The organism is Aliidiomarina sp. (genome assembly GCF_047920995.1).
Classification (GTDB): Bacteria; Pseudomonadota; Gammaproteobacteria; order Enterobacterales; family Alteromonadaceae; genus Aliidiomarina.
Map to the genome: position 1 here is coordinate 1 of NZ_JBLRWZ010000001.1, position 57,263 is coordinate 57,263.

Sequence of the window (57,263 nt, forward strand, 5' to 3'; positions counted from 1 at the left end):
GATTGAGCTCCAGCCAGAGTGTCTGCCGCATGGATGCGGCAGCCAAGCCTACAGGGATGTACTTGCGGCGTCTCTGGCGGAGCCAATCTTCCCTTCGCCTTTGCGAGCCAGCGGGCAGCGCCTTTAAGCGCGCACTACGCGTTGAATTGGGGTTTGCAGGGAGATGAGGGTTTCGGTGGATTGGATTTCGTCGATTACCTGTAGGCGTTCGATGAGCAGCTTTTGCAGATCTTCGATGTTGCGCACCAGCACTTTAATTAGCACGCTGTATTGACCGGTGGTGTAGTAGGCCTCGGTTACTTCCGGTAACGCTTCTAACTTCTTCAAGGCCGAGGGGTAATCGCCTGCTTGGCGCAAAATAATGCCGATAAAGCAGGTGATATCGTAGCCGAGTTTTTTTGCATCAATGCTTAAGCGGGCGCCGGTAATGATGCCGGATTTCCGCATTTTCTCTACGCGCACATGCACCGTTGCCGGCGATACTTGGTTGGCTTTGGCTATTTCTGCGTAGGATTGCCGCGCATTTTCCGCTAACGCGTTCAGAATATTTTTATCTAAATTATCGATCATTTACTTTTTCTCGCGTTTTCCTGCCTAAATATAGATATTTTTTAACACATTCGCCCTATATTTTAAATAAATTATTGCGCAACGCTTCTTTTATAAAACGCTATTGAGCAAACACACCAAAAGGAGATAAAACTATTAACCATAGGCTGCTTTACATAGCCATTCGTTAATGCAAGTAAAAATACAAATACCAATAACGGGCAACCAAGCCCAGCGTGCATCGCCAAGGAGTTACCATGAAAGCATCATTTATTAGCCGTCAGCAGGAAATTCGTTACATTAAGCATTCGTTTACTGAGGCTTTGTGCGCGCAACTGAATCTTACTGAGGTGCAAGCGCCGTTGCTTACGAGCACTACGGAGGGCACGCAGGATACGCTTTCCGGCTATGAGAAAGCGGTGTCGGTAGCGGTAAAATCGCTGCAACAGGAATACGAGGTGGTGCATTCCCTTGCCAAGTGGAAGCGCGCTGTGTTGGGCCAATATGGTTTTAGTGAAGGCGAAGGCATTGTGGCGCAAATGAAAGCGTTGCGGCCAGATGAAGAGCAGCTTTCTGAGATTCATTCGGTGCTGGTAGACCAATGGGATTGGGAGCAGGTAATTTCCTCGCAACAGCGTTCGCTTGAGCAGTTACATGAAACGGTTAACAAGGTGTACACGGCCTTGAAAACAACCTTGGATAGTTATCAGCAGAGCTATCAATGTGCGGAACCGCCACTAGAATTGCCGGAGCACATTCACTTTATTACCACCGAAGCCCTACGCGAACGTTTTCCATTTCTTTCGGCAAAAGAGCGTGAGCATGCCATTGCTGAGGAGTACAAAGCGGTATTTATTCAAGGGATTGGCGGCAAGTTAAGTGATGGTGAAATTCATGATGTGCGCGCCCCGGATTACGATGATTGGCAGCTGAACGGTGATATTTTGGTATGGAACCCGATTTTGCAACGGTCTTTAGAGCTGAGCTCGATGGGCATTCGCGTGGATCGTACGGCATTATTGCAGCAACTCGCGGCAGCGGGACGCTCGAGTGCGGCAGAACAACCTTGGCATCAGCTGCTATTGGCGGAGAAAATGCCGCAAACTGTGGGTGGTGGTATTGGCCAATCGCGTTTGTGTATGTGGATGATGCAGTTACCGCACATTGGCTATGTACAGCAAGGTGTGTGGTGCCCTACCACGCGGGAGCAATATGCTGGGCTGTTGTAAAACGATACAGTAGGCACAAAATCTGCGCGCTCGCGGACTATTTTTAGCGCTTGCAGCCAAAAAGCCAGCGGTTTCACTTGATTACTGCCGGCGAATTCCATAACATACGCGGCCTGTGGATAGGTGGCCGAGCGGCTGAAGGCGCACGCCTGGAAAGTGTGTATACGGTAATCCCGTATCGAGGGTTCGAATCCCTCCCTATCCGCCATTATTATAGAGAACCCGCCTTTTGGCGGGTTTTTTGTTGCCTGCGCGGTTCCCTGCGCCCCGAATGCTAGCTGGGAGGTGGTATTGGCGGCAACAACGCTTTCATGAAATGTTACATTTCTGTGCTACTGCTGAACGCCTATTTTCGTTATCCTAGTGCGATGCACATTAAACACTGGAGTAACTTAATGCCGATTGATGCCATTTCTTCTAAATCTAGCCGTACCAAGCTGCTGAATATGCTGCTCACCATTCCCCTACTGTTGTTAAGCATGCTAGCCAGCGCCTATGCGAGCGATATTCCTTTAGAGCATTTTTTCCAGCATGCTGAGTTTGGTGATGCAGCAATATCTCCAACCGGAAAATACTTAGCCGTTACCGTACCCAACGATGAGCAGCGCAGTTTAGCCGTGTTAGATATCAGTAAGCCCGACGCTATGTCTATTACCGCGGCATTTCAATTACGTGGTGAAGAAAGCCCCGTGAATGTGCAGTGGGTAAGCGATGAACGATTGATATTCTCAAGTGTTATTCAAGCCGGTGCCTTAGAACAGCCGGTAGGCACGGGGCGCATTTATGCAATTAATGCCGATGGTGGTAATCGCCGCCAGCTGTTTGGTACGCAAGCGGGTAGCCGCGTGTTTCGGGTTATGGACATTATTAGCTTACTACCCGAAGAGCCGGATTGGATTTTGGTGCAACACTGGGCGCATGATCGCCCGCGGCCGATAGTAGAGCGCTTAAATGTAAATAATGCGCGCTCGAACCGAGTAGCCACTTCGCCGCTGAACCGCGGCTTCCTGATGGCCGATCAAGATAATGTGGTGCGCTTTGCCATGGGTACCAATGACGACATGAAACCCGAATTCTCATGGCGCCCATCGGAAGATGAGGAATGGCGGAATTTTTCCAATGACATTAGTGACCACTTATCTCCTGTGGGCTTTGATGCCAGCGGTGATTTTGTGTATATGCGCTCGCGCGATAATGATCACCTCGGCCTGTATCAAATTGAGCTAGCAAGCGGTGAATTTCGGCCACTTTTACCCAGTGAGCATGTAGAAGTGGATGGCATTAAGTTTGACGTTACGGGCAGTAAAATTCTTGCCGTACGCTACCACGATGGCATACCACAATGGCACAGTATTGATGATACCGCGCAGGAAGTAGTTTGGCTGCGCCAGCTCGAAGCTATGTTCGAAGGTAGCCGCGTAACCATTAACAACTGGACCCGCGATGGCAACTTAGCCATGGTAGCGGTTTCCAGTGATGTTGCGCCCACCGAATTTTTCGTACTGGATACTCAGGCGCCCGCATTGCGCTTTTTAGCGGCTTCGCGCCCATGGATAGACCCAGCGGAAATGCAAAAAATGCACCCCATTCAATTTACGGCGCGTGATGGGGTTACTCTGCACGGCTATAAAACACTACCTCGCGGTTATGCAGAAGGCAGCGAAGTTCCCTTCGTAGTGTTCGTACATGGCGGCCCGCACGGCCCTCGCGATCGCTGGGGGTTCGATAGCTTTGTGCAAGCTTTCGCCCATCATGGTTTCGGTGTGCTGCAAATAAACTTCCGCGGCAGTGGCGGCTATGGCATTGGCTTTGAGCGTTCTGGCTACGGTGAGTGGGGCGGCAAAATGCAGGACGACATCACCGATGGTACACAGTGGATTATTGAGCAAGGCATCGCCAAAGAAGATGCCGTGTGCATCGCGGGGGCAAGCTACGGTGGCTTCTCAACCCTTTCTGGCATTGTTCGCGAACCCGATTTGTATGCCTGTGCGTGGGCTTTTGTAGGTGTGTATGACCTCGAACTTATAAAAGAAACCGGCGATATTCCACAGCAAGTAAGTGGGCGGCGCTACCTCGATCGTGTGCTTGGCACCGATACTGAGGTATTGCAGGAACGCTCACCAACAAACCACGTGGCGAACATCAAAACGCCGCTGTTTATTGCTCACGGTGCCGAAGATATGCGTGCTCACGTGGATCATTACCACCTGCTGAAAGAACGTTTAGATGAAGCTGGCATTGCCTACGAGGAAATGCTCGTAGAAAACGAGGGCCATGGCTTTTACCGCGTTGAAAACAACGTGGAAATGATGACCCGAGTGTTGGCATTTATGAAGAAACATACCAGCGCTGAGTAAAAGCGCGGCGGGAACGCCCTAAGGGCGCGCGAGCGTTTAGCCATTCCACCTACAGAAATGTCCGCGCCATGGATGGCGCGGCCATAGCGCCACATGGATGTGCTCGAGCGGTTCTTTAGGTGGAATGGCGGAACGCGGAAGCGCCCTATGGGCGCGCCGCACGCAACTCTTGCAGCAGCGAGCGGCCCACCGCGTGTGCTGGTGGCGCGATGCCTAAGTATTCCGATACCGTGGGCGCCACATCGATTTGTCGGCTGTTTGGAATGCGGTTAGCTGCGAAACCACCGCCCCATGCGCAGGTTAAAGTGCCCATGTTGGGATCGGTAGCAGAATGCGTATGGCCGGCCCAAAGGCGTGTAGGGCCAGTAACTTCAGCCGTGTTATGGCGACGATTTACTTCGTAGCCATCGGCTACATTCCAGTACACATCGCCACCTGCTGGGCCGCCTAAACCAAGTTCAGGGTGCTCGGCAGCAACATAAATGCTTTCGATAACACGATTGCCATCTGCATCCGTAACCGCTTCTAGCGCGGCAACGATTTCCGCAATAACCGCTGCTTTCTCTTCTTGCGGCACAATACCACCGCGCCATTCCTCGGTATTTACGGTAATCCAGCTGCCGTTATTCGAAACCGCTTTGCTGCGATGTAAATCGATCATGCCGTTATCATCTAAAAACTGCAGGCCAGCTTGTTGCATAAGCACATTCGGACGGAACTCCAACCAACTGGCCCGCATACCATGATCGCCCACCACAAATACCGCCGCGTTATCTTGCTCAGCCAGCGACATTAAATGGCGAAGGCGTAAATCCACTAACTGCCAAGTTTTGTTGCGTAGAGCATTGGCTTTCTCGGCTAAATCGGCATCGTAATCTGGGTAGTTGGTATCAAGATAGCCGTATAGATTGTGATCAATTGAATCACCTAGTGGGAAGTAATCCACCAATAGCTCAACATCTTGTTCATTCCACATCCAGCTTGAGCCTTTATTGAATAACTTCGTTGCTAGCTCAGCGGTTTCTAAATAACGCGCTTCGGCTGTACCATCGCCACCTTGATAGAAGGTTGGGCCAAAACCGCCGCGGGAATACATGCGCGTGGCGGAGTTACCAAACCAACCTTGTACATATTCTTCATAGGCACTTTGCGCGGCGCGGTGATTAGTTTCTGCGATGTGCATCGGAGTGTGAAATAGCATGAACTCGCGGCCGTTTTCAGATATTTCGAACAACCGTAAGCGCGTAAATAATGCGCCATCTTCGTGGGAAACTCGCAATGGGGCCGAAAAGTGCCGCGCGAGTTCACGGTGTTGCGGTGCTGTTTGCTCGGCTGGATTAGCTGCCGCAATCACCGCGCCTTTAGCATTAGGCTGCGTATTAATAGCAATGTTTTCGTAGCGTTCGTTACCGTAGATAGCACCATAAAAGGTACCTGCATTATTGGTGAACGAGAAAAACTGCGGCTCGAGTGTGCTGTTCAGTTGGCTAAGATTTTGCCACTGCGGTTGATTATCCCATTGCACATTTTCGCCGGTGAGCAGGCCATCGGCTTGCACCATCTTGTTGTAGCCGTTCATTACCACCACATGTTCTTGCTGGTAGCCTTCGATAACGCGATTGCGGGCAGCTTCATTTGCCGCTGTACGATCGCCCACGGCAGATGGAAAGCCAGGCGCTTGTGGTGCTTGTGTAACGTGGTGGCCACCGGCTCGCAAGCCCTGCAAACCTGCACTTATCCAAATCGGTTCGGCACTCGAATTATCTGAGCTATAACCAGAAATAGCGGCTAATGCGGTGAATTCGTTGCGCGGTAATGGGTGTACGCTATTGGCGCTAATGTTGCTGATATTTCCGTAGGCGCCGGTCCATAACGCAGCGTGGCCTGCTGCGGTTACCGACGGGAATGATGGCTGCACGTAATCGGAGCAAGCGCCATGATTGAACACTTCATAAAAGGCCGGGATGCTCTCTTCTTGCAGGGAATTACGTAAGCGATATTCGCTACCTGCATCGATACTCACCAATATTGCCCGCGGTTTTTGCGCTTCGCTAACCGCTGTGCTGGGGTTGGAGCTGGTATTAGCGGTGTTGGCGCCGCCACAGGCCGCCAAAAATGAAACCGAAAGAAGCCCTACTAATGCCTTTAAGGGAAAAGGCTTACTCTGGCGCAAACACACTTTTTTGGACATAGAAACTTACCGCCTAATTACGAATTATTCCGCTAATTTATCAGGTTTTTATGACATTTTCATTGCCTGTTCTGCTGTTTGAAGAGATCGGGGTCAGTGAGGTGCCTCACTGACCCCGATCTTCCCACCACAAGAGCGGTGTGCATATGTTCCGTGGGCTAGCGGCCGGTTTTCTCTGTCCCCAAATAAAATGGGGACGGAGACGGTGCTCACTGACCCCAATCTTAGCGGAGCAGCCAAGCGAAGCGCAGGATGAGAGCAGTGGTGGCGAGCGCGGCGTAGCTGAAGATGGCGTAAATCAGTGGTTGCGGGAGTTCGGTGAGTACGGCTTTGAAGAGATCTTTGGCGTAGGCGCCGCTGGTAAAGGGCAGGCCGATTAGGTTCAGCGCCGGGATCGCCATCAGCACAAGCAGCAATGGCACAAATGCCGCAGGTATGCGCTTGCGGATGCCAACGCCGAGGAATAAGAGGGTTTTGTTCACGCCGTGGTGCATGGCAAAAGCGAGCATTGCTGCAAAAACTGCGAGCCAAAACTGGGGATACAACCAGCCTACACCGAGCATACAGGTGAGCATGCCCATTTGGCTCACGCTGGAATAGGCTAAAACGGTTTTCGCTTGCTGGGCAAAAACGCCCATGGCAGCAGCACCATATGCGCCAATTAAACCAAGGCCAATAGCCAGCCAAGCAATGTTGCTATAATCGGCAGCCATTACTGAGAATTCGCCCAGCGGCAAGGTTAACATCCACCCTACTAAGCCGGCCTTGATCATGGCGCCACTGAGCACAGCACTGGCTGGCGTTGGCGCTACCGGATGCGCAAGCGGCAGCCACCAATGCAAACCCGCCAAACCTGCTTTCACACCAAAACCGGTAAACAACAGCAACGCCACCCAAGGCCCTTGCTCGCTGGCAGCAATGGCTCGCGGTAGTTCGCCCAGCAGCGGGCTAATATCGTCGGTAATTAAATGCGCTCCCCACAGCAATCCACTGAGTAACAAAGCTTCACCAAGCACAGCCATGGCGATGTAGATGCGCCCAGCAAACAACGCAGGGCGAGTTTCAAAGTGAATCACTAAGCCATAAGCGGCAAATGTCATGAGGGCGAAAAAGCTATAGAAACTAGCTATATCTCCGGCCACCAATACGCCAAAGTTACCGGTAAGGCTAAGCAGCCAGCAACGCAGATAGCGAGCTAAATGCGCCTCACCTGGATTCTTTTGGTACGCTTGCCAGCTATACACCCCTGCCAGCAACCACAGCAGCGCGGTGACAGCCAGCAAAGTAACCAACCCTCCCGACACACGCCAATACACGCCAAGTAGCAGCCAATCGGCATTCAGCACCAATGCGGTTTCGCCACTTGCCAAGCCATCGCCATGCAAAATATATCCAGCAGCTACCAGCAGCATCGGCAACGGCGCCGCTGCAAACATCCAGAATTGCTTGCGCACGCGCTGCTCAGTTACCAACGCCGTTAACAATAAAGGGAACAATACGAGCAGTATGATCATGGCAGATACTCCCGTACAGAAATTAGGGTGGCCCACGTGAGCGGGCTAAAGGCATGCGCCGCGAATAATCCAGCGGCTATGGAGAACACTGCGGTAGCCACTACTGGCCACAATAACAAACTATGGGTTTCAAAACGCGCAGCGGCAATTTGCTCATCTGGCCAGGGTTGATTCTGCGGCTTAAACCACAGCCGATACAGTATGGGTAAAAAGTACGCTGCGTTCAGCATGCTGCTGATAATCAACACCAGCACTGCCCAGTTCATTTCGGCGGCAAAGGCGCCACTGGCCAGATACCACTTACTAATAAAGCCTGCGGTTGGCGGCACGCCGATCATGCCAAAAGCACCAATGGTAAAGGCAATGCTGGTGAGTGGCATGCGCTTACCTGAGCCATCGAGCTCATCGATACGATGGATGCCAAGGGTTTCTGCATAGTTACCGGCACAGAAGAATAAGGTTACTTTCATAATCCCTTGGTGCAACAAATGCACCAAGCCACCGATGGTGCCGATCGGCCCAAATAAACACACCCCGAGCACAATATAAGAAACTTGGCTTACGGTTGAATAGGCCAAGCGTTTCTTCAGCTCCATTTGCCGTAGCGCCTGCAACGAGCCCCACAAGATAGTGATAGCGGCTATTATTGCCAACGGCAGCAGCACTCCCAGCTGCCAAGCAAATTCAATGCCATAAACGTTGTACACCACCCGCACAATGCCAAAGGCGCCAGCTTTTACTACCGCAACCGCATGCAACAATGCGCTTACCGGGGCCGGGGCTACCATGGCTACAGGCAACCAACCGTGCAATGGCACTAAGGCAGCTTTCACCCCTAAGCCAACAATAAACATGAAAAATAACACCATCAGCCAAACGCTGTATTCACTTCGTTGCTCAAAAGCTAGCAAACCGCCTGCTTCTGTGAACTCTGCGGCTTCTGCACCGAACAGCCCATAAAATAGTGCTACCGCAGTAAGTAAAACAGCGCCACCGCTGAGGGTGTAACGCAAATAAGTACGGCCCGCTTTTAACGACGCCTCGGTACCGCGATGCACCACCAATGGGTAAGTGGATAACGTGAGCATTTCGAAAAAGATTAAAAAGGTAAACAAATTACCCGCTAGCGCGATGCCCATGGTGGAGGCCACACACAGGCTGAAGAAGCCAAAGAAGCGGCTGCGATGCGGCGAACCTTCGAGGTAGCCGATAGCATACAAGGTGGTGAACAACCACAGCACCGATGAAAGGCCGGCGAAGAGCATAGAAAGTGCATCTGCGCGGAGCAGAAAATCAATACCGGGGACAATTTCAAAGCGCGTTTCGGCGATATCGCCCACCATAATGAGCTGCAGCATATAGGCAACAATCAGCAACTTTATTACCGCCGCACCAATGTTTAAAACACTGCGAGTACGTTGCTGCGCTTCCGGCAAGGCAAAAATAATCAGCGCAGCCAGCAGCGATGTGCCGATTACGGCAACGGGCAGCCAAAAGGTGAATTCAGGAATCATAACCCACCTCCTTGAAAGCCGGAGCTTTGCAGCAAACTCAGTGGCCATTGGCTAAAGAAGCCGAGTGCAATGGCTATTGCTGCAAGTGCTAGTGCGGTAAAATCAAGCGTATTTGGCGTGCTGGAAAACTCATGGGTTGCTTTTTCCGCGAACGAAATGCGGAACACACGGAACACATAAGCGGCAGTAAGTAGGCCACCTACTACCAGTAAAATAAACCACCACCACTGCTGGCTAGCCATGGCACTTTGTAGCAACAGCCATTTGGCGTTAAAGCCGCCACTTGGGGGGAGGCCCATAATACTTACTGCGGAAAGCCCAAAGGCGAACAAGGAAATGGGAATACGGTGGCTTACCCCGGCTAAATCGCTCACTTTGCCGTGGCCGATAGCCAAAACCAATGTGCCCACAGACATAAACATGGCGGCTTTGGCGAAGCCATGCGCCAGCAAATGCAGCATAGTACCCTGCCAAGCGAGCCCCGCTGCCACTGCGGTAGTGCCGATGGTGAGTGGAAAAAGGAGCATTAAATAGCCGAGCTGGGCAACAGTGGAATAGGCTACCAGCATTTTTATTTGCGCCGTTTTATACGCCTGCCAACTGCCCCACAGGATGGCGCCAGCCCCCAGCACACCGAGGCCCTGCGCCGCGCTGTAAAGCACCACATGGGTGTTGATTGCAGACGCCATATCAAGCCAAACGCGCGCCAAAATATAGAACGATGCCTTTACTACGAGCGCAGAAAGCAAGGCACTTACCGGTGCCAATGCGCCACCATGGGCGGGCGGTAACCAATAGTGCAACGGGAATATGGCCGTTTTCAGCAGCAAGCCGATGCTGATTAAGCCTATCGCCACAAAGGTGCTGATATTGGTATCGAGCAATTCGCCAAGTTGCGGAATAGCTAGGGTGCCGTAGGTGCCGTATAGAATAGCCACGCCGGCCAAATAGGCGAGCGAGCCCAACAATGCCGCGTACAGATAACGCAACGCCGCATGCAGCGCGGGCTTTTCGCCGGTTAAAGTAACCATACCCACGGCGGCAAGCCCGAGCAACTCGAGGCCCACGTATAAATTAAACAGATCGCCCGCTAGCCAAATACCATTTAACGATGCCAATAAAAACCAAAACAGCGGCCAAAAATAGGTTTGTTCGTGCTCATAACGTTGCAAATAGCTTTGCGCATAGATGGCAACAAACATTGCCACAACGGCGCTTAAACTGATGAGCGTTACGCTTACCCCATCCGCGATTAAGGCAATGCCCAGCGGCGCCTGCCAATCACCAAGCGCGTACTCGATAGGGCCATTCACATACACATCGAAGGTGAGCAGCAATGCAGCGCCCACTTGCAGCAACAACCCCGCGCGAATCGTGAGCGAAAGCCAGCGGTGAGGCAGTAAAATGCATAATATCGCCCACGCCAGCGGGATAATTAACAACAACGGCATCATTGCGGATCACCGTTTTTGAGATTGGGGTCAGTGAGGTCGGTGTCAGTGACGGCGGTGTCAGAGACGGTGGTGTCAGAGACGGCGGTGTCAGACCCCGTTCTCTCCGCCCCCTTGTTTTCAGCGGCCAAAGCGGCCACCACGCTAGCCAAAGCAAAGCGGCGAATTACTACGAGCGCCAGCGCTGTTGCGGAAACTGCAACTACAATTCCAGTAAGCACTAACGCCTGCGGCACCGCATCGGCAGCACCGTTGTTTTGCGTTTGCGCCATGCCAACCATCACTAAAAACACCCCTGAACCCATGATATTGAAGGCCAAGAGTTTCTTGAGCAGGCGTTTACTTAGCAGAAACGCTAATAATGACAAGGCAATGAGCGCAGCCCCGATGGCGGCGTACCATAAATCCACCGAGAAGCTAATCATGATCAGCCTCCGTTTTACCGCTATCGCCAGGTGGCTTATTACCAACGCCATGATCTGAGCCCACCCTGCTAGCGCTCTTTACAGAGCGTTGCGAGCTTTTAGCATTAGGCTCGGCACCATCGCTGGGCGAATGCACAAACAAACTTAGCAAGGTGAGGCCGATAGAAAACGTAAGCATGGCTTCAATAAAGAAGATTAAGGAGCCTGCCCAGCCATCGGGATAATTTAAAAATGGTCTACCGCCGAACATCACGCTGGCCGCAACGGTAAGAAATACGAGGAAGCCCAGTACCAAGCCAAACCGCAGCAGTTGATCAACGCGGCTAGCAATGTTGTAACCCGCTAAACGGGCGATAACACCCGCCGCAGCTATTAAGGCACCAGCCTGAAAAGCGCCGCCTGGCATGGTTGAGCCGGCCCATAATATGTAGCCGCCGGTTACCAACACTAGGGGAATTAAACGCTGCGTGAAGTTAAGCAGGATTGGATCGTTACCACTGCCCTCAGTGATTACGCCGGCATAAGCCGCTTGCCGGGCCGTAATTAATGCGGTACTGGGCGCTTGTTGTTCATTACTATTGCTGGGAATACGCAAGGAAAGGCCAATAATTACTGCCACCAGCAGCACCGCTACTTCTAACAAGGTATCGTAACTACGGAAATTCAGCAGTACGGCGGTAATCGGATGTTCGATACCCGCATCAGGGATCCCTTCGGCAACCATGATCGGCAAATTAACCAAAGCCTCTGGGCGCATCAATAGCGCCGCTTGCAAGGCGATTAAGATGCATAGAGCAAGCAAGCCAACCGCCAAAAAACGGAGGTTTTCGTAACCCACACCATTGTTATTTTGCGCAGCGCACGCGCGAGTGCTGGTAAATGTGTTGAGCAACTGCTGATCTACCGGCGGCAGCTTGCCGGCAGCGGTTTTCTTCGCGCGCAACACACTCAAGGTGTCGAGCAATAATACACCGGTTAAGCCGGCGCCAATTGCGGCCTCTGCGAGCGCCAGATCGGGAGCCTGCAAGCGCACCCATGCCAACGCCAATAGTACGCCAAACACTACAAACATTACGATGGCGCGAAACAGATCTGCCGACCAAAACACGCCTGCAGCCGCCAGCAACATACCGAGCCCGAGCAAGATATCAAATGCGATCATGCGTTTGGCTCCTCGTTTTGCAGCTTGTTGGCAACCAGATATGCAGACACCGAACTAGCCGCCAGTATCAGCACCCAGCACAGCAGGATTTTTAGCGCTTGTTGCGGCGAGTTGGCGAACGGCAGTAAGCCCACGATTAGCATGCCCAAGCCGAGGTTATCGGCCTTGGTAAGCGCATGAATGCGAGTGTAGGTATCAGGGAAACGCAGTAAACCGATACTGCCAACTAAAAAGAACAGCACACCAGCACCAATCAGGAACATTTGCACAACAGTTAGGAGTAAACTCATTAGCCCTCCTTCTCGATCGCTTCGGTATCAGTTTTAGCGCTCAGGGAGCTTGTATCTGCTGCACTTTGCTCTAGTTTTAAACGCCGTACAAAGGCAAGAATGGCAACCGCGGCCAACAACGAGAGTACCAGTGCGATATCAAACAGCGCGCTATTATCAGTAATCACGGCCAGTAGTAATACGATGCCCACGCCAGTAGTACCAAACAATTGCGCAGCGAGCATACGATCGGCAGCGCCTGGGCCACGCCACACACGAATTAATCCGAGCAATAGTGATAACAACAGCACGAGTGCCGCAATAGTAAGAAAATCAGCCATGCGTGCCTCCGTTTCGTTCACCTTCCTGTTCGGCTAATACCACACCAAATAGGCGTGCCACCACGCGCTCGGTGGCGGCGCAATCATCGGCGATATTTAATGCTGTATCCAACACGTGCAAACGTAGGGTTGTGGCCTGCTTGGTTGGGAATTTTGCAGCCGATAAAGTACCCGGCAATAAACTTACCAAGAGCATAAAGAAGTATTGCGGCCCGCCTTCCGGCAAACGAAATTGATAATCGTAGAAACCTGGTTGCAGCGGCATGCTAGGGCTTAACGTGCGTTTGGCAACATCTATACCGGCGAGCAAAGAGCGGCCTAAGAAAAAAGCCATGAATTGCGGGATGCCACGCCATTGGATTGCGGAAATGAATTTTGCGGAATTCGGGCTGCGAGCTATTACCGCCACCCAACTTGCGAGCAAGGCCATGGGTAAGCCTATATACCAACCTCGACCAAAAAAGGCATCAGCGCTGCCGGTGAGAACCCACCACAGTGCCAACATCAACAACAAAACCTGCCCGAAGTTATTTCGCCTCATACTTTCAATCTATGGTGTTTCTTACCGTTTTTCAAGAGAATGGGGTCAGTGAGCACGATCACTGACCCCACTCTTCGCCGCCAAGAGCTACCCGCCATATGGCGTAAGGGTTGGCGGTGAGTTTTCTCTGTCCCTAAAAAGTTTGGGGACGGAGACGCGCCTCACTGACCCCAATCTTAAGCAACAAAAACCATCACCACGAAGGCAGTGATTACGGCGAGAATTACGTTGAGCATTACGCCCTCGCGGGCCATTTCTTTGATGGTGATGCGCCCTGAGGCGAATACGATTGAGTTGGGTGGTGTTGCTACGGGTAAGCAGAACGCGCAGCTGCAGGCGATAGCCGCGGGTATCATGAGCACTTCGATGGGCAAGCCGCTGGAAGCAGCTGTGGCAGCGAGTATAGGCATCAGTAGCGTGGCGGTGGCGGTATTCGAGGTAACCTCGGTTAAGAAGGATACGCTGATGGCGATCAAGAACACCAGCAGCCACAGCGGTATGCCAGTAAATTGCCCTAAGGCGCCACCAATAATTTCGCCTAAACCGCTTTGCATGATGCCGGCAGCAAGGCATATGCCACCGGCGAACAACAGTAGAATGCCCCACGGAATATCTACGGCCTGCTCCCAGGTTAGCAAGCGCCCACCTTTGCCATTACTCACCACAAACATGGCCACAACACCAGCTAACGCAATGGTGGAATCACCCACCAATGGCGTGCCTACCATTGCGGTCCAGCCGCCGAAAGGCTCGGTGCGAAACACCCATAAAAATATTACTGCGCCGAATACCATAAGCACCCGTTTTTCATAGCTACTCATCGTACCCAACTTTGGCAATTCCAGTGGCATCGCCAACTGCAAACCGCGGGTAAGCCAAAAGCCAATCACCGGTAACCCGATCAATACCATGGGCACACCAATACCCATCCAGCGTGCAAAGCCAAAGGATTCGCCCGAGATTTGTTCGTAAATGGAGGCGAAAATTAAATTCGGTGGCGTACCAATTAAGGTAGCAACGCCACCTAGCGAAGCGCTATAGGCTAACCCTAGCAGTAATGCGCGCTGAAAGCGGTGATCTTCGCTGGCTTCTGCCAAGGCTAAGGCCACGGGCAACAGCGCCAGTACCGCTGCGGTATTCGAAATCCACATGGATAACACAGCTGTAGCCATCATAAACGAAAGGATTAAGCGGCGGCCATCTGAGGCCCCTACAAAACGAATCAGGTTGAGCGCCATGCGCCGATGCACACCGGAAACCTCTACGGCTTTGGCGAGCATAAACGCGCCCATGAAGAGAATAATAATGTGGTCGCCAAGCGAGCGGCTGGCTTCTTGAAAGCTAAGAATGCCACCTAGTGGCAGCAGCACAAAGGGCAACAACGAGGTTACTGGTAATGGTAAGGCTTCGGTAATCCACCACCATGCCACCCACACTACGCACCCGAGGGTCCATGCGGCTGGCGCAGCCATGCCCGACATTGTTGCTACGGCATAGGCAATAGCGGCGATAATAGGCCCTAAGGCGATATGGCTCACCGCTAATGTTGGCTTGTTGGCTAATTCGCTCACTTTTCCTTCCTTAATATTGATCTGCGTCATCTCAGCGCAGCAAAACACCTTTTATACTGCACATATTCCAACCAATAAGAGGGTTTTCACAATGAACCTACTACAAGATTTCTTTCGCGATCCAGTTATTTTCTTTTCTTTCACTGGTTTAGCTGTAGTTTTAGGGATCTGCATTTTTTATGCGATCTATTTCATCTACAAAATCAAAGATGAATCGAGCAGTGATGCCAGCTAACAGCTAAGCGCCGCCTGATTCCCAACCGGTAGCACGTAAGCGCGCATTACTAAGGCGTTTATTGCCCCGCGGGCCAACTTCATTTGAGGTTGGTAACTGTGCGAGCAGCGTATTGGCATCCAAATCGAGTTCATGGGCCAGTTGGCGTACATAATTTTCGCCGTACAGTGGCGTATCTTCACAGGCAATGTACACCTCATCGAGCTCGGCACCCATGAAGCTTTGCAAGGCAAGATGCTCTAAAGCGCCGGCTAAATCATCGGCATGAATACGGTTATGCCAAGTAGGGGTAATGGTATAATTCCCCTCTCGCAGTGCCTGATACATACGTTCCCGGCCCGGCCCGTAAATCCCGGCAGCACGCACAATTACGCTATTCAGCGCGCTTTCACGCAACGCATTTTCCGCTGCTAATAGCATTTTGCCGGTTTCCGAATCCGGCTCGGTAAGCGAATTTTCATCCACCCAATTGCCATCGCGTTGGCCATACACGCTGGTGCTCCCTACATACAGGATGAGTGGTTGATAGTTATCACTTACTTGCGCGGATAACTGCTGCACAAGATGTTGCACTGGCACCACATAACCTTGTTGATAACCTTCGCCGCTGTACGAGCTTGGCGTAAGGGTAAGCACAACTAAATCCCAATCTTCGGCCAACAACTCGGTAAAGGTTTCCGCGTGCTGTAAATCCCCTGCACGAACATCTACACCCGCAACTGCAATAGCGCGTTCTGGTTTGCGCCGCACACCGGTAACCGCGAAGCCAATCTCTTGTAATAACGGCGCCAAGCGGCTTGCTATATCACCATAACCGAGTAACAACGCGCGTGGTTGCTCGTCATCAGCGTAAATTTCACCATGCTCTACACCACAGTGATCATCATTCTCGAGTTCATGTTCTGATTGCATAAACGATCCTTATACCTGTATTCAGTTTTTGCTGTTAGTACGCAAAACGCAGCACCGAAGCGCTGCGTTTTACTTTACTCTTAAACTGCATAAAATTCCGCAGTATCTTATTTCTTAGTTAGGGTTTTGGCGAAATCCAACATCCGATTCAACGGCTGCATCGCGCGCTCCCCAAGCGCTGCATCTACATGAATTTCATGCATTGCACCACCGTGCACTAGGGCGTTCTCAATCGCCGCTAAGCCATTCATCGCCATCCAAGGGCAATGGGCACAGCTTCGGCACGTAGCGCCGTTACCGCCGGTTGGAGCCTCTACAAACACCTTCTCTGGAGATAGCTGCTGCATTTTATAAAAGATACCTTTATCGGTAGCTACAATAAAATGCTCATGCGGCAATTCTTGGCTAGCTTTAATCAGCTGTGAAGTAGAGCCTACCGCATCGGCCATATCAACAATGGCTTGGGGGGATTCCGGATGCACCAACACCGCCGCTTCTGGATGTTGCTGTTTCAGTTGGCGCAAGGAATTGGCTTTAAATTCATCATGCACGATACAGGCACCCTGCCAAAGCACCATATCGGCGCCAGTTTTCTTAGCGAGGTATCCACCCAAATGGCGATCTGGTGCCCACAGTATTTTTTCGCCTTGGCTATCGAGGTGCTCAATCAACTCTACTGCAATTGATGAAGTAACCACCCAATCCGCCCGCGCTTTTACCGCTGCTGAGGTATTTGCATACACCACCACTGTGTGATCGGGATGCTGATCACAAAACGCTGAGAATTCTTCAATTGGGCAGCCTAAATCGAGCGAGCACGTAGCTTCTAGGGTAGGCATTAACACCGTTTTTTCTGGCGTAAGGATTTTCGCGGTTTCGCCCATAAAGCGAACCCCGGCCACAATCAGCGTTTGCGCATCATGGGTTGCACCGAAGCGCGCCATTTCTAGAGAATCGGCAACACACCCGCCGGTTTCTTCAGCTAAAGCCTGAATTTCCGGATCGGTATAATAATGGGCTACCAGAACTGCATTTTTCTCTACTAAAAGTGCTTTAATGCGTTCACGGTGTGCCTGCTTCTCCGCATCGCTGAGCGGCTTTGGCTTCGCTGGGAAATCAAACTCCAACGGAGCTATTACTTGTGTTTGCGCCATAACTCTCCACACACTCATTTACAAGGGCGGGTATTATAGCTCTTATGCGCTGGGAAATCGAGAAAGATGGTGGGTCGTGCAGGATTCGAACCTGCGACCAATTGATTAAAAGTCAACTGCTCTACCAACTGAGCTAACGACCCACTGCCAAACTGTGTTCCCACTTTGCTGTGGCAACGGCGGCATAGTTTACTGAAATCTCGCTTCGGTGCAAGAAAAAAACCGCCGATACTTGGCATTTTTTGCAATTACTGGTGCTTTCGCTCGGAAATTAACCGAAATCGTGTTTTTTCTAACTTTTCTTTAACTTTCTGCTGCTTATAACCCTTCCAACTGCCGCGCTGCCATTCCCGCTTCAGTGGAATTTGGATACTCAGAGCGCACTTGATTGAAGAATCGACGCGCTCTATCGCGGTTGTTCTGGTTTGCTGCAATAAGGCCTAGTTTTAAAATACAATCCGCTCTTTTGCTTGAATCAGGGAATTGCTCTACTACGGTAGTAAAGTGCGTAATCGCATCTGGGTAGTTTTCTTGGGCGTAGTATAGCTGCCCCAGCCAATAATGCGCGTTACTGGTGTAAGAAGAACCTGGGTACGTTTCTAAGAACGAATGAAATAAAGGTATTGCTTGATCATAATTACGTTCTTGTAGCACCAGCGCCACCGCACGGTCATAATCCGCATTTTCACTACGGTTTTCAGAAAAACTCACGCTACTCGTTGTTAAGCTTGGTGCTGCGGTTGTTGCACTCGCCCCAGCGCCGGAACGTAACTGTTCCGCTAAACGATCTAACTCTTGGTAGATATCGCGTTGCCGCTGCAATATTTGCTCTAATTGATGCGCATGCTCTTCAGCAGTGCCCCGCAAATCACTCAGTTCACGCTGCAAACGGTTCAGTTGTTCCATCATTTCAGCCTGGCCCTGAGTTCGGCCTGCGAGCATCCGCTCAAGCCTATCCAGCCGCTCTTGCACGGTTTCACTACCACTTTGACCACTGGCACGAACTACTGGCGCACCTTGGCTGTATGCTGCAGTACTTACCAGCATGCCTGTTAAGCTGATGGCAATCACCAATCCTGAAAGTTTCATCTATTCTGATTCCCGTTCTATGGGTAATTAAAAGCGCTACGTGAATAACGCGCTTTGCTTTTACCTAACAACACAAACAGCGATGCCGAAAGTTACCTTTCAGCAAAGCTGCTTGCTTGAACTAAACCTACTTACGCACTTGCATGTACGCAGCCGAGCTTAGTATACCAATACTGCCCGACGGTTTTGCGACCATGCACGTTCGTTGTTGCCGCGTGCTAATGGTTTCTCTTCACCAAATGATACCGTGGTAATTTGTGAAGATAATACACCTAGATTACGCATGTAAGCTGCGGTTGCATTTGCACGGCGTTCACCTAATGCAATGTTGTACTCTGGCGTACCGCGCTCGTCTGTGTGGCCTTCAATTACCACGGTAACTGATGGGTTACGCACTAAATAATCAGCATGCGCCGCTAACAATTCAGCAAATTCGCTACGGATATCTGAAGTATCAAAATCAAAATAGATTACTTGATCTTGGCGCAACTCTGCATACCGCTCTTGGCGCTGCTCTTCCGGGCTAAGTTGACGATCTGCTGCGCCAGTTTGCACACCAGAAGGCGCACGCCCATCACCGGTGGTACCTGTGGTGCTGCTGTCTACATCGCTATCTGGCGAGCTTGAACATGCTGCTAAGGTTGCGATCGATACGGTTAACGCTAACGCTTTTACTAATTTATTTAACTGCACATTTTGTAACTGCATGGGTACGATCCTGTTCTAAAGTTATGAAATGAATCTAAGTGTGTTTCTATCCATTGTAAAACCGCAGGCTACTTTATTTTTTCCGTGTAAACCGAGTTGCTTGAATCATTTACTCATTATTTGCGATCAAAATATCACGTTTTCTCAATTAGAGAAATGGGGACCAAGCAGGCCCCTTCACTTCACCATCACGAGAAGGTAAACGTGCACGGAAGCGGCCATCCATTGATACCAACGCTAACACTTGCTTACCGTTATAAGTAGTACTATAGATGATCATGCTACCGTTTGGTGCCACGCTTGGCGATTCATCCAAGCTGGTTTCCGTGAGGATCTGGAAATTGCCGCTTGGATAATCTTGCCGACCAATGTGGAACTTCCCATTATCACGATTAACAACAACTAAGCCGCGCCCATCTGGGGTAACTACCCCACCAAGGTTAGCTTCACCCGTAAAGGTTACCCGGCGAATACGCTTGGAATCGAGATCTACCCGATACGTTTGCGCGCGCCCACCTCGTTCAGAGGTAAACACTAGTGAATTACCATCTGGTGTCCAGTAGGGTTCGGTATCGATGCGCCAATGATCGGTGATTTGCTCCAAGCGGCGGCTGGCAATATCCATAATGTAGATATTCGGTGCGCCATCTTTAGAAAGTACCATCGCCATACGCCGGCCATCTGGCGACCATGCTGGCGAACCGTTTATACCTGGGAACGAAGTTAATTTTTCACGCTGGGTAGTATAAATATCCTGCATAAAAATTTCTGGCCGGCCGTTCTCGAAACTCACATAAGCTAAACGATTCCCATCTGGTGACCAAGTTGGTGACATTAATGGCTGTGGCGAGCGCAACAAAACCCGTTCGTTATAGCCATCGTAATCACTTACCATCAAGTGATATGGGTTTTCTAAATCGAGATCAACATAAATATAGGCAATGCGAGTAAGAAACGCGCCGCGCTCGCCGGTTAACGCCTCATACACTACATCAGAAATGCGGTGCGCATACTGGCGGAACTGATTCGGGTTTACTACCGAGCTACGCCCTTCAATCACATGATCATTACTATCTACTAGCTGGCCATCTACCAGTGCTTGCGCAGTACCGCCGGTAATCTGGCCACGCAGCGGGTCGATAAGCTCGTAGGTAACCTGATAACGATCACCCGATAACACACTCACCTCGCCCACTAGCATGGCCTCAATCCCTAAGCGGGCCCATACTGAATAATCACTTACTTCAGTATCTTTACCAGGAAAGCTTGGCATATCGCGCGAAGAAATTGGGTTGAAGCGCCCACTACGGCGTAAATCAGCCACGATAATTTCCGCAAAATCATAAGGGGCTTCGCCTTCACCTAGCCATTGAAATGGCACCACAGCCAGCGGCCGAGCGCTATCTTGGCCCTCGGTGATAACGATTTCTAGCGTGCTTTGCGCTTGTGCTGTGTTGGCAGTAAAGGCCAACGCAGCAAACACAACTATCCAACCTGTCAGTAATCGTTTCATCTTTACTCCAATTAATTAAACTGCGGTTCTACTCGCAAGCGGAAACTACGTAATTGTTCATACACGTCTGGGTCTTCCGATATTGGCAAATTACCGGCACGTAACACTGCTGCGCGGGCGGAATCACATACTGCCCGATCGCCTTCCCCTACTTGTACATTGGTTACAAATCCATCTCGCGCCATACTAATGGTAAGTACGCAGGATTTACCACGCATACTCGCATCAGTAATCCAGTTCCGCTGAATTGCGCTGCGAATCAATGCTTGATAACGCTCTACTTCTGTTAACACTCGTTGTTGCCGCGCTTGGTTACGTTGCGCTTGTTCTTGCGCTAAGCGCTCTTGTAACTGCCGCTCACGCTCGGCTCGCTCGCGCGCTGCTTGTTCTTGCGCGCGCCGCTCCGCTTCTAAGCGCTCGCGCTCTTCTTGTGCTTTGCGTTCAGCTTCTTGCTGCTGGCGTAATCGCTCGGCAGCTTCTTCCCGTTGCCGCTCGGCTTCTGCCTGCTCACGTTGCGCCTGCTCGCGCTCACGGCGGGCTTGCTCTGCGGCACGCTCACGCTCCGCAGCCACTTCTCGCGCGCGCTGTTCTTCGCGCTGGCGCCGTTGTTCTGCTTCCCGTGCTCGCCGTTCTATATCAGCAACACGCTGTTGCTCGGCACGCCGTTCCGCTTCGCGCTGATCACGAATACGTTGTACTTGTGCTTCTACCGCCGCTTGCTCTACCGCTACCGCACGCACAATTTCTTGTGGCGCGGGGGTAACCTCACTAATACTCGGGCTACTTAATTGCGGTGAATCTTTTGGGGCTGGGGTAAATTCCATACTCACCACCATCGCCCCTACTAACCCTACATGCAGCAGTACAGAATAGCCTACTGGTTTCCAAGCTACATTCTTGCTCAGCTGCGGCATGCGCAAACGTTTCTTCGCCATTACTTACTCCGGCGGCCGGGTCATGAGGCCTACACGTTCAGCCCCAGCGCGCTGCAACAATACCATCAGTTGCAGTACCTGATTATACGAAACGGCGCCATCGCCACGCACTACAACTGGCGTTTCAGGTTCTAGTTGCAAATGCGCTGCCACTAAGGTGGCCACATCGGCAGCCGACATGGCTTGTTCCTGATCGCCACCAATGTTGATGTAGTAGTTCCCCTCGGCATCTACCGAGGCCACTAACGGCAATTTGCCATCATCGTTAATAGGTTCGGCACTCGCTTGCGGCAAATCTACATCTACCCCTTGGGTAATTAAAGGTGCGGTTACCATGAAAATAATCAGTAGCACCAACATAACGTCAATGTAGGGCACTACATTAATTTCCGATACCGGTTTTTTGCGCCGCCGCGCAATAAAGGCTTCCATAGTTAGGCCTCCTGCTCCCGCAACGGTGAAGGTGCAGGTGCTGATGACACAACTTGGCGCTGCAATATACCAGTGAATTCTTCGGCGAAGTTGATGTAGTTACCATCAATTACGCCTACTTGGTTGGCGAATTTGTTATACGCAATAACAGCTGGAATTGCCGCGAACAAACCCATTGCGGTTGCTATCAATGCTTCAGCAATCCCAGGCGCTACCATTTGTAAGGTTGCTTGTTGCACGCTACCAAGGGCGATAAAGGCATTCATGATGCCCCATACCGTACCGAACAAACCGATATATGGGCTAATAGAACCAATGGTGGCTAGCACAGTTAAGTGCTTTTCTAAGCGGTCCATTTCCCGGCTATGCGCAACGCGCATGGCCCGCTGGGTGCCAGACATCACGCTCAAGTTATCCATGTTGCGAACCTGCCGTAACCGGGCAAACTCACGGAAACCACTATGAAATAAGTGCTCGGAGCCTTTTATTTTGCCGCCCTTCACAGAAATTTCTTTATACAGTTTTGCGAGATCTACTCCCGACCAGAAGCGTTCTTCAAATTGGCTTGCTTCGCTTTGTGCCTGATCTAAAATTTTGCGGCGTTGGAAGATGAGTGCCCAAGATAAAATCGACATCAAAACCAACAGGATCATTACTGCTTTTACTACTAAGCTGGCTTCTAAAAATAAGCCAAGAAACGACATATCAGCTTCCACGCCTGATTACCTCTAAAATTTCCGCCGGTATTGCTACCGGTTTCATTGTTACTAAATTGACGCATGCTGCTTTGACTTCAGCAACACACAATAATTCATCGCGCTGATTACTAATATTTTGCACGAAATCGATTGATGCACGGCCTATCTTTTCTGGTTCTACACTTACTTGCAGAGCATCATTAAAACGGGCTGGAGCACGTAAATCAAGCCCCACTTTGCGAACCACAAAACCGATTTTCGTAGTAAGCCAAGTATCTTGTTCAACCCCAAGCGCACGCAGCCATTCGGTGCGCGCTCGCTCACAGTATTTCAGATAGTTCGCATAATAAACAATGCCACCGGCATCGGTGTCTTCGTAGTAAATTCGTACGGGCCAGTAAAATGCTTGCAAACTCTACTCCTAAGCGCGTTGCTTTTATTATTGCTTTTCAGTTTCTGAGTAGCAGGCAAACACTATACCTGAAGAAAAATCGGAAATGTAGGGATATTGGGGGCTTCGGCATGGCTGATTAGCGTAAATATTAGTTAAATCATCGAATGTGTTCATAAGAGTTTTTCTTATCTATCTAAAAACAACCAATCGTTCAGGAGCCTTATTTATAGGGCGCTAAATCAACTTGTTATGGAATTGTTGCTTATATCTTAAGCGTAACAATTCCATAACACATTAATTTTTGTAATCCGAAGTGGTAGTTTTTCTCGTTTGATACTGGTCTGATATCTCTTATAATACGCATCGTGTTCAAGGCAAACCCTTGGCAAACGAATTTAAGTTTTCCTCCTTGTTGTTGTTACAACTTTTGCCCGCTCCCCCCGAGCGGGCTTTTTTTTGCCTGCTATTCCGGTTTCGTGAGGCCAAAGTGTTGGTAGGCATGTTGCGTGGCAATGCGCCCGCGCGGTGTGCGTTGCACAAAACCTTGTTGAATCAGGAAGGGTTCCAGCACATCTTCAATGGTATCTTTTTCTTCGCCAATAGCGGCAGCTAAGTTTTCTAATCCTACCGGGCCACCCATAAACTTCTCAATAATGGCTTTCAGCAATTTGCGATCCATATAATCGAATCCGGCTTTATCCACATCAATCATATCGAGTGCAGCGGCGGCAACATCTGCGGTAATCGGGCCACTTGATTTCACTTGTGCATAATCACGCACTCGGCGTAGTAATCGATTAGCAATCCGCGGTGTACCGCGCGAACGGGTAGCTACTTCGAGCGCACCATTGCCTTCGAGTTGCATATCTAAAAAGCTGGCCGAACGCCCTACAATCGAAGTAAGTTCAGGAATACTGTAAAACTCCAAGCGTTGCACGATACCGAAACGATCGCGCAGTGGCGAAGTTAATGCGCCAGCACGAGTAGTAGCGCCTACCAGTGTAAAGGGTGGTAAATCGAGTTTAATGGAACGTGCCGCCGGCCCCTCGCCAATCATCAGATCTAGCTGATAATCTTCCATGGCCGGATAGAGCACTTCTTCCACAACTGGGCTTAAACGATGAATCTCATCAATAAACAGAACATCATGAGGCTCGAGGTTCGTAAGCAGCGCAGCTAAATCACCCGCTTTTTCGAGTACAGGCCCTGAGGTGGTTTTAATTCCCACGCCCATTTCATTGGCAATAATATTGGCTAAGGTAGTTTTACCAAGGCCGGGTGGCCCAAAAATCAACACATGATCGAGCGCATCGCTGCGCCCGCGCGCGGCTTCAATATAAATACCAAGCTGCTCAACCACATGCTTTTGGCCAGTATAATCCGCAAGCCGTTTTGGCCGAATAGCGCGATCGATTACCTCATCTTCGCCGGTGGCACTTGGCTGCACGGGGCGTTCTGGCATCATCGAATCGGCTTCTATCATGATTTCTACCTTGCTTAATTATTGTTCTCGTTGGGTGGCTCAGTTGCTATTGTTAGCGCCAGCTTACATCATTGCTTTTAATGCAGCACGAATCAGTTCTTCTGCACTCATACCATCCTGGCCAACTTTCTTCAGTACTTGCTGGGCTTGGCTATCTTTGTAGCCTAACCCTACCAAAGCACTCATCGCTTCACTGCGCGGGCTGTTTGCCGGCTCTGCGAACACCGGGTTCATAGCTACACCTTTGCCATTCGGTAGGCCCGTGCTCATCTCTGCACCGCGGAAATCTTTTAAGCGATCGCGCATTTCCACTAATAGCCGCTCAGCGGTTTTCCTACCTACACCGGGAATTTTCACTAGGGTGCTTAAATCACCTTGCTGCACACTTTGCACAAAATGCTGAGCACTCATACCCGACATAATCGCCAGGGCCATTTTTGGCCCCACGCCTTGTGCTTTAATTAATAAACGGAACAACGCGCGCTCATCAAGGCTATTAAACCCAAACAATAACTGCGCATCTTCCCGCACTACAAAATGGGTAAACAAGGTAACTGGCTGGCCTACTTCGGGTAAATCGTAGTAGCAGCTCATGGGCACCTGCACTTCGTAACCTACCCCTTGCACATCAATCAGCAGATCAGGCGCTAGTTTTGCAAGTAGAATTCCGTGTAATCGGCCAATCATGTAGGTTCCCTATTTTCGCTTTACGAGCAGTTGATTGGTATGCAAATGACAAATGGCTACTGCCAATGCATCCGCGGCATCAGCCTGCGGTATGCGCGGCAGCTTAAGCATATGCTTCACCATGTGCTGCACTTGTTCTTTCGCTGCGCCACCGGTGCCTACTACTGCTTGTTTAATAGCCCGCGCCGCATATTCATATACTGGCAGTTCACACAGCGCTGCTGCCACAATGGCCGCCCCTCGAGCTTGCCCTAACTTTAATGCCGAATCCGGGTTGCGCGATAGGAACACTTGTTCAATGGCAAACTCGGTAGGCTGAAATTGTTGCACTAACTCTTGTACACCATCGTGAATCATTTTTAAGCGCGTGGCCAATGCAATATCAGTAGAACCACCCGCTCGGGCAAGTTTAATGCAGCCACTGCCCAAATAAGTAAGCTTACCTGCGTGCAATTGCACCACACCGTAGCCAGTTATGCGCGAGCCGGGGTCGATGCCAAGCACGATTCGGGTCATTGGTTATTGTTCTTCGTTCTTCACCGCCAACGCCACGCCTAGTTCAGCAAGCGCAGCTGGATTTGCAAAGCCCGGTGCATCGGTAAGTGGGCACTGTGCGGTGGTGGTTTTCGGGAAGGCAATAACATCACGAATGGAGCTTGCGCCTACCATCAACATTACTAAACGATCGAGGCCAAATGCCAAACCCGCATGCGGTGGCGCACCATACTTCAATGCTTCAAGCAGGAAGCCGAACTTCTCTTGCGCTTCCGCCTCATCGATTCCCAAAATACCGAATACCGCCTGTTGCATCGCGTTATCGTGAATACGCACCGAACCGCCACCTACTTCACAGCCGTTCAACACCATATCGTACGCATTAGATAACGCTGCACCTGGGTTAGCTTTGAGCTCTTCCGCTGTAACGCCAATTGGCGCCGTAAACGGATGGTGCAATGCGAAGTAACCTTCATCGGTTTCTTCAAACATTGGAAAATCAACTACCCATAACGGCTTCCAGCTATCTTCTAGCAAGCCAAAATCGGTGCCCAATTGCAAACGCAGCGCACCTAATGCTTCGGTAACTACGGTATTGCTATCGGCACCAAACAACAAGATATCGCCATCTGCGGCATCAACCCGCGCGAGCAACTCATTTACCACGGCTTCGGGGAAGAACTTCAGTACCGGAGATTGCAGCCCTTCTAGGCCTTTTGCGCGCTCATTTACTTTCATCCATGCCAAGCCTTTGGCGCCATAAATACCCACAAAATTGGTGTACTCATCAATTTGTTTACGGCTTAAGCTCGCACCACCTGGCACTTTAATTACGGCTACGCGGCCCTTGGCATCATTGGCAGGCCCTGAGAATACTTTGAATTCAATATCCTTTACCAAATCCGCTATATCCACCAGCTCAAGTGGGTTACGTAAATCCGGCTTATCACTGCCGTAGCGGCGCATTGCTTCGCTATACGGCATGATTGGGAAATCGCCTAAATCAACGCTGAGCATTTCGGTAAATAATTTGCGTACCATATCTTCGGTAAGCGCTCGCACTTGCTCTGCACTCATGAAGGTGGTTTCAATATCGATCTGAGTAAATTCTGGTTGCCGATCAGCACGTAAATCTTCATCGCGGAAACATTTCACGATTTGATAATAGCGATCGAAGCCCGACATCATCAGCAACTGCTTAAAAAGCTGCGGTGATTGCGGCAACGCAAAAAACTTCCCTTTATGAGTGCGGCTTGGTACTAAATAATCTCGCGCACCTTCTGGTGTAGCCCGCGTTAGCATTGGGGTTTCGATATCCAAGAACCCTTCGCTATCCATGTACCGGCGAACGGCACTTGCTACGCGCGCGCGGAACTGAATTTTTTCATTCATATCGGGGCGGCGTAAATCAAGATAACGATAACGCAAGCGCTGTTCTTCACTTACTTGCTGATTGTAATCGATTGGCAAGGGTGCGGAGCGGTTCAAGATTTTCACATCCTGCGCCAACAACTCTACTTTACCCGTAGCCATGCGCTCGTTGATTTGCCCTTCTGGGCGGGCCCGCACTTCACCGGTAATTTGTACACAAAATTCCTGCCGTAACTTGTTTGCTTCCGCAAACATATCCGCCAAATCTGGATCAAAAACCACTTGCAGCAAGCCAGTGCGATCGCGCACATCGGCAAAAATCAAACCGCCTAAATCGCGGCGTTTGTGAATCCAACCGGCTACGGTTACTTGATTTTTGAGTTCGTGTTCGTTTACCTGCTCACAATAATGACTGCGCATGCTGTTCTGCTTCCGTTTTGGGCGAAATGAATAATTCGAAATAAGGTGTTTAACTAACCGCTAAGTATAAAGGAGAGCAGCGGGTAAAGTCACCCGCTGTAGTTAGAAACGCGCAGATGTTTATGCCTTGGCAACTGGCTTTGCCACAATCACACCTTGTTTCCCTGATTCTTTTACCGCATACATCGCCTCATCAGCCGCAATGAGCAGTTGCTCATAGCTCTGCCCATGATCTGGATATACTGCCACGCCAATACTGGCGCCTATTTTCGCTTCGCCCACCGCTAACCGGAACGGCATAGTGAGGCGTTGTAGCACTTTATCTGCTACCGCTTTGGCTTGCTCAACCGTATTAATTTGCGTGAGCAAAATTACAAATTCATCACCACCATAGCGCGCCACCATATCGGTTTTGCGCACTGCCCGCTGAATGCGCTGGGCTACTGCAATTAGCAGCTCATCACCGGCATCGTGCCCTTCTGTGTCGTTTACTGCTTTAAAACCATCGAGGTCAATAAAGATTAACGCACACTTGCGCTTATTCTCGGCGTGCAAGATGAGTGCTAACTCACCTTTTTCTATCATATGGGTACGATTTGGCAATCCTGTGAGCTGATCATGGTAGGCTCTATGGCGCATTTCTGCTTCACGCAACTTGCGCCGTTGAATATCGCGGCGTAAATGCGTTAACCACGCCAGAAATCCAGCCAAAATGATTAATACAGCAATGATGCTGCGCACAGCCCAGCGTTGCACCGCGTCTCTATCGAGGCCATCGGTGAGCTGTTCTGGCTCAAACCAAGCTTCCTGTACTTGCGCGATTTCATTATCGCTGGTGAGTAAGATAGCGCGATCTAAAATAGGTACGAGCTCCTGCCAATCGTTGCGCACGCCAATACTCACCCTATCGCCCGGTAATGCTCGTAAAATATGCACCGCGGTGCCTGATAACGCTTGCTGCCGCACTCGATTCATAAGCAGCGGTAAACTATCCAAATAGGCATCAGCTCGCCCTTCTAGCACCGCATTAATTCCATCCTCTGGTGTGGCTACTGATAACACCCTAAGTTCGGGTACCGCCATTGCGTCTGCAAATATGCTGTAACTTTCCACAATAGCAATGGTGGCATCGCTTACGCTAGCCAAATCAGTACCGCGCACCGGGTTCTGCGATAGGCTCATCAGCGCCCAATCCACACTAAAATAGGGCACTGTGAATGCGGCAAACTGCAACCTCTCTGATGTAGGTGTCATAAAGCTCAGGGCATCAATATCACGGCTCTCAAGCGCTGCAATACAAGTACGCCAACTGCCGCAATCATGCCACGTGATGGGTAAACTCAGGCGTTCTGCCAGCAAGGCAAGAACGTCTGCATCAAAACCACGAATCTGCCCACTATCATCCCGATCTAAAATCGGCGCAGAATCGTCTGGCACGCCAATCCGCATCGTGCCCAACGCATAGATGGTTAATAGTTCCTGCGGGCGTAACGACATTCGTTGCGCGTTAGCATGAAAATAAGTATCCAGTGATTGCTCGCTAATGAATATACTTGCTGGCATGGTTGCACTTAAAGTAAGTACTTGCGCATCGTTTTGTGCATGCGCTTCCGCTTGTTCAGTATTGCACCACCATACCGAGAGCTGGCCGCGAGCAATAGCATCCTGCAAATCAATACGAATTAAGCCCTGCTCGGCAGAAAATAAGCGAAAGGTGAGCTGCGGAAATACACTTTCCAAGCGAAAGCGCAACGAATTATCGGTAACCCCAATCACAAAGCCGGGCAATTGATGCTCGCTTAGTGCTGCTGTATTTTCATGAACGCACAGCTGCACTAGCTCGGAATCTTGCGGTGCATCTGATATGCCTTTGTGGGGAAAGGGCTGGATATTTACTTGCGCGTGAACGGTGTGAGCAGATATCGGCATAAGTATGAAGATTACCAACAACATGCTAAAGAATAGACGCAAGAGTGCGGTATTGCCTTGCTGCACCAGATGAAGCTTAGGCGGCCGCAAGTGAATGAAATGCAGCCCACACCAAAGCGGCTTCACCCAATTCTTGCGTAAAAGCCATGTACGGAAACTCCTTGTACGCGAAATATGCCGAATTATGGTTGCATTCATTTGTTTCAGGTACAATTCCTGTTATTAAAATTTGTCTGCTTACTTAGTTTAGCGCTTTTATTCTTGATTTCACTAAAGAAACTGTAAATGAAACCAAACCAACCGATACAACGCGATTCTGTATACGCTCAGCCACTGAGTAAAGTGAGCGATTTTGCCTTCGATGCAAAAGTTGCCGCTGTATTTCCGGATATGATTAGCCGCTCCATTCCGGGCTATGCCACCATTGTGGATACCATTGGCCGATTAGCTAACCGCTTCGTGCAACCGCACACCGTTGTTTATGATTTGGGCTGCTCCTTAGGCGCCGCCAGCCTCTCAATTAAACAGCACTGCCAAGCTGAAGGTGTTGAGATTCTCGCGGTAGATAATTCACCTGCCATGGTGGAGCGTTGCCAAGGTTATGTGGAAGCGTATCGGGGCAACATTCCAGTGCATGTAAGTTGTGCCGATATAGCTGAGCTTAGCATGCAACCTTGTTCAATGGTGGTATTAAACTTTACTCTGCAATTTGTAGCACCGGAATTGCGCCAAGCTATTATTGATAAAATTTACGCTGCCTTGCTGCCTGGCGGCGTGCTGGTGCTTTCGGAGAAAGTTACCCATGAAGATCCTGTGGCAGATGCGCTACTTATCGATTTATATCACGAATTTAAGCGCAACAATGGTTACAGCGATTTGGAAATTAGCCAAAAGCGCGCTGCATTAGAGAATGTAATGCGCCTCAACACACCAGAACAACATATTGCGCGGCTGCAACAAGCTGGCTTTAGCAGTATTCAAGAATGGTTTCGCTGCTTTAACTTCACCTCGTGGATTGCCATCAAAAACGCGCCTGAGGCAGCAGAATGAAAAACAATATGCAAACCAGTGAATACAACGCTTTCTATGCCCGGTTAACAGCAACGCCGTTAGCCCATTGGCTAGAAACTCTACCTGCAGCGATTCGCGAATGGCAGCAGCATAACCAGCATGGCGATTTTAAAAAATGGCAACGGGTAATTCAGCAACTACCGGCGCTTACCGCACAGCATGTGGATTTGGCCAGCCAAGTGCAAATTGGTGCTGCTAGTGAAGCACAAGCCACCGATATTGCACGTATGCAAGGCTTACTAAAACAACTGATGCCATGGCGGAAAGGGCCATTTGATTTATTCGGTTTACACATCGATACCGAGTGGCGTTCCGATTGGAAATGGGATCGCGTAGCGCCTCATTTAAGTGATTTAACTGGCCGCTCGGTATTGGATATTGGCTGTGGTAGTGGTTATCATTTGTGGCGTATGTTGGGCGCAGGTGCGGATTTAGCGGTAGGTATTGACCCCGGCCAACTGTTCGTAAGCCAATTTCGAGCTGTGCGCCGATTTGTTCCAGAACACCTAGCTCGGAATATTGAGTTGTTGCCCCTTGGTATCGAGCAAATGCCCAAGTTGGCTGCCTTTGATACGGTATTTAGCATGGGGGTGCTCTACCACCGCCGCTCGCCGATTGATTTTCTGCAACAGTGTATAGATCAGTTGCGCCCAGGTGGTGAACTGGTATTGGAAACACTGGTAGTGGATGGCGATATTAATACGGTGTTGGTGCCCGGCGAACGCTATGCACAAATGCCAAATGTATGGTTTATTCCATCGTCGGCAGCGCTGGTGCATTGGTTGCAGCGGTTAGGCCTAGAAAATGTGCGCGTTGTGGATGAGTGCGTTACTACACTCGATGAACAGCGCCGCAGCGAATGGATGGAAAACCAATCACTGGCAGATTTCCTGAATCCCGATGATCGCAGCCAAACCGTGGAAGGCTATCCGGCTCCGAAGCGCGCTGTGCTTATTGGTAATACGAAAGGTGGTTAGCGCACCCTTTGTTGTGCGCTGCTAGCGAAGGCCTGCGGTATTAACGAGCCCCGGTATTAACGAAAGGTGCTTAGCTATCGTTACCACCGCCAGAGCCATGGTTTCCCGAGCTCTGATTCTCTGAGCTCTCATTCTCACTGCCTGGTTCGTTCGCCGCGTAAGATTTACTGCGTTCGTATTCCTGTACCGCTTGCGGAATATATGGCACAGCAAGCGTTAAGGTTATTGGCTGCAATACCAATGGATACAATAAACCTAGCGCAAAAATAGCAACAATTTTCCATGCCACTCCGGGCACTGATAACACACTCCAGAATAGAGCGATGAGCAATAGTACTTTTAAGGTGTTTGAAAATGCTTTGCGGGCAAATGGCATGTTACTTGCCGCATTAGAAACGATTTGCGCGCGCTCAAAAATAGAGTAGTTGCGAAGAGCAGGTACACTGCGCGGAGAAAAGTAAATCATGCGAAAGCTCCTTAAACTGGCATCATGTTATATGCTAAGTGTAACACAGGAAACGCATTCTGTTTGCCGCCAAGCTGTTGTACACTGTAGGAATTAAGCGAGCTATTTAACGTTTCATAGCTCTGTAGTGTATTTTTTTAATATATTTTTTATTCTATAGTTCACCCGATTGGAAAAGGACCTCGCATGAAAAAATCAGGCCAAACTGTTAGCAAAGTTATTATTCCCGTTGCCGGCCTGGGTACGCGGATGCTACCAGCCACTAAAGCAATTCCTAAGGAAATGCTACCACTCGTAGATAAGCCACTTATTCAATATATCGTGAATGAGTGCGCCGCTGCTGGCCTTACGGAAATTATTTTAGTAACGCATTCCAGCAAAAACTCAATTGAAAACCACTTTGATACCAGCTTTGAGCTTGAATCTATTCTTGAAAAGCGGGTAAAACGGCAATTGCTCGACGAAGTGCAAGCGATTTGCCCACGTGGCGTAACCATTATGCACGTGCGTCAAGGTGCCGCGAAAGGCCTGGGCCACGCTGTGTTATGCGCTAAATCATTAGTAGGTGATGCGCCATTTGCAGTAATTCTGCCTGATGTATTGATAGACGACGCGAGCTACGATAGCAAAACCGAAAACATGGCCGAAATGATTGCCAACTTCAATGATACTGGTGCTAGCCAAGTAATGGTGGAGAAGGTACCGCGGGAAAAAGTAGACCAGTACGGTGTTGCAGATATCGGGGGTGTAGATATCGAGCCGCGCCAGCAAGCACCTATTAAGGCGTTGGTAGAGAAGCCACCGGTAGATGATGCCCCTTCCGATTTAGCCGTGGTAGGCCGCTATGTATTCTCGAAGAGCCTGTGGCCATTATTGCAGCGCACTCCTGCAGGTGCTGGTAATGAAATTCAGCTCACCGATGCGATTGCCATGCTGTTAGAGCAGGAAAGTGTGCATGCATATTACATGCAGGGCTTAAGCCATGATTGCGGTAACAAGATGGGTTATCTGCAAACCTTTGTTACCTATGCAAAACGCCACCCAGAGTTGGGTGCAGAGTTTAGTGCGTGGCTTACCGCGCAAAAATAACTAACCAACGATACTAGCGCGCAACCAAGTTTGTTCGCAGGCAAGATAAAACCCAGCCCTATCCAGCTGGGTTTTATGCATTTTATAGCTTGCTTTTTCCCAAATGCCCATCGCTAAATCTGGTTTTGCCTCATGGCTAAGCATGATTTTATCGCCAGCTTGGCTCCAGTGTACTTCTTTAGTTTTGGTATCTATCCATACACACACTAAATCAAATGCGGCACGAATTCGCGAATGGCATAGTTCATTATTAAGGCGAGTTAGCAACTCATTCGGATTACTCAAAAGCTGCATATTACCCGATAAGCCGCTGCGCAAAATCGGATTAAACATGGTTTTCAACACCAGCAGTGCCACCACATCTTGCCCTGCTACAGCTTGCGCGCGAGCCATCAACATAATTACTTGGTTCGGCGCTAAGCGATAATAATCAATCCAGAGTTTATCGCCATCGTTCAACCCAAATTCGTGATCTACCCGCACATCCTGAACATACAGGTGCTCATGGGGCACTAAATCTTGGGTAAGGCGTTCGATGATACTGTCGTTTTGAAACAACACATCAAGATGATCATCAAGTTCCCAGCGCTCGTGCTCATAGCTTTCTTCTAGTGTATTGCGTGTTAAGCAGTTTTCAATAGCAAACTCGAGTGCATCAAGCTGCTGCACCGGTTTCACCAAATAATCCACCGCACCTAAGCGCACTGCCTCGCGAATATCGCGCATATCATCAGACGCTGAAATAACGATAACAGGCACCGCATCGGGGGATTGCAGAATGCTCTCAAGAATTTTTAAACCAGAGATGTCGGGCAAATTCAAATCGCACAGCACCACGTTGGGCTTAATCTGAGCCATACTCGCTAAAGCCGCTTTACCATTGTTTGCGGTGTATACATCAAAACTGCGATCGAGTAGGTAATTCGATAACAGATTTGCATAAACGGCATCGTCTTCCACGATGAGTATTTTCCGGCCCACTTTGTTACTCCAAACCGTGTTGCGCTAAACTACCATGTACTCTTAGGATTGTTCACAATCCCGTGCTCGTCAACTTGCTTGCCGAAACTTTGCGATTAAAGAACTAAATTCAGGTTAAGTTGCTTATTTGCAGCAGGCGTTAGTTTTCTTCTGCTGCAACCGCTGGTTCTGATTCTTCCCAATCGTCCCAATCGTCCCAATCGTCCCAATCATCGTATTGGTTTTCGAGCGGAGGGTTACCATCGTAAACTTTATCTAGCCAGGAAGAAAAGTACGCTTCACGAATGAATGCATACTCATCAAGGCTATTTTCCAGCATAGGTTCAAGCTGTTTTAGCTCGATGCGCTGCTCTAATCCGCGAATCACAAATGCTGTAATTGTAGCAGGTGTGCTGAGAAGGTTTGTTGCCCATAGGTAGCCTTCCACCACATCACCACCGCGATCGATAACTACCGTAGGCCCAGCACCTGGGATCATAATATAGGGGCCATCGGGTACCCCATACACAGATAAGGTTTCACCAAAGCTTTCTTTCTCGCGCCCCACACCCATTTTGCTGGCAACATCGAATAGGCCGAATACACCAAAGGTGCTATTAACGATGAAACGGCCTAAGTTGATGGCGGCTGATTTCGGCTTGCGTTGCACTAGGTTATTAATCGCCGACACCGGTTCATCAATGTTATCGGTAAAGTTATACAACCCTCGGCGTACTGGTTGTGGCGCTTTTTCGTAGGTATTGGCTATGGGTAAAATAATGTAAGGATCGATTACATCACGGGTAAGATCCCACATTGAACGGTTAAAGTTTTCAAAGGGATCGCGTTCATCGCTGAAATCAAAATCATCGAACTCACCACTTGAACTGCTTACTTGCTCTTCGCTCGGCACATCCGTTGTAATCTCGGCGGTTGCCATCTCGCCGTTGTGTTCATCTGGCGTTTGTGAACAACCACTGAGCACTAACAAAGCGAGTGCAAATAAGCCTCCAGATCCTCGTTTTCTCACTGAATTAACTCCGTTATCACGATACGAATTTGCTGGCCAGATTCACGCTCAACCAGCATAGGCCGTGCTTCCATATCGCCTTGCCGACGATCCATGGTATCGCCCGTAGTGATACGCGCCTGTACCAACCAACTACTGGCCGACGATAGATTTAAGTTCTCTACCATAGCATCCTCATCGGTAAGTGTGATAGTAATCGGAAAATCAGTAACGCGTTGCCGTGTTACCGCAATTGGTGCACTTTCGCCATCGGGGTCTCGCACAAACAAGAATAAATTATTGATCGGCGCCATTTCGTTTCGCACCGCTTCGCTGATATCAACCGTAACCGTAAGAGTGGTAACCGAACCATCGGCGCGTTCTTGCGCTTGTTGCAACGATTCTTGAATTGCAGCATAACGCGGATCACTTTCATCAAGCAGCATTAGCGCCATTTCCCACGCTGCAATCGCGCGTGGAAAATCCGCTCGCTCGAAATTAACAATCCCTAACAATCCAAAAGCTTCTGGATTTTGTGGGTTATCATTCAATACGCGCCCTAGGAAACGGGATGCCATGGCTAACTCACGATCCGTGCCTGATATAATTAACGCTTGCGAGTAAGACATTAAGTTACTGTAGTTCTCTGGCTCTAAACGGTATGATTTATCAAACGCATCAATGGCTTGTTCTAGCTGTTCAAGTTGCATCATCATGCGGCCATACAGGCTCCAAGCATTCGCTTCTGGGTCATCCATTAAGCGTTGGCGGAGGCCAAGTGCATAGTTCCACATTTCATCACGAGTTTGTGGTGCTGCATCCATATCACCCAACAACCATTCACTCAAACGCGGTAATGATTCAGAGGCTTGATCAGCACGCTGTTGCTGCTTCCACGAGCCATCAATAAGATAAACACCAAGCCCTAGTACCACTACCAGTATCGCTGGAACCACGAACCCTACTGGTTTAAAGATGATCGCTGCATCTGGATCGTGCACATCGGTAACAAATGCTTTTTTCAGTTCTTGCTCTGCACGCTTTAATTCAGGCTCAGAAATTAACCCTTGGCCAAGATCTTCTTGCAGCTCCGCCAAGCGGCTTTCGTAAATTTCTCGATTCGCTTGCTCAATGGTAAAGCTTTCCCACTGTTGCCGGCGCGCTACCCAAAGTAGCAGCACAGCGAATATCACGAGTACTACAATCATCGCATACCACATTAGCGGTTTTGCTCCTCTGCTTGTTGCTTCGCATTCTTCATTACTTGGTCCATTCGCGCCTGCTCTTCTGCAGTTAGCTCGGCAGAACTGGAGCGCTGATGGCGCACATTAAACCACAAGGCTAACGCGCCCAATAACAAGAAGGCTAACGGTGCTAACCACAGCACAATGGTTGTTTTATTAACTGGCGGGCGATAATGCACAAAATCACCGTAGCGTACTTTCATAAACTCAATGATTTCATCGTTTGATTTACCTTCCATAATCATTTGATACACACGTTCGCGCATATCTTGCGCAAGGGGTGCATCCGAATCGGAAATCGTTTGGTTTTGGCACTTCGGGCAACGTAACTCACCAGCAAGTTTATTAAACTGGCGCTCTTGTGCAGCGGTTGCAAAGGTATAAAACTCATTCGCCATGGCATTGAAAGCCATTCCGCTGAACAACGCCAAGGTTAAGGCCATAAGCATTACCCTAAGGCTGCTTATACCTTGCGTATCGTTTTGGTTATTGATTAACGTATTCATTCAATCAACTCCCGCCGATGTTCGGGTATCGGCATTCCGGATTCTTGCATAGCTCGGTAATATACCGGGCCCACATCATTGCGCCACACACGCTCGTTTAAATCGCCAACGTGGCGATAGCGAATAATGCCGTTCTCATCCACTACATAGGTTTCTGGTGCGCCATATACACCAAGATCGAGCGCCAATAAACCAGTGAAATCAAACAAACTAATCGCATAAGGGTCGCCAAGGTCTTGTAACCAACGCACCGCAGCGCCGCGTGAATCGTCTTTGTAGTTAAGGCCAATAATGTACACATCTTCCTCAGCTAATAGCTGATTTAAAAAGGTATGCTCGGCATAACAGGTTGGGCACCAAGTGGCCCAAACGTTGATCAACATTGGGCGGCCGCCCACAATACTTTCGTTATGAGTTACATCGGGTTGATACAGATCAGGCAGCTCGAAACTTGGAACTTCACGCCCAATCAGCGCAGAATCAAGCCGCGTTGGATCGCCGAATAATCCTTTAAACAAAAAGATGCCGAGGCCAACTACAAACACCAGTGGTAATAGCAACAAGGCCATCCTTAATTTGCTATTCATGTTTGCGCTCCTTGCTCTGCGCGCGCATCTTGTTCATCGCGGCGCGCTTTTTGCAAGCGCCGGCGAATACGGTAGCGCTTATCGGTTATGGAAAGTAATCCACCTACCGACATAATAATCGCACCGGCCCATATCCAGCGCACAAAGGGCTTATATTGTACACGCACAGCCCAACTGCCATCGCCAAGCTCTTCACCTAAGGCAATATAGAGATCCCGGAACATTGTTGTTTGTAGCGCTGTTTGGGTTTGCGTTTGCCGAACCACTGTATAAAAGCGCTTCTCTGCAACTACATCGGCAACATGGCCGCCATTTTCACGGCTAATTACAAAAGTAGCTTTATCGCTAATGAAGTTTGGCCCTTGGCGCTCCTCCATGTCTTGGAAGTAGAAGCTATAGCCACTTTCCACAACGGTATCACCCGGCCCCATCCGTACCGTACGTTCTACCTCGTAGTTTTGCACCACCGCAACACCGATGATCGTTACCGCAAATCCGAGGTGGCCTAACACCATACCCCAATGGCTGCGGCCAAGCTTTACTAACGCTGGCCACTTGTGCTCACGGCTGGCTACGCGCATACGTAACTCCGCCACCGTGGCAAACACGATCCACAAGGACAAAATTAAGCCGAGCACTGCTAAGCCATGAACTACATCGGCAAAAACATAAGGCAGCGCAAAACCTAACAGTACCGCTAAGCCAAATGCTAGCACCACGCTATTGCGCAGTTCCGCAAATTTCTGCCGCTTCCAACGTGTTAACGGCCCGAAACCTAGCAACAATGCAAACGGAATAGTGAGCCACATAAACACTTCGTCAAAGAAGGGTTCGCCAATAGATATATTACCAAGGCCCAATTGTTGATGAATCAGCGGTAATAAAGTACCTACCATCACCACAACGGTAGCGGTTACCAATAATAGATTGTTGCCGAGCAGCAATACTTCTCGGGAAAACAAATCATAACGGCTGTGGCTTTGTACTTTCGCTGCGCGCACGGCATACAGCAACAAAGAAGCAATAATCACCACAGCAAGGAAACTTAGTAAGAACATGCCCCGAGTTGGATCGGTGGCAAATGCATGCACCGAAACCAGTACGCCAGAGCGCACTAAAAATGTGCCTAGTAAACTTAAAGCAAAAGCCGAAATTGCCAGTAGTACGGTCCAGGATTTAAAGGTACCGCGCTTTTCCGTAACCGCCAGTGAGTGCATTAACGCCGTGCCCACCAGCCATGGCATAAAGCTGGCATTCTCTACCGGATCCCAGAACCACCAACCGCCCCAGCCAAGTTCATAATACGCCCACCAGCTACCAATCATGATACCCATGGTAAGGAATATCCAGGCTGCGATGGTCCAAGGCCGGCTCCAGCGGGCCCACGCAGAATCTAAACGGCCACCCAACAATGCTGCAATCGCAAAGGCAAAGGCTACCGAGAAGCCCACATAGCCCATATACAAGATGGGTGGGTGAATAATCATGCCCGGATCTTGCAGTAACGGGTTTAAATCACGGCCATCCACAGGAATCAGCGGAATAGTGCGATCAAATGGGTTTGAGGTAAGCAACATGAACAAATAGAAGCCCACGCCAATCATTCCCATTACCGCTAAAACGCGGGCCGCGAATACCAGTGGTAAGCGTTTGGAGAAAATCGCTAATGCTGCAGCCCAACCGGCTTGCACCAGCATCCACAACAAGAACGACCCCTCATGCGAACCCCAAACCGCGGTAATCCGATAAATCATCGGCGTTACCGAGCTGGAGTTATTAGCAACGTAGGCAATACTAAAATCGTTCACCATGAAGCCCCAAGTAAGGGCGATGTACGAAATTAGCGTGAAAATAAACATACCATAGGTAAGTGGGCGAGCCAGCGCCATTTGGCCACCGTGGCCGCGCGCTACGCCAATCAGCGGCATAATCGCTAACAGGGCGGAAAACGCAAATGCAATCGCTAAGGCAACATGGCCGAATTCACCGATCATAACCACCACCTGTATCCTCGTTATCGTACGATTTTTGCTGACTTGGCGGCACGTGCTGAATACCTTTTAGCGCTTCGGCCAATGCAGGCGGCATATATTCTTCATCATGTCGCGCCAATACTTCTGTTGCTTGAATACGATCTGGTGCAACCAAAATACCCTGGGCAACAATACCCTGACCTTCCCGGAATAAATCAGGCAAAATGCCTTCATACTCTACGGTAACTTCTGCAGGGCCCACATCAATTAGGCTAAAGGCAACGGTTAATCCTGAACCTTCGCGGCGAACTGAGCCTGGCACCACTAAACCGCCAATGCGCAAACGTTGGCCAACTTCAGGCTTGATTTGCTCAGTGCCCTTACCTTCCACGATCTCGGTAGGGGTATAAAACAAATCGATATTTTGGGAGAGTGCATAGAGCACCAAACCTGTGGCGAATGCTACGCCAACCAGGATACCGCTGGTCATCACTAATCGCTTTTTACGTCTTGGATTCATTGCGTTTACTCTCAGTTTCTTTAAATTCGTTCATGTGCCGCGCTAGTTCGCGCATTGGGCGGTTTACTTTCGCCTTGCCTACTTTAGGCCTGCTGGTGCTGTTTATTGTGCAGCTTTCCGGGCTGCGCGCTTCGCATTGCGTGCCTGTAAAATTCGTGCAGCTCGGGCGGCTTGTTTTTTCGCCTCGGTTGCTAAGGTTTTGCGCCGCAGGCTGGCTTCTAGCGCCAATAGTCCGAAGCATAAAAAGGTGCCGGCAAAAGATAACCATACATAAATGCCGTAGCCACCCATATGAATAAAGGCCTGCCAAGTATCAAACTGCATGCTTGCCTCCTGCTGCTTCACTATCTTCTTGCGCTGAATTTTCCGCGCTTGCAACATTGCCCTCTGCATTGCCCTCTGCATTGCCTGCAAAACTGGAAGGTAAGCTAATACCTAAATAGGCAAGCGCCCATGGCCGATGAATTTCCCGCCGCAGAATTTCGTTATTCAAGCGCATCAACACCAGTGTGGCACTGAGCAACAACATGGCAAAAATATTCAGCAACAATGGCCACAACATTTCTGGCGCAATACTTGGTGCTTCCAAACGGGTAATCGCACGAGTAACAGTAGATTGTTGATGTAACGTATTCCACCAGTACACCGAGTAATGAATGATTGGGATATTAACTACTCCCACAATCGCCAAAATACTCGCGGCTTTTGCTCCGGCTCGCTCGTCTTCAAAGGCCACATAAATGGCCATTACACCCAGATATAAAAACAATAGAATCAGCTGGGCTGTAAGCCGTGCATCCCATACCCACCAAGTGCCCCACATGGGTTGGCCCCATAGTGCGCCAGTGAACAAAGAGATAAAGGTAAGTACTGCACCCACCGGTGCGATGGCCAATAATGCTAATTCGGCGCTACGAATTTGCCACACCAAGGCGATTAAACCCATAATGGCCATACCTACATAAAACCCCATAGCCCACATCGCTGCAGGCACATGCACAAAAATAATCCGGTAGCTTTCGCCTTGCTGATAATCTGGCGGCGCAAAGGAAAGGCCCCATACCAAACCGATCAGGGTAAGTACTACTGCTGGAATGGCAAACCATGGCAGTAACTTTTGGCTTAGTGAAAAAGTTGCTTCAGGTTTTGCATACGGGTGTAACCAACGCCACATATCAATTCACACTCACTCGTAAACCGGCTTTCACCGCAAACGGAGCTAAGGTGAGGCTGATCACCATAAATGCTCCAATTAATGCCAACGGTCCGGCTGGAGAAATTCCAGCTACCGCGGCCTCGACAGCTGCTGTAGCAAAAATCAGCAGCGGAATTAATAACGGTAACAATAACAAACTTAACAAGGCCCCGCCTTTATTCAGGCTTACCGTAAGCGCAACGCCTATTGCACCTGCTGCACTTAGTACGGGAGTACCCAATAAAAGGGTCAGCCATAGTACGCTCCACGCCTGCAAAGGTAGGTTTAATAACAAGGCTAACAGCGGTGTAATAAGTAACACCGGTACCGCCGTTAATAACCAATGCACCAATATTTTCGCAAATACCGATACTTCTACTGACACGGGCAATAGCAGCATTTGTTCTAACGCTCCATCGCGAAAATCATCGCGGAACAAGCGTTCTAAGCCAAGCATGCTCGATAATAACGCGGAAACCCAAATTACCCCGGGCGCTATACGCCCTAATATATCAGGCCCAGGGCCTACACCCAGCGGAAATAACGACACCACAATCAGCAGAAAAATCAGCGGATTTAGAAGATCGCTGCGTTGCCGCGAGGCTACCCGCAAATCGCGACGAATTAGCTGCTTTACTACCGCCCATTGCGATACTGTGTTGGCTTTTAGCATTAGTGCTGATACCTCAACTGCAGCGCTTGCACAGAATACAATGGCGTTATCAATTCTTGGTGGGAAGTAAGAATAATGGCCCCACCAGCCAATAAATGCTCCGCAAAACGGCTGTGTAATAAGGCGATACCATCAACATCTAACGCCGTAAAGGGTTCATCAAGAATCCATAATTTTGCGTTGCTAAGCCATAGCCGAGCCAAGGCTATACGCCTTTGCTGCCCTGCTGATAAGCGCTGCGCGGGAATATCTTCCAAGCCAACTAGGCCAACTTTGGCCAATATTTCATAGGGTGGTTCGTGTAATTCAACGCCTTGCACTGCCGCGTAAAACTCAAGGTTTTCAATTGCGGTAAGCTCAGGCTTCACGGCGGCTTTATGGCCAATGAAAAGGAGATGTTGGTAGTACTGCTCAAGGTGGTTTTGAATTAACTCGCCGGAAAAATAAACATGGCCATGCTGGGCTGGCAGCAAGCCCGCCAAGATTCGTAACAAACTGGATTTGCCAGCACCATTCGGGCCTTCTATCTGCCATAGTTCACCGCTATTCACGAATAAATCTAGGCCGCTAAAAAGCGTTCTATCACCGCGCACTGATGTAAGTTGTTTCGCCTCTAAAAGCACCGACTTAGCTACCTTTTACGCCTTATCAAATTGCCGATATCCTACCATGAAAAAGCTAGCACACGCTAAATTTTCGGCAGCGAAAAATGCAATTCTCGCACGAACTCTGGCAGCAGTGCGCTACAGCAAATACCACCCTTGCTCTGCTGCACTTACCGCCGATGCGCTCACCTGCCAAAAGTATAGGCCATTCTGCGGAATTATCTGCCATTCTCGGCCATCTACAAAGTAACCGCTCTGCTTTGTTGCGGTAGGCGTTTGTTGCCATTCGGCTAGCCAATTCTGGGTGCGTTGCTCTTCTTGATAAGCAGCGTTTATTCGTGGCCAATAACTACCCACTTGGCCTAACAGTTGGCTAAGCGCTGGCAACGTTATGGTAAGCAGTAACAGCGCCAGCATAACCTCGGGTAAAGTAAAGCCGCCGTGCCGTTGCAACAGAAAACTACGCTGCACCCGAATGGCCTGCAGTGTATTGGGCGAATTCTGGCTGTGTTGCCGCGCTACCGCAATAGTTACTGCAGTGCATTCTTGCGTGGGATCGGTATCGGATTCTGCTATTTCTTCTTCTGTTTTTTCTTCCGGACAGGGCTGCTCAAGGTAACTAAACAGTGCATCGAAACCAGAGCTAAAACTTACGTTAGTAAGCGTTGGTTGATAATTCATATATCTATGCTGGGCAAGCGTAGCCGCGCTTGTGGCAACGCGTTCAGCTCGTGCAAGCTGAATATCATGCTGGCCAAGGCGCCAACTGTGCGCACTATCGCTTAAGGCATTCAGCAACACCAGCGTGGTTAAATTCACCAATACCAACAGCACAACAATCATTGGGCCTCCTTGCCTGGGTTATGATCCTTGCTACATTCACAAGCTACCTATCCGAAAGAGGTAACACCAATGCACCTCTGATTGCTCCTTTTGCGCTTTTTGTTGCACTGCGCCACTTACACAGATCTGATAATCATGCGCGCTTACCTTGGCAAAATTCAGGTGGGTAACTTTAAAATCATGCGGATCATGCAGAGCTAGCCAACCTAAGCTTTCGCAATCCGCTTGGTAGGGCCGCCATTGCAACACGCCATTGCGCACACGCACGCCGTGCTCACCGTACAACAAACATTGCTGTGCTGATGCACTCGCGTATTCAGCTTCGCCAAGAACGCGCCGCACATCGCGCATCACCCAGTGGGCCAGCGCATAGAAGCTTTGCTCTGCGCGCATCTGCTGTTGGCCTTGCCAAGCGGTTGCCCAAAGTTGGCTGTGCGCGGTAATGGCTGCCAGTAAAATCGCGCTACTTAATGCCAATGCTACACTTAGCTCAACTAAGCTAAATCCGCAGTTTTGCGCTCTTGTTTTACCATGGCAGTTCAGCATGGTGGCACCCTGCTGTTGCGCGCGCCTTCAATGCACATACGAATACGGCCAATAGACGACACAATGATTTTCACCGTGGTATCTGCAAGTTCTTGATGGCGCACTGCAAAGTGTCCGGCGCTAAACCCTGCCATACCGGTATGTGCTGAAAACCTTACTGCTTGATTAGCGTGAAAATGCACATCCACGTGTATCTGCTCGGGCAACTTCTGCAGGGCAATCACACTACTTTCAGCAGCATGCGGCGGCGAACATTGCGCTGGTATTACCGCGTGATCACTAAAACAAAGCTCCGCGCTTGCGGTTTTGCCAAACCACCAATCTGCACCATTACCAATTGCCGCTAGGCGCGCATCACGAACGGCCAAGTACACAAGCTCTGCAGCACTCATTAGCTGTTGTTGCTGCATAGTGCGCTGCAATGTTGGCCAACCTGCGCTAGCAAGAATAGCGATCATCAGAGTTACCAACATAACTTCGAGTAAACTAAATCCGTTTTTTGCGGTGTTACCCATGCATATTAACCGGCTACAAAACATCTCTTTATTTTGCGCACAAAAAAGCCGAAGGCGAATGTTATCGCCTTCGGCTTACATAAATTAAGTTGTGGTTAACCGCTACACTTGCATAATGCGCAATTCTGGTGGAATTGAGAAGGTAACATTTTCTTCGCGGCCAGAGCGCTCTTCCACTTCCGCTTCACCGCCATGCTCACGTAGCCATTGCACTACATTTTGCACCAACACTTCTGGCGCCGATGCGCCTGCCGTTACGCCAACAGTAGCGGCACCATTTAGCCAATCTGGATCAATACAGCTTTCGTCGTCAATCAGATGAGCGCGAGTACCCATTTTTTCCGCTAGTTCACGGAGCCGATTGGAATTCGAGCTGTTGCGCGCACCTACTACTAGCAACACATCTACTTCACCCGCTAGCTCGCGCACCGCATCTTGGCGATTTTGCGTGGCATAGCAAATATCATCTTTGCGTGGGCCATTGATGTTCGGAAAGCGAGCACGCAATGCATCAATAATATCGGCGGTGTCATCTACCGATAAGGTGGTTTGGCTCATATAATGCAGCTCGTTAGGGTTGTTTACTTCCAACGTAGCTACATCTTCTACCGATTCCACTAGATAAATACCGCCTTCTGTACTGCTGTATTGCCCCATGGTGCCTTCAACTTCCGGATGCCCGGCATGGCCAATGAGCACACACTCATGATGGCGGCGGCTGGCACGGGTTACTTCCATATGCACTTTGGTTACTAATGGACAAGTAGCATCAAATACTTTTAAGCCGCGTTCTGTAGCTGTATCACGCACCGCACGGGAAACCCCATGTGCGCTAAAAATCACGATGCTATCATCTGGCACTTGATCTAATTCTTCTACAAACACCGCGCCACGTGCCCGCAAGCCATCTACTACATGTTTGTTGTGCACTACTTCGTGGCGCACATAAATAGGCGGCGAAAACATCGCTAGGGCTTGTTCAACAATAGTAATGGCACGATCAACACCGGCACAGAAGCCACGCGGATTCGCTAATACTATTTTCATGATGCCTCCACACTTAAAATCTCTACCGCAAAGGTTACCTGTTGGCCTGCAAGCGGATGATTAAAATCAATGGTAACTACATCGCCCGTAATCTCGCGCACAATGCCCGGAACTTCTCGGCCATCAGGTTGGCTAAATGCAATAATTGCACCTACTTCTGCTGGCGTATCGCTAGAAAAGCGGGCGCGTTCAATATGATAAATATTCTCTGGCAACGGCTTACCAAACGCATCTTCTGGCTGCAGGGTAAACTCTTCGTTATCACCCGCTTTTAAACCCAATAAGCAATCTTCAAAGTTCTTGGTAAGATTGCCATCGCCAATAGTTAGCCGCGCTGGTTTACCGTGTACCTTGGTGCTATCAGCGGCGGAACCATCTGCCAGCTTTATGGAAAAATGCATTACTACCCGGCTACCCGGACCGATTACCGCTACTTCGCTCATATTCACCACATTTAGAACCTTAGGCTACTCTGTTGCCGTTCGGTTCGATTTAAAACCATCAAAAATAACCAACCCTGCACCAATTACGATACAACTATCGGCCAAATTAAACGCAGGCCAGTGATAACCACCTACGTAAAAATCTAGGAAATCTACCACATAACCGAACACAATACGGTCTATCACGTTACCTAAAGCACCCGCTAGGATTAAAGCGAAGCCTAGATTTAACCAAGTTAACTGGCGGGCTTGGCGGCGTAAAAATACCACCAGAACTACACTAATCACTAACGCTATCACAGTAAAGAACCAGCGCTGCCATCCTCCTTGATCACTCAAGAAGCTGAACGCAGCACCATAATTGCGTACGTGCACTAAATCAAAAAATGGCAGAATATTAATCCGGCTGAACAGATCCATATTTTGCACTACCAACCACTTGGTAAATTGATCAGCAACGAACAACAACACAATTAGCCACCACCAATGCAAACCGCTTTGGCGCCAATGTGTTGGTTTTTGCGCTGTATTCGTACCCATTAGGCAAATTCCCGTGTTTCGCCCGCGCCTTCTACATTGGTTACGCAACGGCCACATAAATCAGTGTGTTCAGCATGGCTGCCCACATCTTCACTGTGGTGCCAACAGCGCCCACATTTGGCGTGCGCAGTGCGCGCTACAGCAACTTTCAAACCAGCTACATCGGTTGTTTCAGCATGGTCTGCTTCCGCTAATGGCGCTACGCGCGCAGCTGAAGTAAGCAGCACAAAACGCAACTCATTACCTAATAATTGCAGGGTGTTGGCAAGTTCCGTATCAGCAAACAAGGTAACCTCGGCCTGCAACGCACCACCAATGATTTCGTCTCGGCGAGCTTGCTCAAGCGCACCGTTTACTTCATCACGCACCTGTAGTAATTGCTGCCACTGGCTATCATTTACTTTGCCTGCAACACGCTCTGGCCAGCCTGCATACCACTGGGCAGTGAATACATACTTCTCGCGCTCACCATTTACTGGTGCTGGCAATAGCTCCCACAGCTCTTGTGCGGTGAAGCTGCAAATCGGCGCAATCCAACGCACTAATGCTTCATTAATGTGCCACAACGCAGTTTGGCAAGAGCGCTGCGCCACACTATCGGCTTTCGCTGTGTATTGACGATCTTTAATAATATCCAGGTAGAAACTACCCAGTTCAATCGAACAGAAGTGCATTAATTTTTGCACTACGGTTAAGAACTGATAGTTATCGTAGGCATCGCGAAGTTCCGCCTGCAGTGCTTCTGCGCGCGCTACAATCCAACAATCCAACTCTACCATTTCAGCTGCCGGCACTTGATGCTCTGCCGGATTAAAGCCATTAATATTGGCCAATAAGAAGCGCGCAGTATTGCGAATACGGCGATAGGCATCGGCGGAGCGCTTTAAGATTTCATCGGAAACGGTCATTTCCGCGGTGTAATCGTTACTGGCAACCCACAACCGCAGAATATCGCCACCGAGCTTGTTCATTACATCTTGCGGTGACACCACATTACCCAATGATTTCGACATCTTGCGGCCATGCTGATCTACGGTGAAACCATGGGTAAGCACTTGCTTATAGGGGGCTTTGCCATGGGTAGCTACACCGGTAAGTAATGATGATTGGAACCAACCACGATGCTGATCCGAACCTTCTAAGTACAAATCGGCAGGCCACTGCAAGTTATCATCTTGCGCTAACACGCAGTAATGGGTAACCCCAGAATCAAACCATACATCAAGGGTATCGGTAAGCTTGCGATAGTGCTTCGCTTCTTCACCAAGCAATGCTTTAGCATCTAAATCAAACCACGCCTGAATACCCTCTTGCTCTACTTTCTGCGCTACTTGTTCAAGTAACTCAAGCGATTGCGGATGTGGCTCTGCAGTATCAATGTGCACAAACAACGGCAGTGGCACACCCCAAGTGCGTTGGCGCGAAATACACCAATCTGGGCGGCCATCGATCATGCCAGCAATGCGGTTTTCGCCCCACTCTGGTACCCAGCGCACTTGCTTAATCTCATGCAAGGCTTGCGCGCGCAAACCTTGCTTGTCCATGCTGATAAACCATTGCGGTGTAGCACGGAAAATAATTGGCGTTTTGTGGCGCCAGCAATGCGGATAGCTATGCTCGTAGCTTTCGTGATGCATTAAATTGCCAGCATCGCGCAACGCATCCACAATGTTTGGATTCGCTTTAAATACGTGTTGGCCCGCAAACAGTGGCGTATCATCTTTATATACACCGTTATCGTTTACTGGGTTGTACACCTCAAGGTTGTATTCTAGGCCTACATTAAAATCGTCTACACCATGGCCTGGCGCCGTATGTACACAACCAGTACCTGATTCAGTAGTAACATGCTCGCCGAGAATTACAGGCACTTGGCGATCGTAAAGTGGGTGCTGTAACGCCACCAACTCGAGTACCTTACCGGTACAAAAGCCAAGCTTGTGGTATTTATTGATGCCATAGCGTTGCATAGCCTCGGTAACCAAATCACTGGCCAGGATAAGGCGCTCAGGGTTCTCACCTTCCACCTGCACTAATGCATACTCAATGGTAGGTTCTAGGGTTACCGCTTGGTTAGCTGGAATAGTCCACGGCGTGGTGGTCCAGATCAACATACTCATTGGGCCTTCACCTGAGTGCCCTTCTGGATGCACAAACAAATCAGCAACCGTGGCGATATCTACTACCGGGAAGCGCACATCAATTGCAGGTGAGGCTTTGTCTTTATATTCAACTTCCGCTTCCGCTAGTGCGGAACCACAATCAGTGCACCAATGCACCGGCTTAAAGCCTTGCTGCAAGTGGCCACGATCAATAATGGCACCCATTGCCCGAATAATGTTCGCTTCTTGCTGAAAGTTCATGGTGAGGTAAGGGTTATCCCAATCGCCAAGCACACCTAGGCGTTTGAAATCTTCTCGCTGAGCATCTACCTGAGTAAGTGCATACTCACGGCACTTCGCCCGGAATTCCGCATCAGAAAGCTTCTTGCCCGGCTTGCCATATTTTTTTTCTACCACCAGCTCAATTGGTAAACCATGGCAATCCCAGCCCGGTACGTAAGGAGAATCGAAGCCACTTAAGGTTTTCGATTTCACCACCATATCTTTAATTACTTTATTTACCGCATGGCCAATGTGAATAGAACCGTTCGCATAGGGAGGGCCATCGTGCAAAATGAACTTCTCGCGGCCAGCACGTGCTTTACGAATTTGTCCGTAAAGATCATCTTGGTACCAACGTTTTAGCATTTCCGGCTCGCGCTGGGCTAAGTTGCCCCGCATTGGAAAGGCCGTATCGGGGAGATTTAAGGTGTGCTTGTAATCACTCATGCCGTTCGGTCCACTTCTCGGTTTTGTTTAAGTTCTTCACGTTCATGGGCTAAAAACGCCCGTGCCGCTTCCGCATCTTCTATTATTTGTTGCTGTAACGCTTCGAAAGAGGCAAATTTATGTTCATCGCGCAGCCATAATAGTGGGGTTACGGTGAGCTGCTTGCCATACAGATCATCGGGCCCTGCACTCGCTGGATAAGCAAATAAATGTACTTCCAGTAATTCGCGCTCACCGTTTACGGTTGGTTTGCGGCCTATGTTAGCAACGCCACCATAAGATTGGCTAGCAGGATCCCCTGCTATTTTCACATTTACCGCAAAAACACCCGTTAATGGGGATCGTTGCCGTTGCAGCGCAATATTCGCCGTTGGAAAACCAATGGTGCGGCCACGTTTTGCACCGTGGCGCACTCGGCCAGTAAATTCGAAAGGCCGCCCTAACATATGCTCGGCAGCTGCGAAATCGGCGGTAACTAGCGCACTACGAATAGCCGTGCTAGATACGCGAATATCCTCGGTTCGGTAGCTAGTAGTATCTACCACAGTAAAATTAAAGCGCTTACCCGCTTCTTGCAACAAGGCAAAATCGCCGGAGCGGCCCTTACCAAAGCGAAAATCATCGCCCACAACTAACAGTTTTACCCCCAACTGCTTCACCAATACTTCTTCAATAAACTGCTCGGCAGTAAGGTTGGCAAACCGTTGATTAAACTGCGTAAGCAACAACCGATCGATACCACAAGCGGCTAACATGCGGTATTTATCTTGCCAACGGGTAAGCCGCGCCGGCGCTTTATGAGGCGCAAACAATTCCAGTGGTTGCGGCTCGAAAATCATTACCGCTGCTGGTACCTGCAAGGCTTGCGCTTGCGCACGCACGTTCGCCAACACCGCTTGGTGGCCTAAATGCACACCATCGAAGTTGCCAATTGTTAGCACACACCCACGGTGCCGTGCCGCTATATTATGTAAACCACGAATTAATTCCATAGGCGCGCGATTATACGCTAAAGCAAGGCAGGCTGCATCAGTTGTGCGCCCGCAAATGCCGTGGGCGACCACCGAATATGAACCAACTAGCAATGAACACCGCGCCACCTGCAGCAATCAACCCAGCTAGCCATTTGCTGCGTTCACCAAGATCGGCGCCTACCCACGCACTTTGGCTCGGTTGCAACCACAGCAACAAGGCAATCATTACTAGCGTGGCAAGCGCCACTTGCGCTAAGAAAATCCGCGTGGTGCGGGCCAATACCAATACGCCTTCGCGATACAATACGGTGCCAAGTAGCACGGCATTTAGCGTACCCGAAAGGGCAGTAGCAAGCGCCAGCCCCCAATAGCCAAAGGGGATAGCAAGAATTATATTCAGAATCATATTCGCCGCCATAGCGATAATGCCATATTTCACTGGGCGCTTGGTGTCTTGGCGGGAGAAGAATCCGGTTGCGAGTACTTTTACTAACATAAAACTCAACAAGCCTGTGGCATACGCCATGAGTGCATAAGACGAAAGCAAGGCATCTTCTGGAGAAAATGAACCGCGCTCGAATAGCACCAACAGCATGGGTTCAGCTAATACAAATAAACCTGCCATAGCCGGTAAACCGAGCATCACCACCATACGCACTCCCCAATCTAGGGTGGTTTGGAATTTCTCTAACGATTTATCTACATGCCGCGCTGAAAGCGCCGGCAAGATTACCGTAGCAATGGCAATACCAAATAAACCGAGCGGGAATTCTAGCAACCGATCGGCGTAATACAGCCAACTAATCGAGCCGGTAACAAGGAAACTGGCGATTACGGTATCGAGCAATAAATTAATTTGGCTTACCGATACTCCGAACATCGCTGGGATCATCAGTGTGCGAATACGTTCTACGCCCGGATCGCGCCAACCCCATTTCGGCAGCACTAGTAATCCGGCTTGGCGAAGAAACGGCAGTTGAAACAAGAACTGCACGATACCACCTACGAATACGCCAACTGCTAAACCAATTTCTGGGCTCTCGAGTGTTGGTGCCAACCATAATGCAGCCGCAATAATAGACGCATTCAACAGTACAGGTGTAAAAGCAGCAACACCGAAGCGGCCCATTACATTCAGTGCAGCTCCAGAAAGCGCGGTGAGGGTAATAAAGAACAAGTAGGGGAAAGTGATTTTCAGCAATAAGCTGGCCATCTCAAACTTATGAGCCTGCTCCCCGCCTTGTAGCCAATCCATAAACCAGCCCATACCAAAAATTGCCGCCACTACTGGCGAAAAAATCATCGCCAGCAAGGTAACAATCCCCACTAGGGTGCCGAGCGTACCAGACACCCGCGCCATTAATAAGCGCGTGGCATCTAGATCTTTACCACGGTGATACTCAGTAAGTACTGGCACAAATGCTTGCGCAAACGCCCCTTCAGCAAATAGGCGGCGTAAGAAATTAGGGATTTTATTAGCAAATAAGAATACGTCGGCCGCGGCACCCGCGCCCATTAAGGCAGCGATCACCACGTCACGCACCAAGCCGAGTATTCGCGAAAGGAATGTCATTACGCTAACGATCAAGCCAGAGCGCAGCAAACGCGGCGCTGGCGGCAATTGCTTCGCAGCTGAAGGCTGTTCGCTCTGAGCTGAGGGCTGTTTATCCTCAGCTGAGGGCTCTTTATCCTCAGCTGAGGGCTCTAGCGGCTTTTTACGCGTATCCACGGTGGCGGAAAATCCTTGTTATTGCCATAATTGGCGAGAAAGCAAAGATTAGCACGAGCGCTATAGCACTTGAAGCATTCAAGCCGCGCAGAACGCATTTCTGGCACGTAAAAAATACAAAGAAACTGTAAACTCAGTAAATTAGCGAAAATATTGCAAAAACGGTTGCCAAATAGCCCGTAGATCCGTAGTATGCGCGCACAATCTTTCATCGAATCCGTTGACTTTTAACTGCAAAAGAGAGAAAATTCTCGGCCTTAAAAAGTCCGGTACAAGTTTACGAATTATCAGGAGTTTCACCTTGGCTAACATCAAGTCTGCAAAGAAGCGTGCGGTTACAGCAGAAAACAATCGCCGCCACAATGCCAGCCGTCGCTCAATGATGCGCACTCATTACAAAAAAGTACAAGCAGCTATCGCTGCTGGTGATCAGGCTCAGGCACAGCAGTTGTTTGCTGGTCTTGTTCCTGTACTAGACCGCTACGCGGCAAAAGGTTTGATTCACAAGAATAAAGCTGCTCGCCATAAGAGCCGCTTAACTGCACAAATCAAGGCTTTAGCTGCATAAGCTACGCTCTGCGTACTTAAGCATCTTCAAAAAAACCGCCATTGGCGGTTTTTTTGTGCGTGTTTTTCAGCTGAAGCCTAAAGCGCGCGCCGATACACCGCTACTAATTCAGAAAAGGTATGCGGGAATTGATCTTCAGGTAGGCGTGAAAATGGGTCATAACCCAAACGTTCTTCGAGGCGGGCTACAACCACTGCAAAGCCCAATGAATCGAGGCCACTTTCGGTAAGCACCGTATGGCTCTCTATAGCACCAAGATCTTCTTTACCGGTTTCAGCTGCAACTTCATCCATTACATCACGAATTAGCTGCTCTAGTTGGTAGTCACGAATGGTCACAACGCCCTCTTTCGGCTCGCATAGCAACAAAAGTATCATCGTTATTGTTAATTATATGTTGCGAAGTATACCTATTTTGTACGATTTTGCAGCAACAAATAGTAAAAACTACACTCATAGTCGGTAACTTACTATCAGCGCTAATAAATCTTTAACTAAGCCCTTCGCTTAACCTTCACTAAGCAATCCTTTCACGCTTAACTGATGGCCTGCCCCAAATCGATATGCCTGCGCCAAGAATAGCTCCGCGCATGCCACGGCATCATTTAAGGCTTGATGCCCAGCAAAGCTCTCAAAACCATAGCGAGCTCGGCATCCCGCAAGGGTAAGATCGCCCTGCTGAACCGATAGCGCGCGGCGCTGCATCCGCCTTCGCTCTGCGGCTAACGTGCAGTAAACGCCTTGCGGTTGCCACTGCAACGAATTGGGCGAATCGGCAGCATTATGCTGCTTCAAGGCACTCACTAATACGGCTAAATCGAATTGAGCATTATGCGCCACAATATTAGCCCCCTTAGCCACTGCGCAAAATTCACGGAGCACATCGTACAACGGTAAACCTGCAGCAATATCTGCGGCAGAAAGCTGATGAATTACCGCACTTTGATTCAAATTAACGGCACTTTTCACCACCCGATACCCTGCTTGATCTAATAAAATACGCGGTGGTTGAATAGGCACCCAAGCAATGGCTAACATGGCATCGTTGCGGCTATCGAGCCCGTTGGTTTCAATATCTAGCGCCAACCACTTACCCTCAACCCAAGGTTCCCGTTGAGTACGCCACTGTTGTAATTTCTGCAGCATTTAATTCACATACCTATTCAATTCCTGCCTGCCGCAATTTCGGCGCAGGTTTTCTTGCCGTGTGGCTAAACGAAGCCACATCACATATTCCGCCCAAATTTAAACGAAACGCCCTGTTGCGCTTCTTTAATCACTTTAAATGCCGCTTTTAATTGGCGCCGCTGCATGGTGCTTAAGGCTTCCGGATCTACTGAGTTTGCTGGAATTTTTGAATCGCTACCACGATACATTTGTGCACTTAAACGCATAGCGGTTAAGAATAGCCAAGCCTCGAGTAGGTTTTGATTATCCCTATCACTTAACGGGCTCGCACCTTTCAGTTGCTCTAGCCGCGCCGGTGTAGAGGGCGCCGTAAGGCCTGCGGCTAAGCTGTAAAGGCGCACAATATCATTCAAAATCATGATGGCGTGTTTTTTAATATCGATATACTCGAAATCTCCCTCACTTTTGGTGCGAAAACGATTAAACAAACCGAGCGGCACGTTTAATTCGCCAATATGCCGCGCAATATTGGCAAGGAACATGTCTTGTTTCGCTAACCGTGCAATTTCTTCCCGATGTTGCCGGTACAGTTGATGGTTACCTGCTACTGCACGGCTATCAAAGAAAATCATGCTGTGCATAATGGCTTTCGGTGTAGGCGAGCGAATCCATTTTAAAAATTGCTCGCGCCATTGTAAGCGGTTCATGCGCCACTGCGGGTTCATTGCCATAATATCACCCGGGCAGAGGCGTATGCCGCAATCGGCTAGGCCTTCACAAACATAAGTAGCCATATCGGCAAACCATTGCTGCTGGCTATCGCTAACATCATCACCAAGTAGCAAGGCATTATCTTGATCTGAACCCAGCGTTTGATCGCCCCGCGCTTGCGAACCAAAAGCTAACCACACATAGGTGCAGGGCGCGCTGCCATGCTCCTGTTCATACAAGCGAATTAATTTGCGGGTAATGCCATCGGTAAGCGAGGTTAATAGCCTACCCACGATACTAATATCCTTCACGCGGCTGGAAAAACTGCGTAAGTAATCGGGGATTTTCGCCGCTTCTGCCACCAAAGTTGGCCGATCACTGGCTTTGAACAAGGCGTTAATCAGCAGCACAGGTTCACTACGCTGCTGTTGCATTAAATCAGTATTAGTAAGCACGCCCACCGGTTCGCCATGCTCATCGAGTACGGGTAAATGGTGAATATTCTCCTGCCCCATCATGGTAAGGGCATCAAATAAGCTTTCATGGGCATACACCACCGCTGGCATTGGGGTCATTACCGCGGCCACCGCCACATTGAAGCTTAGGCCTGGCGCTACCACCCGATTACGGAGGTCGCGATCGGTAAGAATGCCGCGCAACTGGCGCTCATCTACCACTAATAAACAGGAAACGCGCTCGGCCGACATCAGCTGTGCCGCCTCTTGAATAGAAGCGGTACTGGCAATCTGAATGGGCGTGCGCTGAATAACACTCGCAATGGTTTTCTCGCTCCAATCAGCGCCCTGTTGCTTGCCCTGCTCGGCTAACAAACGTTGGCCATGGGCATTCACAAAATAGCGTTCGAAGGCTTGGCTTTTGCGGCGCAATTCGTTAAAGGTATCTTCGTGCCAGAGCCAAATAATACCATCGGCTATTACTTGCAGCTTGTTGGTGATTTTACGGCCGGTAAGCAGCGATGGAAAACCAAACAAATCGCCCGGCTCGAGCCGATCAATATGCTGCTCATCTTTATCCACCAAATCGTACGCCCCTGAACGCACTAAATACAAACGATGCTGATCGGGCTGCATGATTTCGTGGCGATTTTCTTGGCAAACATACATTGCCTGCATTTTTTCTGCGGCAAATCGCAATAGTTCGCTAGGCAAACTATCAAACGGCGGTGTTTGCTGAAGGAATTCTTGAATATCTGAGGGTATGTTGGCCATCTTGGCTCCGTTCTGCTGCAGTTGTTGAACACTCTCAATCTAGCATAAAAAAGCCCCGGAACAGCATGTGCACCGAGGCTTTATTTATTTACAACAAATGATTTTCAACAAGTGATTTTACACTCATTCATTATTCATGCTTAGTGCGAGGTTGCTGCACCAGCCCCTTTCGGATAACGAATAGATTCAACCATTTCCTGAATTTCTGCTGGTGCATCTTTAGTAAACTTCAGCACGGTAAGCGCAACAATGAAGTTTAGCAACATGCCTACAGTACCTATCCCTTCTGGAGAGATGCCGAATAACCAGTTTTCTGGCAGATCCGCAGCCGGATTCACGAAGCGGAAGTAAATAATGTAGCTCAAGGTGAACACAATACCTACTACCATACCGGCAATTGCACCTGCACTGTTCATGCGCTTATGGAAGATACCCATGATTATCGCCGGGAAGAACGAGGCCGCAGCCAAACCGAACGCAAAGGCGACCACCTGCGCCACGAAGCCGGGTGGATTAATACCAAAATAAGCACCAATGAGCACCGCAACACCAGCGGCAATACGAGCGTAAAGCAGCTCTTGCCTATCGGTAATACTGGGCATTAAGGTTCGTTTCAATAGATCGTGGGAAACCGAGCTAGAAATTACCAGTAGTAAGCCTGCCGAAGTAGAAAGTGCAGCGGCAACACCACCGGCAGCCACTAAAGCTACAACCCAATTCGGTAGATTCGCAATTTCCGGGCTTGCCAATACAATGATATCCGCATCCACACGCATTTCATTGCGTTCATCGTTAGAGAAGAACATGCGGCCATCTTCGTTGTGATCTTCCCACGTGATCAGCCCTGTTCTTTCCCAAGTATTCACCCAGCTTGGCGCATTCTCATAGAGAACCCCCTGCTGATCTGGACCATTCAAGGTGTTTAAGATATTCACCTTGGTAATCGAAGCAATTGCTGGTGCAGTAGTGTATACCACAGCGATGAATACCAACGCCCAACCACCTGAACGACGCGCATCACTCACTTTTGGTACGGTAAAGAAACGAATAATTACGTGTGGTAAACCGGCGGTACCCACCATTAAGGCCATGGTGATGGCAAACACATCAATACCCGATTTCGTGCCTTCGGTGTATTCCGCAAAACCAAGTTGCGTAGAAAGACCATCGAGGCGCTCAAGTAAGTATTGCCCAGAACCATCAGCTAATGTGGCACCAAACCCTGTTTGAGGCAGGAAGTGGCCGGTCATTTGCATGGTGATAAATACTGCTGGCACTGTATAGGCAAAGGCGAGAATGCAGTATTGCGCTACTTGCGTATAGGTAATGCCTTTCATACCGCCTAATAGCGTATAGAAATATACCATTGCCATACCAATCAATACGCCCGTAGTAATATCAACCTCTAAGAATCGGCTGAATACCACACCTACGCCACGCATTTGCCCAGCAATGTAAGTGAAGGATACGAGAATCGCACAGATAACAGCTACTGTTCGCGCAGTTTGCGAGTAATAGCGATCACCAATGAAATCGGGAACGGTAAACTTACCAAACTTACGCAAATAGGGTGCTAAACAGAGGGCTAATAATACATAACCACCCGTCCAACCCATTAAGTACACGCTACCATCGTAACCGAGTACTGAAATTAAGCCTGCCATGGAGATAAACGATGCTGCCGACATCCAATCAGCTGCGGTTGCCATACCATTG

At 49.5% G+C, this 57,263-nt stretch carries 57 protein-coding genes and 2 tRNA genes (1 of these 59 running past the window's edge); 8 read left to right on the top strand and 51 right to left on the bottom strand.

Annotation, left to right across the window (positions count from 1 at the left end; translation table 11 throughout):
* Positions 1-123: 123 nt before the first annotated feature.
* The gene (asnC, locus tag ACNA7P_RS00005; RefSeq protein ID WP_416256548.1) at positions 124-570 is read right to left on the bottom strand and encodes a transcriptional regulator AsnC; all 447 of its coding nucleotides are present in this window, start codon (positions 568-570) and stop codon (positions 124-126) included.
* Between the two features lie 236 nt (positions 571-806).
* Between asnC and asnA the strand changes: the two genes are divergently transcribed.
* The 3 genes from asnA (at position 807) to ACNA7P_RS00020 (ending at position 4,135) form a co-directional block, all read left to right on the top strand.
* Positions 807-1,778, top strand: a complete 972-nt coding sequence (gene asnA, locus ACNA7P_RS00010) for an aspartate--ammonia ligase (RefSeq protein WP_416256549.1) — start codon at positions 807-809, stop codon at positions 1,776-1,778.
* A 117-nt stretch (positions 1,779-1,895) separates the two neighbouring features.
* Positions 1,896-1,986 (top strand) — tRNA-Ser (locus ACNA7P_RS00015).
* 187 nt (positions 1,987-2,173) lie between these two features.
* Positions 2,174-4,135, top strand: coding sequence for an alpha/beta hydrolase family protein (locus ACNA7P_RS00020; protein WP_416256550.1), 1,962 nt, complete (start codon positions 2,174-2,176; stop codon positions 4,133-4,135).
* 145 nt (positions 4,136-4,280) lie between these two features.
* On the opposite strand, the gene ACNA7P_RS00025 is transcribed toward ACNA7P_RS00020, so the two are convergent.
* The 10 genes from ACNA7P_RS00025 to ACNA7P_RS00070 all read right to left on the bottom strand — a co-directional run bounded on the left by ACNA7P_RS00025 (position 4,281) and on the right by ACNA7P_RS00070 (position 15,114).
* Positions 4,281-6,326: an alkaline phosphatase family protein gene (locus tag ACNA7P_RS00025; protein ID WP_416256551.1), complete on the bottom strand. Its 2,046-nt coding sequence runs from the start codon at positions 6,324-6,326 to the stop codon at positions 4,281-4,283.
* A gap of 224 nt (positions 6,327-6,550) precedes the next feature.
* On the bottom strand, positions 6,551-7,840 hold the full coding sequence (locus ACNA7P_RS00030) for a proton-conducting transporter membrane subunit (protein WP_416256552.1): 1,290 nt from the start codon (positions 7,838-7,840) through the stop codon (positions 6,551-6,553).
* Entirely contained in the window at positions 7,837-9,354 is a 1,518-nt protein-coding gene (locus tag ACNA7P_RS00035) for a complex I subunit 5 family protein (protein ID WP_416256553.1), read from the bottom strand. Before ACNA7P_RS00035 ends, ACNA7P_RS00030 begins: the two co-directional genes overlap by 4 nt.
* Entirely contained in the window at positions 9,351-10,808 is a 1,458-nt protein-coding gene (locus ACNA7P_RS00040) for a complex I subunit 5 family protein (protein WP_416256554.1), read from the bottom strand. Before ACNA7P_RS00040 ends, ACNA7P_RS00035 begins: the two co-directional genes overlap by 4 nt.
* Positions 10,805-11,230, bottom strand: a complete 426-nt coding sequence (locus tag ACNA7P_RS00045; RefSeq protein ID WP_416256555.1) for an NADH-quinone oxidoreductase subunit K — start codon at positions 11,228-11,230, stop codon at positions 10,805-10,807. The genes ACNA7P_RS00040 and ACNA7P_RS00045 overlap by 4 nt, the downstream gene beginning before the upstream one ends.
* The gene (locus ACNA7P_RS00050; protein WP_416256556.1) at positions 11,223-12,392 is read right to left on the bottom strand and encodes a hydrogenase subunit MbhD domain-containing protein; all 1,170 of its coding nucleotides are present in this window, start codon (positions 12,390-12,392) and stop codon (positions 11,223-11,225) included. The genes ACNA7P_RS00045 and ACNA7P_RS00050 overlap by 8 nt, the downstream gene beginning before the upstream one ends.
* The gene (locus tag ACNA7P_RS00055) at positions 12,389-12,682 is read right to left on the bottom strand and encodes a cation:proton antiporter (protein WP_416256557.1); all 294 of its coding nucleotides are present in this window, start codon (positions 12,680-12,682) and stop codon (positions 12,389-12,391) included. Before ACNA7P_RS00055 ends, ACNA7P_RS00050 begins: the two co-directional genes overlap by 4 nt.
* On the bottom strand, positions 12,682-13,002 hold the full coding sequence (locus tag ACNA7P_RS00060; RefSeq protein WP_416256558.1) for a monovalent cation/H+ antiporter complex subunit F: 321 nt from the start codon (positions 13,000-13,002) through the stop codon (positions 12,682-12,684). The genes ACNA7P_RS00055 and ACNA7P_RS00060 overlap by 1 nt, the downstream gene beginning before the upstream one ends.
* A complete protein-coding gene (locus ACNA7P_RS00065) occupies positions 12,995-13,543 on the bottom strand; it encodes a Na+/H+ antiporter subunit E (protein ID WP_416256559.1) in 549 nt (182 codons plus the stop codon). The genes ACNA7P_RS00060 and ACNA7P_RS00065 overlap by 8 nt, the downstream gene beginning before the upstream one ends.
* Positions 13,544-13,719: 176 nt before the next feature.
* Positions 13,720-15,114 carry an SLC13 family permease gene (locus tag ACNA7P_RS00070; protein WP_416256560.1) on the bottom strand — a complete coding sequence of 465 codons (1,395 nt, stop codon included), beginning with the start codon at positions 15,112-15,114 and terminating at the stop codon, positions 13,720-13,722.
* Between the two features lie 91 nt (positions 15,115-15,205).
* Between ACNA7P_RS00070 and ACNA7P_RS00075 the strand changes: the two genes are divergently transcribed.
* Positions 15,206-15,349, top strand: a complete 144-nt coding sequence (locus ACNA7P_RS00075; RefSeq protein ID WP_416256561.1) for a DUF3149 domain-containing protein — start codon at positions 15,206-15,208, stop codon at positions 15,347-15,349.
* A 3-nt stretch (positions 15,350-15,352) separates the two neighbouring features.
* Here the strand turns inward: ACNA7P_RS00075 and ACNA7P_RS00080 are convergent, their stop codons facing one another.
* The 15 genes from ACNA7P_RS00080 to ACNA7P_RS00150 all read right to left on the bottom strand — a co-directional run bounded on the left by ACNA7P_RS00080 (position 15,353) and on the right by ACNA7P_RS00150 (position 29,569).
* Positions 15,353-16,261 carry an NAD(P)H-binding protein gene (locus tag ACNA7P_RS00080; protein WP_416256562.1) on the bottom strand — a complete coding sequence of 303 codons (909 nt, stop codon included), beginning with the start codon at positions 16,259-16,261 and terminating at the stop codon, positions 15,353-15,355.
* Positions 16,262-16,368: 107 nt separating this feature from the next.
* Positions 16,369-17,415: a quinolinate synthase NadA gene (gene nadA / locus ACNA7P_RS00085; RefSeq protein ID WP_416256563.1), complete on the bottom strand. Its 1,047-nt coding sequence runs from the start codon at positions 17,413-17,415 to the stop codon at positions 16,369-16,371.
* A 67-nt stretch (positions 17,416-17,482) separates the two neighbouring features.
* Positions 17,483-17,558 (bottom strand) — tRNA-Lys (locus ACNA7P_RS00090).
* A 175-nt stretch (positions 17,559-17,733) separates the two neighbouring features.
* Entirely contained in the window at positions 17,734-18,504 is a 771-nt protein-coding gene (gene ybgF / locus ACNA7P_RS00095; protein WP_416256564.1) for a tol-pal system protein YbgF, read from the bottom strand.
* Positions 18,505-18,663: 159 nt separating this feature from the next.
* Positions 18,664-19,197, bottom strand: coding sequence for a peptidoglycan-associated lipoprotein Pal (gene pal, locus ACNA7P_RS00100; protein ID WP_416256684.1), 534 nt, complete (start codon positions 19,195-19,197; stop codon positions 18,664-18,666).
* 163 nt (positions 19,198-19,360) lie between these two features.
* A complete protein-coding gene (gene tolB / locus ACNA7P_RS00105; RefSeq protein ID WP_416256565.1) occupies positions 19,361-20,725 on the bottom strand; it encodes a Tol-Pal system beta propeller repeat protein TolB in 1,365 nt (454 codons plus the stop codon).
* Positions 20,726-20,736: 11 nt separating this feature from the next.
* Positions 20,737-21,660, bottom strand: coding sequence for a cell envelope integrity protein TolA (gene tolA / locus ACNA7P_RS00110; protein WP_416256566.1), 924 nt, complete (start codon positions 21,658-21,660; stop codon positions 20,737-20,739).
* 3 nt (positions 21,661-21,663) lie between these two features.
* The gene (gene tolR, locus ACNA7P_RS00115; protein ID WP_416256567.1) at positions 21,664-22,092 is read right to left on the bottom strand and encodes a protein TolR; all 429 of its coding nucleotides are present in this window, start codon (positions 22,090-22,092) and stop codon (positions 21,664-21,666) included.
* Positions 22,093-22,094: 2 nt separating this feature from the next.
* Complete coding sequence (gene tolQ / locus ACNA7P_RS00120) at positions 22,095-22,808, bottom strand: protein TolQ (protein WP_416256568.1); 714 nt, start codon at positions 22,806-22,808, stop codon at positions 22,095-22,097.
* Positions 22,798-23,202 carry a tol-pal system-associated acyl-CoA thioesterase gene (ybgC, locus tag ACNA7P_RS00125; protein WP_416256569.1) on the bottom strand — a complete coding sequence of 135 codons (405 nt, stop codon included), beginning with the start codon at positions 23,200-23,202 and terminating at the stop codon, positions 22,798-22,800. The genes tolQ and ybgC overlap by 11 nt, the downstream gene beginning before the upstream one ends.
* Positions 23,203-23,647: 445 nt before the next feature.
* On the bottom strand, positions 23,648-24,667 hold the full coding sequence (gene ruvB, locus ACNA7P_RS00130; protein ID WP_416256570.1) for a Holliday junction branch migration DNA helicase RuvB: 1,020 nt from the start codon (positions 24,665-24,667) through the stop codon (positions 23,648-23,650).
* Between the two features lie 63 nt (positions 24,668-24,730).
* Positions 24,731-25,354 (bottom strand): Holliday junction branch migration protein RuvA, encoded by a 624-nt coding sequence (gene ruvA, locus ACNA7P_RS00135; RefSeq protein ID WP_416256571.1) that lies wholly within the window; start codon positions 25,352-25,354, stop codon positions 24,731-24,733.
* A 9-nt stretch (positions 25,355-25,363) separates the two neighbouring features.
* Complete coding sequence (ruvC, locus tag ACNA7P_RS00140) at positions 25,364-25,870, bottom strand: crossover junction endodeoxyribonuclease RuvC (protein WP_416256572.1); 507 nt, start codon at positions 25,868-25,870, stop codon at positions 25,364-25,366.
* A gap of 3 nt (positions 25,871-25,873) precedes the next feature.
* Positions 25,874-27,640, bottom strand: a complete 1,767-nt coding sequence (gene aspS, locus ACNA7P_RS00145; RefSeq protein WP_416256573.1) for an aspartate--tRNA ligase — start codon at positions 27,638-27,640, stop codon at positions 25,874-25,876.
* Positions 27,641-27,760: 120 nt separating this feature from the next.
* Positions 27,761-29,569, bottom strand: a complete 1,809-nt coding sequence (locus tag ACNA7P_RS00150) for a diguanylate cyclase domain-containing protein (protein WP_416256574.1) — start codon at positions 29,567-29,569, stop codon at positions 27,761-27,763.
* A gap of 285 nt (positions 29,570-29,854) precedes the next feature.
* Here ACNA7P_RS00150 and cmoA point away from each other — a divergent pair, with 285 nt between their 5' ends.
* Together cmoA and cmoB are read left to right on the top strand one after the other, a co-directional pair.
* Positions 29,855-30,619, top strand: coding sequence for a carboxy-S-adenosyl-L-methionine synthase CmoA (gene cmoA, locus ACNA7P_RS00155; RefSeq protein ID WP_416256575.1), 765 nt, complete (start codon positions 29,855-29,857; stop codon positions 30,617-30,619).
* Entirely contained in the window at positions 30,616-31,617 is a 1,002-nt protein-coding gene (gene cmoB, locus ACNA7P_RS00160) for a tRNA 5-methoxyuridine(34)/uridine 5-oxyacetic acid(34) synthase CmoB (RefSeq protein ID WP_416256576.1), read from the top strand. Before cmoA ends, cmoB begins: the two co-directional genes overlap by 4 nt.
* Before the next feature lie 70 nt (positions 31,618-31,687).
* Here cmoB and ACNA7P_RS00165 read toward each other — a convergent pair whose 3' ends face one another.
* On the bottom strand, positions 31,688-32,083 hold the full coding sequence (locus ACNA7P_RS00165) for a DUF6170 family protein (RefSeq protein ID WP_416256577.1): 396 nt from the start codon (positions 32,081-32,083) through the stop codon (positions 31,688-31,690).
* Positions 32,084-32,269: 186 nt separating this feature from the next.
* Between ACNA7P_RS00165 and galU the strand changes: the two genes are divergently transcribed.
* Positions 32,270-33,172: a UTP--glucose-1-phosphate uridylyltransferase GalU gene (galU, locus tag ACNA7P_RS00170; RefSeq protein WP_416256578.1), complete on the top strand. Its 903-nt coding sequence runs from the start codon at positions 32,270-32,272 to the stop codon at positions 33,170-33,172.
* Here the strand turns inward: galU and ACNA7P_RS00175 are convergent, their stop codons facing one another.
* The 20 genes from ACNA7P_RS00175 to murJ form a co-directional block, all read right to left on the bottom strand.
* Positions 33,173-34,153: a response regulator gene (locus ACNA7P_RS00175; RefSeq protein WP_416256579.1), complete on the bottom strand. Its 981-nt coding sequence runs from the start codon at positions 34,151-34,153 to the stop codon at positions 33,173-33,175.
* A gap of 139 nt (positions 34,154-34,292) precedes the next feature.
* Entirely contained in the window at positions 34,293-35,162 is an 870-nt protein-coding gene (locus ACNA7P_RS00180; protein ID WP_416256580.1) for a VacJ family lipoprotein, read from the bottom strand.
* Positions 35,159-36,361: a c-type cytochrome biogenesis protein CcmI gene (gene ccmI / locus ACNA7P_RS00185; RefSeq protein WP_416256581.1), complete on the bottom strand. Its 1,203-nt coding sequence runs from the start codon at positions 36,359-36,361 to the stop codon at positions 35,159-35,161. The genes ACNA7P_RS00180 and ccmI overlap by 4 nt, the downstream gene beginning before the upstream one ends.
* Entirely contained in the window at positions 36,361-36,891 is a 531-nt protein-coding gene (locus ACNA7P_RS00190) for a cytochrome c-type biogenesis protein (protein WP_416256582.1), read from the bottom strand. Before ACNA7P_RS00190 ends, ccmI begins: the two co-directional genes overlap by 1 nt.
* Entirely contained in the window at positions 36,888-37,478 is a 591-nt protein-coding gene (locus tag ACNA7P_RS00195; RefSeq protein ID WP_416256583.1) for a DsbE family thiol:disulfide interchange protein, read from the bottom strand. The genes ACNA7P_RS00190 and ACNA7P_RS00195 overlap by 4 nt, the downstream gene beginning before the upstream one ends.
* Complete coding sequence (locus ACNA7P_RS00200; RefSeq protein ID WP_416256584.1) at positions 37,475-39,472, bottom strand: heme lyase CcmF/NrfE family subunit; 1,998 nt, start codon at positions 39,470-39,472, stop codon at positions 37,475-37,477. Before ACNA7P_RS00200 ends, ACNA7P_RS00195 begins: the two co-directional genes overlap by 4 nt.
* Positions 39,462-39,971 carry a cytochrome c maturation protein CcmE gene (gene ccmE, locus ACNA7P_RS00205; RefSeq protein WP_416256585.1) on the bottom strand — a complete coding sequence of 170 codons (510 nt, stop codon included), beginning with the start codon at positions 39,969-39,971 and terminating at the stop codon, positions 39,462-39,464. Before ccmE ends, ACNA7P_RS00200 begins: the two co-directional genes overlap by 11 nt.
* 102 nt (positions 39,972-40,073) lie before the next feature.
* On the bottom strand, positions 40,074-40,295 hold the full coding sequence (ccmD, locus tag ACNA7P_RS00210; RefSeq protein ID WP_416256586.1) for a heme exporter protein CcmD: 222 nt from the start codon (positions 40,293-40,295) through the stop codon (positions 40,074-40,076).
* Positions 40,285-41,145 (bottom strand): heme ABC transporter permease, encoded by an 861-nt coding sequence (locus ACNA7P_RS00215; RefSeq protein WP_416256587.1) that lies wholly within the window; start codon positions 41,143-41,145, stop codon positions 40,285-40,287. Before ACNA7P_RS00215 ends, ccmD begins: the two co-directional genes overlap by 11 nt.
* A 1-nt stretch (position 41,146) precedes the next feature.
* The gene (gene ccmB, locus ACNA7P_RS00220; protein WP_416256588.1) at positions 41,147-41,839 is read right to left on the bottom strand and encodes a heme exporter protein CcmB; all 693 of its coding nucleotides are present in this window, start codon (positions 41,837-41,839) and stop codon (positions 41,147-41,149) included.
* Positions 41,839-42,462, bottom strand: a complete 624-nt coding sequence (ccmA, locus tag ACNA7P_RS00225) for a cytochrome c biogenesis heme-transporting ATPase CcmA (RefSeq protein WP_416256589.1) — start codon at positions 42,460-42,462, stop codon at positions 41,839-41,841. Before ccmA ends, ccmB begins: the two co-directional genes overlap by 1 nt.
* A gap of 120 nt (positions 42,463-42,582) precedes the next feature.
* A complete protein-coding gene (locus ACNA7P_RS00230; RefSeq protein WP_416256590.1) occupies positions 42,583-43,287 on the bottom strand; it encodes a prepilin-type N-terminal cleavage/methylation domain-containing protein in 705 nt (234 codons plus the stop codon).
* 36 nt (positions 43,288-43,323) lie between these two features.
* Positions 43,324-43,833, bottom strand: a complete 510-nt coding sequence (locus ACNA7P_RS00235; RefSeq protein ID WP_416256591.1) for a prepilin-type N-terminal cleavage/methylation domain-containing protein — start codon at positions 43,831-43,833, stop codon at positions 43,324-43,326.
* Positions 43,827-44,348: a pilus assembly FimT family protein gene (locus ACNA7P_RS00240; protein WP_416256592.1), complete on the bottom strand. Its 522-nt coding sequence runs from the start codon at positions 44,346-44,348 to the stop codon at positions 43,827-43,829. Before ACNA7P_RS00240 ends, ACNA7P_RS00235 begins: the two co-directional genes overlap by 7 nt.
* 102 nt (positions 44,349-44,450) lie before the next feature.
* Positions 44,451-45,395 carry a 4-hydroxy-3-methylbut-2-enyl diphosphate reductase gene (gene ispH / locus ACNA7P_RS00245; protein WP_416256593.1) on the bottom strand — a complete coding sequence of 315 codons (945 nt, stop codon included), beginning with the start codon at positions 45,393-45,395 and terminating at the stop codon, positions 44,451-44,453.
* A complete protein-coding gene (fkpB, locus tag ACNA7P_RS00250) occupies positions 45,392-45,838 on the bottom strand; it encodes an FKBP-type peptidyl-prolyl cis-trans isomerase (RefSeq protein WP_416256594.1) in 447 nt (148 codons plus the stop codon). Before fkpB ends, ispH begins: the two co-directional genes overlap by 4 nt.
* 24 nt (positions 45,839-45,862) lie before the next feature.
* A complete protein-coding gene (gene lspA, locus ACNA7P_RS00255) occupies positions 45,863-46,378 on the bottom strand; it encodes a signal peptidase II (protein ID WP_416256595.1) in 516 nt (171 codons plus the stop codon).
* A complete protein-coding gene (gene ileS, locus ACNA7P_RS00260) occupies positions 46,378-49,209 on the bottom strand; it encodes an isoleucine--tRNA ligase (RefSeq protein WP_416256596.1) in 2,832 nt (943 codons plus the stop codon). The genes lspA and ileS overlap by 1 nt, the downstream gene beginning before the upstream one ends.
* Entirely contained in the window at positions 49,206-50,201 is a 996-nt protein-coding gene (gene ribF, locus ACNA7P_RS00265) for a bifunctional riboflavin kinase/FAD synthetase (protein WP_416256597.1), read from the bottom strand. Before ribF ends, ileS begins: the two co-directional genes overlap by 4 nt.
* Positions 50,202-50,238: 37 nt before the next feature.
* Entirely contained in the window at positions 50,239-51,756 is a 1,518-nt protein-coding gene (murJ, locus tag ACNA7P_RS00270) for a murein biosynthesis integral membrane protein MurJ (RefSeq protein ID WP_416256685.1), read from the bottom strand.
* A gap of 457 nt (positions 51,757-52,213) precedes the next feature.
* Here murJ and rpsT point away from each other — a divergent pair, with 457 nt between their 5' ends.
* Entirely contained in the window at positions 52,214-52,480 is a 267-nt protein-coding gene (rpsT, locus tag ACNA7P_RS00275) for a 30S ribosomal protein S20 (protein WP_416256598.1), read from the top strand.
* A 77-nt stretch (positions 52,481-52,557) separates the two neighbouring features.
* Here rpsT and ACNA7P_RS00280 read toward each other — a convergent pair whose 3' ends face one another.
* The 4 genes from ACNA7P_RS00280 to ACNA7P_RS00295 form a co-directional block, all read right to left on the bottom strand.
* Entirely contained in the window at positions 52,558-52,818 is a 261-nt protein-coding gene (locus ACNA7P_RS00280) for an acyl carrier protein (protein WP_416256599.1), read from the bottom strand.
* Between the two features lie 168 nt (positions 52,819-52,986).
* Positions 52,987-53,625, bottom strand: a complete 639-nt coding sequence (locus tag ACNA7P_RS00285) for an exonuclease domain-containing protein (protein WP_416256600.1) — start codon at positions 53,623-53,625, stop codon at positions 52,987-52,989.
* An 80-nt stretch (positions 53,626-53,705) separates the two neighbouring features.
* On the bottom strand, positions 53,706-55,547 hold the full coding sequence (locus tag ACNA7P_RS00290) for a DUF294 nucleotidyltransferase-like domain-containing protein (protein WP_416256601.1): 1,842 nt from the start codon (positions 55,545-55,547) through the stop codon (positions 53,706-53,708).
* A gap of 140 nt (positions 55,548-55,687) precedes the next feature.
* Positions 55,688-57,263: the 3' portion of a sodium:solute symporter family protein gene (locus ACNA7P_RS00295; protein ID WP_416256602.1), read on the bottom strand. It continues 131 nt past the right edge of the window; 1,576 of the gene's 1,707 nt are visible here — the last part of the coding sequence; its start codon lies beyond the right edge, outside the window; it ends in the stop codon at positions 55,688-55,690.

What these genes read in the sequence shown, in the direction of transcription:
- asnC (WP_416256548.1), bottom strand. Translation starts at nt 570, where the DNA reads ATGATCGATAATTTAGATAAAAATATTCTGAACGCGTTAGCGGAAAAT.
- asnA (WP_416256549.1), top strand. Translation starts at nt 807, where the DNA reads ATGAAAGCATCATTTATTAGCCGTCAGCAGGAAATTCGTTACATTAAG.
- ACNA7P_RS00020 (WP_416256550.1), top strand. Translation starts at nt 2,174, where the DNA reads ATGCCGATTGATGCCATTTCTTCTAAATCTAGCCGTACCAAGCTGCTG.
- ACNA7P_RS00025 (WP_416256551.1), bottom strand. Translation starts at nt 6,326, where the DNA reads ATGTCCAAAAAAGTGTGTTTGCGCCAGAGTAAGCCTTTTCCCTTAAAG.
- ACNA7P_RS00030 (WP_416256552.1), bottom strand. Translation starts at nt 7,840, where the DNA reads ATGATCATACTGCTCGTATTGTTCCCTTTATTGTTAACGGCGTTGGTA.
- ACNA7P_RS00035 (WP_416256553.1), bottom strand. Translation starts at nt 9,354, where the DNA reads ATGATTCCTGAATTCACCTTTTGGCTGCCCGTTGCCGTAATCGGCACA.
- ACNA7P_RS00040 (WP_416256554.1), bottom strand. Translation starts at nt 10,808, where the DNA reads ATGATGCCGTTGTTGTTAATTATCCCGCTGGCGTGGGCGATATTATGC.
- ACNA7P_RS00045 (WP_416256555.1), bottom strand. Translation starts at nt 11,230, where the DNA reads ATGATTAGCTTCTCGGTGGATTTATGGTACGCCGCCATCGGGGCTGCG.
- ACNA7P_RS00050 (WP_416256556.1), bottom strand. Translation starts at nt 12,392, where the DNA reads ATGATCGCATTTGATATCTTGCTCGGGCTCGGTATGTTGCTGGCGGCT.
- ACNA7P_RS00055 (WP_416256557.1), bottom strand. Translation starts at nt 12,682, where the DNA reads ATGAGTTTACTCCTAACTGTTGTGCAAATGTTCCTGATTGGTGCTGGT.
- ACNA7P_RS00060 (WP_416256558.1), bottom strand. Translation starts at nt 13,002, where the DNA reads ATGGCTGATTTTCTTACTATTGCGGCACTCGTGCTGTTGTTATCACTA.
- ACNA7P_RS00065 (WP_416256559.1), bottom strand. Translation starts at nt 13,543, where the DNA reads ATGAGGCGAAATAACTTCGGGCAGGTTTTGTTGTTGATGTTGGCACTG.
- ACNA7P_RS00075 (WP_416256561.1), top strand. Translation starts at nt 15,206, where the DNA reads ATGAACCTACTACAAGATTTCTTTCGCGATCCAGTTATTTTCTTTTCT.
- ACNA7P_RS00080 (WP_416256562.1), bottom strand. Translation starts at nt 16,261, where the DNA reads ATGCAATCAGAACATGAACTCGAGAATGATGATCACTGTGGTGTAGAG.
- nadA (WP_416256563.1), bottom strand. Translation starts at nt 17,415, where the DNA reads ATGGCGCAAACACAAGTAATAGCTCCGTTGGAGTTTGATTTCCCAGCG.
- ybgF (WP_416256564.1), bottom strand. Translation starts at nt 18,504, where the DNA reads ATGAAACTTTCAGGATTGGTGATTGCCATCAGCTTAACAGGCATGCTG.
- tolB (WP_416256565.1), bottom strand. Translation starts at nt 20,725, where the DNA reads ATGAAACGATTACTGACAGGTTGGATAGTTGTGTTTGCTGCGTTGGCC.
- tolA (WP_416256566.1), bottom strand. Translation starts at nt 21,660, where the DNA reads ATGGCGAAGAAACGTTTGCGCATGCCGCAGCTGAGCAAGAATGTAGCT.
- tolR (WP_416256567.1), bottom strand. Translation starts at nt 22,092, where the DNA reads ATGGAAGCCTTTATTGCGCGGCGGCGCAAAAAACCGGTATCGGAAATT.
- ruvB (WP_416256570.1), bottom strand. Translation starts at nt 24,667, where the DNA reads ATGATAGAAGCCGATTCGATGATGCCAGAACGCCCCGTGCAGCCAAGT.
- ruvA (WP_416256571.1), bottom strand. Translation starts at nt 25,354, where the DNA reads ATGATTGGCCGATTACACGGAATTCTACTTGCAAAACTAGCGCCTGAT.
- ruvC (WP_416256572.1), bottom strand. Translation starts at nt 25,870, where the DNA reads ATGACCCGAATCGTGCTTGGCATCGACCCCGGCTCGCGCATAACTGGC.
- aspS (WP_416256573.1), bottom strand. Translation starts at nt 27,640, where the DNA reads ATGCGCAGTCATTATTGTGAGCAGGTAAACGAACACGAACTCAAAAAT.
- ACNA7P_RS00150 (WP_416256574.1), bottom strand. Translation starts at nt 29,569, where the DNA reads ATGCCGATATCTGCTCACACCGTTCACGCGCAAGTAAATATCCAGCCC.
- cmoA (WP_416256575.1), top strand. Translation starts at nt 29,855, where the DNA reads ATGAAACCAAACCAACCGATACAACGCGATTCTGTATACGCTCAGCCA.
- cmoB (WP_416256576.1), top strand. Translation starts at nt 30,616, where the DNA reads ATGAAAAACAATATGCAAACCAGTGAATACAACGCTTTCTATGCCCGG.
- ACNA7P_RS00165 (WP_416256577.1), bottom strand. Translation starts at nt 32,083, where the DNA reads ATGATTTACTTTTCTCCGCGCAGTGTACCTGCTCTTCGCAACTACTCT.
- galU (WP_416256578.1), top strand. Translation starts at nt 32,270, where the DNA reads ATGAAAAAATCAGGCCAAACTGTTAGCAAAGTTATTATTCCCGTTGCC.
- ccmI (WP_416256581.1), bottom strand. Translation starts at nt 36,361, where the DNA reads ATGTGGTATGCGATGATTGTAGTACTCGTGATATTCGCTGTGCTGCTA.
- ACNA7P_RS00190 (WP_416256582.1), bottom strand. Translation starts at nt 36,891, where the DNA reads ATGAATACGTTAATCAATAACCAAAACGATACGCAAGGTATAAGCAGC.
- ACNA7P_RS00195 (WP_416256583.1), bottom strand. Translation starts at nt 37,478, where the DNA reads ATGAATAGCAAATTAAGGATGGCCTTGTTGCTATTACCACTGGTGTTT.
- ACNA7P_RS00200 (WP_416256584.1), bottom strand. Translation starts at nt 39,472, where the DNA reads ATGATCGGTGAATTCGGCCATGTTGCCTTAGCGATTGCATTTGCGTTT.
- ccmE (WP_416256585.1), bottom strand. Translation starts at nt 39,971, where the DNA reads ATGAATCCAAGACGTAAAAAGCGATTAGTGATGACCAGCGGTATCCTG.
- ccmD (WP_416256586.1), bottom strand. Translation starts at nt 40,295, where the DNA reads ATGCAGTTTGATACTTGGCAGGCCTTTATTCATATGGGTGGCTACGGC.
- ACNA7P_RS00215 (WP_416256587.1), bottom strand. Translation starts at nt 41,145, where the DNA reads ATGTGGCGTTGGTTACACCCGTATGCAAAACCTGAAGCAACTTTTTCA.
- ccmB (WP_416256588.1), bottom strand. Translation starts at nt 41,839, where the DNA reads ATGCTAAAAGCCAACACAGTATCGCAATGGGCGGTAGTAAAGCAGCTA.
- ACNA7P_RS00230 (WP_416256590.1), bottom strand. Translation starts at nt 43,287, where the DNA reads ATGATTGTTGTGCTGTTGGTATTGGTGAATTTAACCACGCTGGTGTTG.
- ACNA7P_RS00235 (WP_416256591.1), bottom strand. Translation starts at nt 43,833, where the DNA reads ATGCTGAACTGCCATGGTAAAACAAGAGCGCAAAACTGCGGATTTAGC.
- ACNA7P_RS00240 (WP_416256592.1), bottom strand. Translation starts at nt 44,348, where the DNA reads ATGGGTAACACCGCAAAAAACGGATTTAGTTTACTCGAAGTTATGTTG.
- ispH (WP_416256593.1), bottom strand. Translation starts at nt 45,395, where the DNA reads ATGAAAATAGTATTAGCGAATCCGCGTGGCTTCTGTGCCGGTGTTGAT.
- fkpB (WP_416256594.1), bottom strand. Translation starts at nt 45,838, where the DNA reads ATGAGCGAAGTAGCGGTAATCGGTCCGGGTAGCCGGGTAGTAATGCAT.
- lspA (WP_416256595.1), bottom strand. Translation starts at nt 46,378, where the DNA reads ATGGGTACGAATACAGCGCAAAAACCAACACATTGGCGCCAAAGCGGT.
- ileS (WP_416256596.1), bottom strand. Translation starts at nt 49,209, where the DNA reads ATGAGTGATTACAAGCACACCTTAAATCTCCCCGATACGGCCTTTCCA.
- ribF (WP_416256597.1), bottom strand. Translation starts at nt 50,201, where the DNA reads ATGGAATTAATTCGTGGTTTACATAATATAGCGGCACGGCACCGTGGG.
- murJ (WP_416256685.1), bottom strand. Translation starts at nt 51,756, where the DNA reads ATGACATTCCTTTCGCGAATACTCGGCTTGGTGCGTGACGTGGTGATC.
- ACNA7P_RS00285 (WP_416256600.1), bottom strand. Translation starts at nt 53,625, where the DNA reads ATGCTGCAGAAATTACAACAGTGGCGTACTCAACGGGAACCTTGGGTT.
- ACNA7P_RS00290 (WP_416256601.1), bottom strand. Translation starts at nt 55,547, where the DNA reads ATGGCCAACATACCCTCAGATATTCAAGAATTCCTTCAGCAAACACCG.